The sequence below is a fragment of the Stieleria maiorica genome (assembly GCF_008035925.1).
Taxonomy (GTDB): Bacteria; Planctomycetota; Planctomycetia; order Pirellulales; family Pirellulaceae; genus Stieleria; species Stieleria maiorica.
In genome coordinates this window covers 7,143,397-7,201,067 of sequence record NZ_CP036264.1, presented here as the reverse complement: position 1 = coordinate 7,201,067, position 57,671 = coordinate 7,143,397, and the positions used below count along the sequence as shown (strand labels likewise).

The 57,671-nt window shown below is 59.9% G+C and carries 28 protein-coding genes (2 of these 28 only partly in view); 16 read left to right on the top strand and 12 right to left on the bottom strand.

Going from position 1 to position 57,671, the window contains the following annotated elements:
- From Mal15_RS24430 to Mal15_RS24415, 4 genes are all read left to right on the top strand, one after another.
- Positions 1-19,389 carry the 3' portion of a tandem-95 repeat protein gene (locus Mal15_RS24430; protein WP_147870150.1) on the top strand. Its footprint begins 531 nt before the window's first position, so only the last 19,389 of its 19,920 coding nucleotides appear in the window; its start codon lies beyond the left edge, outside the window; its stop codon occupies positions 19,387-19,389.
- Between the two features lie 207 nt (positions 19,390-19,596).
- Positions 19,597-22,074 carry a DUF6851 domain-containing protein gene (locus Mal15_RS24425; RefSeq protein WP_147870149.1) on the top strand — a complete coding sequence of 826 codons (2,478 nt, stop codon included), beginning with the start codon at positions 19,597-19,599 and terminating at the stop codon, positions 22,072-22,074.
- 329 nt (positions 22,075-22,403) lie between these two features.
- A complete protein-coding gene (gene lepA, locus Mal15_RS24420) occupies positions 22,404-24,200 on the top strand; it encodes a translation elongation factor 4 (RefSeq protein WP_147870148.1) in 1,797 nt (598 codons plus the stop codon).
- A 520-nt stretch (positions 24,201-24,720) separates the two neighbouring features.
- Complete coding sequence (locus Mal15_RS24415; protein WP_147870147.1) at positions 24,721-25,242, top strand: hypothetical protein; 522 nt, start codon at positions 24,721-24,723, stop codon at positions 25,240-25,242.
- Between the two features lie 102 nt (positions 25,243-25,344).
- Here the strand turns inward: Mal15_RS24415 and Mal15_RS24410 are convergent, their stop codons facing one another.
- Together Mal15_RS24410 and Mal15_RS24405 are read right to left on the bottom strand one after the other, a co-directional pair.
- Complete coding sequence (locus tag Mal15_RS24410; RefSeq protein ID WP_147870146.1) at positions 25,345-26,316, bottom strand: prenyltransferase/squalene oxidase repeat-containing protein; 972 nt, start codon at positions 26,314-26,316, stop codon at positions 25,345-25,347.
- 453 nt (positions 26,317-26,769) lie between these two features.
- Positions 26,770-27,099 carry a hypothetical protein gene (locus Mal15_RS24405; protein WP_147870145.1) on the bottom strand — a complete coding sequence of 110 codons (330 nt, stop codon included), beginning with the start codon at positions 27,097-27,099 and terminating at the stop codon, positions 26,770-26,772.
- Between the two features lie 246 nt (positions 27,100-27,345).
- On the opposite strand from Mal15_RS24405, the gene Mal15_RS24400 reads away from it, so the two are divergent.
- The 9 genes from Mal15_RS24400 to Mal15_RS24360 all read left to right on the top strand — a co-directional run bounded on the left by Mal15_RS24400 (position 27,346) and on the right by Mal15_RS24360 (position 40,211).
- Positions 27,346-28,512 carry a pyridoxal phosphate-dependent aminotransferase gene (locus Mal15_RS24400; protein ID WP_199773726.1) on the top strand — a complete coding sequence of 389 codons (1,167 nt, stop codon included), beginning with the start codon at positions 27,346-27,348 and terminating at the stop codon, positions 28,510-28,512.
- Positions 28,509-29,318, top strand: a complete 810-nt coding sequence (locus tag Mal15_RS24395) for a nitrilase-related carbon-nitrogen hydrolase (RefSeq protein WP_199773725.1) — start codon at positions 28,509-28,511, stop codon at positions 29,316-29,318. The genes Mal15_RS24400 and Mal15_RS24395 overlap by 4 nt, the downstream gene beginning before the upstream one ends.
- A 34-nt stretch (positions 29,319-29,352) precedes the next feature.
- Entirely contained in the window at positions 29,353-30,150 is a 798-nt protein-coding gene (locus Mal15_RS24390) for a protein-L-isoaspartate(D-aspartate) O-methyltransferase (protein WP_233902997.1), read from the top strand.
- A 49-nt stretch (positions 30,151-30,199) separates the two neighbouring features.
- Complete coding sequence (locus Mal15_RS24385; RefSeq protein WP_147870144.1) at positions 30,200-31,312, top strand: cytochrome-c peroxidase; 1,113 nt, start codon at positions 30,200-30,202, stop codon at positions 31,310-31,312.
- Between the two features lie 167 nt (positions 31,313-31,479).
- Complete coding sequence (locus Mal15_RS24380) at positions 31,480-33,828, top strand: PAS domain S-box protein (protein WP_147870143.1); 2,349 nt, start codon at positions 31,480-31,482, stop codon at positions 33,826-33,828.
- 1 nt (position 33,829) lies between these two features.
- On the top strand, positions 33,830-34,195 hold the full coding sequence (locus Mal15_RS24375; protein WP_147870142.1) for a response regulator transcription factor: 366 nt from the start codon (positions 33,830-33,832) through the stop codon (positions 34,193-34,195).
- A gap of 490 nt (positions 34,196-34,685) precedes the next feature.
- Complete coding sequence (locus Mal15_RS24370) at positions 34,686-37,313, top strand: TolC family protein (RefSeq protein ID WP_147870141.1); 2,628 nt, start codon at positions 34,686-34,688, stop codon at positions 37,311-37,313.
- Between the two features lie 91 nt (positions 37,314-37,404).
- Positions 37,405-38,925: an efflux RND transporter periplasmic adaptor subunit gene (locus tag Mal15_RS24365; protein WP_147870140.1), complete on the top strand. Its 1,521-nt coding sequence runs from the start codon at positions 37,405-37,407 to the stop codon at positions 38,923-38,925.
- Positions 38,922-40,211, top strand: coding sequence for an ABC transporter permease (locus Mal15_RS24360; protein WP_199773724.1), 1,290 nt, complete (start codon positions 38,922-38,924; stop codon positions 40,209-40,211). Before Mal15_RS24365 ends, Mal15_RS24360 begins: the two co-directional genes overlap by 4 nt.
- A 339-nt stretch (positions 40,212-40,550) precedes the next feature.
- On the opposite strand, the gene Mal15_RS24355 is transcribed toward Mal15_RS24360, so the two are convergent.
- The 6 genes from Mal15_RS24355 to Mal15_RS24330 all read right to left on the bottom strand — a co-directional run bounded on the left by Mal15_RS24355 (position 40,551) and on the right by Mal15_RS24330 (position 48,994).
- Complete coding sequence (locus tag Mal15_RS24355) at positions 40,551-42,851, bottom strand: peptidase (protein WP_147870139.1); 2,301 nt, start codon at positions 42,849-42,851, stop codon at positions 40,551-40,553.
- Between the two features lie 92 nt (positions 42,852-42,943).
- Positions 42,944-44,350 (bottom strand): DUF1501 domain-containing protein, encoded by a 1,407-nt coding sequence (locus Mal15_RS24350; protein ID WP_147870138.1) that lies wholly within the window; start codon positions 44,348-44,350, stop codon positions 42,944-42,946.
- Between the two features lie 38 nt (positions 44,351-44,388).
- The gene (locus tag Mal15_RS24345) at positions 44,389-46,296 is read right to left on the bottom strand and encodes a DUF1553 domain-containing protein (RefSeq protein ID WP_167547020.1); all 1,908 of its coding nucleotides are present in this window, start codon (positions 46,294-46,296) and stop codon (positions 44,389-44,391) included.
- A gap of 21 nt (positions 46,297-46,317) precedes the next feature.
- A complete protein-coding gene (locus Mal15_RS24340; RefSeq protein WP_147870137.1) occupies positions 46,318-47,532 on the bottom strand; it encodes a Rid family hydrolase in 1,215 nt (404 codons plus the stop codon).
- A gap of 19 nt (positions 47,533-47,551) precedes the next feature.
- Complete coding sequence (locus Mal15_RS24335) at positions 47,552-48,361, bottom strand: PP2C family protein-serine/threonine phosphatase (RefSeq protein ID WP_147870136.1); 810 nt, start codon at positions 48,359-48,361, stop codon at positions 47,552-47,554.
- 354 nt (positions 48,362-48,715) lie between these two features.
- Entirely contained in the window at positions 48,716-48,994 is a 279-nt protein-coding gene (locus tag Mal15_RS24330) for a hypothetical protein (protein WP_147870135.1), read from the bottom strand.
- A gap of 187 nt (positions 48,995-49,181) precedes the next feature.
- On the opposite strand from Mal15_RS24330, the gene Mal15_RS24325 reads away from it, so the two are divergent.
- Entirely contained in the window at positions 49,182-50,462 is a 1,281-nt protein-coding gene (locus Mal15_RS24325; protein ID WP_147870134.1) for a hypothetical protein, read from the top strand.
- A gap of 136 nt (positions 50,463-50,598) precedes the next feature.
- On the opposite strand, the gene Mal15_RS24320 is transcribed toward Mal15_RS24325, so the two are convergent.
- Together Mal15_RS24320 and Mal15_RS24315 are read right to left on the bottom strand one after the other, a co-directional pair.
- Positions 50,599-51,900 (bottom strand): serine hydrolase domain-containing protein, encoded by a 1,302-nt coding sequence (locus Mal15_RS24320; protein WP_147870133.1) that lies wholly within the window; start codon positions 51,898-51,900, stop codon positions 50,599-50,601.
- Positions 51,901-52,033: 133 nt separating this feature from the next.
- Complete coding sequence (locus Mal15_RS24315) at positions 52,034-53,197, bottom strand: hypothetical protein (RefSeq protein WP_147870132.1); 1,164 nt, start codon at positions 53,195-53,197, stop codon at positions 52,034-52,036.
- A gap of 197 nt (positions 53,198-53,394) precedes the next feature.
- On the opposite strand from Mal15_RS24315, the gene Mal15_RS24310 reads away from it, so the two are divergent.
- Positions 53,395-54,126 carry a glucosamine-6-phosphate deaminase gene (locus tag Mal15_RS24310; protein WP_147870131.1) on the top strand — a complete coding sequence of 244 codons (732 nt, stop codon included), beginning with the start codon at positions 53,395-53,397 and terminating at the stop codon, positions 54,124-54,126.
- Positions 54,123-55,034 carry an N-acetylglucosamine-6-phosphate deacetylase gene (locus Mal15_RS24305; RefSeq protein ID WP_147870130.1) on the top strand — a complete coding sequence of 304 codons (912 nt, stop codon included), beginning with the start codon at positions 54,123-54,125 and terminating at the stop codon, positions 55,032-55,034. Before Mal15_RS24310 ends, Mal15_RS24305 begins: the two co-directional genes overlap by 4 nt.
- Positions 55,035-55,304: 270 nt before the next feature.
- On the opposite strand, the gene Mal15_RS24300 is transcribed toward Mal15_RS24305, so the two are convergent.
- Complete coding sequence (locus tag Mal15_RS24300; RefSeq protein ID WP_233902996.1) at positions 55,305-57,383, bottom strand: carboxy terminal-processing peptidase; 2,079 nt, start codon at positions 57,381-57,383, stop codon at positions 55,305-55,307.
- A gap of 163 nt (positions 57,384-57,546) precedes the next feature.
- Positions 57,547-57,671, bottom strand: the 3' end of a protein-coding gene (locus tag Mal15_RS24295) for a trypsin-like peptidase domain-containing protein (protein ID WP_233902995.1). 1,231 nt of this gene lie beyond the right edge of the window; the window shows 125 of its 1,356 coding nt (coding positions 1,232-1,356); its start codon lies beyond the right edge, outside the window; its stop codon occupies positions 57,547-57,549.

Here is a 57,671-nt window from a genome sequence, read left to right as displayed (position 1 = left end):
GATCTGGCGTCGGCGAGTACCGCTGCCGCCGGCGTGGTCGGCGTCCGCGCCGACATGCGTATTGGCGGACGCTTCATCGACGGCGATTCCGGTATTCTGGCGTTCAACTACTATCCCGACAGCGGCGGAGTTGCCGGGTTCGACGGCGACATGGTCATCGACACCGGCGACAACTTCTATCTGCTGAACAACGATGGCCCCAGCGGAACCAACACGGCGCTGACGAACGTTTTGGCACATGAGGTCGGGCACGGGCTGGGTATCGCCCACGTGCTGCCGGTCAACGGCACCAAGCTGATGGAACCGTTCGTCAACCTGTCGTTCTATGGACCGCAGGAAGACGACATCTGGAACGCGCACACGTTGTACGGTGACATCGCCGAATCAAACGATACGCTCGGCCAGGCCTCCGACCTCGGCAAGCTCCGCAATGAGCTGAGATCGGTGACCGGGCGTTCGATCGACGAAACACAAGACGTCGATCTGTATCGATTCGAAACCCTGGTGACGACGGAACTGTCGATCGATTTGAAACCCACCGGCAGCCGTTACAACGCCGGCGACCAGACCGGACAAATCCCCGTGGTCCCGGTCGATCGTCGCGCCGAAGCCAACCTCAGCTTCCGCGTCCTGGATGCCTCGGGCGTCGAATTGATCGCCGTCGAACAGACGCCGCAGGGGTTCGATGAATCGTTGCAGGACTTTACGCTCGACCAAGCCGGTGTGTACTACATCGAGGTCACCAGCCAGTCGGGCGGGGGCACTCAGTTGTACGACATGGACGTCCGCGTCGGCCGCACCTTCACCTTCCAGCCCGATGACGGTCGGCTGCGACTTCAAAGTGTCAATCCCAACGCGGGAGACCTATTCAGCCGCGACGAATTGAACGTCGAATTTACCGCGCCGACCGAATTGAAGTTCCGCTTTACCGGCGATTCGGCCGTCAATCCCAGCACCTTGGCCGACGGCATCCGAATCAGCTATGCCGGGATCGACGAAATCAGCGGAACGCCCGACGACGTGGTGATCACGCCGGGATTCCTGGGCTTTGACGAAAACTCCAGCATCGTCGTCGCCCGCTTTGCCGAACCGCTCCGCGACGGCCAATATCGCATCGAAGTCTTTGGCGAAGGCGTCCCGGTCAGCGAAGGCAGCCCGCTGCGCGCCGCCGACGGATCTTCGTTTGTGCCGTTCGAAAACGGATCGGACCGCGACACTTACGATTTCGACTTGGAACTCGGCGCCCGCGTGCTCTCGGTCGTGCCCCAGCCGGTCAAGCGTGACGCTCAGGGAAAACTCAGCCCACAGCGCAACAAGATCGAAGTCTATTTTGACGACAACGATCTGTTCAAATCCGAAGACCCCAACGATCCCGGTACGCTGACGCTCAAGCGGCCTGAGTTCTATCAGCTGATTCGCACGGCGGACACCGCGTCGCCCAGCGACGACCACGCGGTGTTGCCGACGACCGTCGAAGTCCAAGAGTTCGAAACCCAACGCGTCGCCGATCCCAACAGCCCCTCCGGTTTCAGCGACGTCCAAGTCCGCGTCAATCGTGTGGTGTTGTCGTTCGATACCAATTTCGACAACGTCGCCGACGACAGCGACGACCTGGCCGATCTGCCCGGCAGCGGCGCATTCCGGATCAAGGTCGGCAGCAGCGCGCCGGTCCGTGTCGCCTCGGAGGTCTCCAGCCGCGTCACCACCGTCACCACTCCGCCGGAAGTCGGTGACACCGTCAGCTCGGCTTTCGATCTGGGACTGTTCGGGACCGATCCGGGTGCCGGCAACCCGTACACGTTCTCGATCACCAGTTCGATTCGTGGTACGGGGTCGCCCTTTGATTACCCCGGCGCGATCGGCGAACCGGGCGACCGTGATATCAGCGAACAACACCACTTCTTTCCGCCCAACCTCAGTCCCGACACCGGTGCCGGGATCGAAGTGAAGTTTTACAACTTCGCCGAAACGCGGGCCTATGGCGTGTTGGACGACGGGCGCGAAGTGTTCACGACCATCAACCCCGAGCAGAAACAGCGGATCCGCGAAGCGTTCGCGCTGCACAGCCAGTATTCCGGGATCCAATTCATCGAAACCGTCGACCAGGGATTGCAGGTCGTCGTCGGTGATCTTTCGCCGGTCGGAGCCTCCAGTGGCGGAGGCACCTTGGGCGTTTACAGTCCCGGAAGGCTCAGCACCTTCAATCGCGACACGGTGATCATGGATGCCGCCAAACCGTGGTACAACGGTTTCGGCCGCGACGCCAACCCGATCGATTCGTTTTTCGAAGTCGCCCTGCACGAACTCGGCCACGCGATCGGCTTGGGGCACAACTACGAACTCGACTCGGGGACCATCATGGATTTCCCCGGGACGGTGACCGACTTTGTCTACCCCGGCAAACACGACATCGTCCACCTGCAACACCTGTATCGTCCTGACAACCGGGACGTCGACTTTTACGAATTCGATGTGCCTGCGGGCCAGCGTGGCACGATCAATGCCGAAACACTCGCCGAACGCTCTCAAGCGGGCAGCCAGCTGAACACCGTGTTGTCGTTGTACAAACGCGTCGGATCGGAGATCATGCTGCTCTCGTCCAACGATGATTCCTTCGGCACCGACTCGTTCCTGAAATACGACGTCAACGAAGGGAAATACTTCATCGCGGTCACCAGCAAGGGGAACGAAGACCTGGACCCGACCGTCGCCGGAACCGGTGGCGGCGGCGATACCGAAGGCACCTATGATCTGCGGCTGAAATTTACCCCGGAAGAAGTCACGATCGTCGACGCGGCCGGTTCGGCCATCGACGGAGATGCCGATGGCGTCGCTGGCGGCGCGTTTAATTTCTGGTTCCGCGCCCACGACGAATCGCGAACGATCTATGTCGATGCCGCCGCCCAAGTCGGCGGATCGGGGACCAGCGCCAGCCCGCTTCGCGAAATCGATGACGCAATCACACTGGCCCAACAGCGGCAAATCAGTTCCGGCCAGGGGCAAACCGTCCGGATCGTCGGCAACGCCGGTGCGGACCAGGAAGTCGGTTACGCCGGCAACAACTTCGCCGGCGCGGGAGACAACCTGGCCTATGAGATCGGCCGCATCGCGTCGTTGGGCGAAACGCTGGACGACGGTCGCGATCTGATTGTCCCCAAGGGCGTCAACGTGATGATCGACGCCGGGTCGATTTTCAAAATGCAGGCCAGCCGCATCGCCGTGGGCAGCAACGAAGGCGGCACCGATGCCTCCGGAGCGTCGATCCAAGTGTTGGGCGTGCCCCACTTGCCCGTGTTCTTCACCAGCTACAACGACGACGGCGTCGGACTGGAAGTCAGCCCGTTGCAACTCGATCCCGCGGCCGGTGACTGGGGCGGTGTGGATCTTCGCAACGACATCGACCGGGCCGAAGGCCGCACCGAACTGGAACGCGAGGGCATCTTTTTGAACTCGGTCACCGGTGCCGACATGCGATTCGGCGGTGGCGTCGTCAACGTCAACGGCAGCCTTTCGGCGATCGCACCGATTCAACTCAATTCGGCTCGACCGACGTTGATCAACAACACGATCACCGAAGCTGGGTCGGCGGCGATTTCGGCCGATCCGTCCAGTTTCGAAGAGACGAACTTCGTCACGCCTTTCTACCAACGCGGCGATCTGTACACGCCCGATTATTCGCGGATCGGGCCGGTCATGTACCGCAACAACGTGACCGACAACGCGGTCAACGGCGTGCTGATTCGAATCGACACCGATCCCGGCGGAAAACTGGAACCCCTGTTCGTCTCGGCCCGATTCGACGACACGGAACTGGTCCACGTCTTGGGCGACGATCTGGTGATCAACGGCAACCCGACCGGGACCCGGCTTCAAGAACAAGCCACCGCGCCGGTCGTGACCACCCTGCAATCGGTTGCCACTCCGGTCGGTCGCACCGGATTGACCTCCGGAACCTATGAATACGTCGTCAGCTTTGTCGATCGCTTCGGCAACGAAAGTCTGCCGTCCGCCCCGACCCGCCAGGTCACTCTGGCCAGCAACGGTCGGTCGGTCCGTTTGTCGGACATTCCCGCCGCGACGTCCAACTACATCTCGCGACGACTGTACCGCCGTGAAATCGGCAGCGGTTCGGCGTTCGGGTTGGTGGCCGAACTCGATCGCACTGCACCCAACTTCACCGACTCCGCTGCGACTTCCGGTGTGCCCCCGTTGAGCACCAGTCAACTGATTTCGCAGCCCGATGGCCGGCTGACGATCGATCCGGCGATCGTCGTCAAAAGCGAAGGGGTTCGAATCGAAACCGGTTTCGGCGCGGACCTGATCGCCGAAGGTGTCCTGGGGCGTCCGGTCATCTTCACCAGTCGCGATGACGACCGGTTCGGCACCGGCGGAACGTTCGACTCGCTCAACGACGGTGACACCAGCGGATCGGCCGCGGACTGGGCCGGCATCTACGCCGGACCGACCTCGCGGATCAGCCTGGATCACGCCCGCATCGCCTACGCCGGCGGGACATCGACGATCGAGGGAACCAGCAGCGCGTTCAACACGTTGCAGATCTACCAAGCCGAAGCCCGCGTCGCGCACACGATCTTTGAAGAAAACGCTTCGGGCGTCGGCGGCACCGATCCGTTCCGAACCGGACGCATGCCGAACACTCCGGCCATCATCTTCGTCAACGGTGCCGAACCGATCCTGGTCGACAACACCTTCCAAGGAACGGTGGGCAACAACGTTCCGGTCATCAGCGTGAACCTGAATGACTTGAACGCAAAAATCATCGAGGACACCGGCCGCCAAACCGGCAACGTGGATCGCTACAGCAGCGACGGCGGCAACCACGGCCCCTTGGTCCGCGGCAACACGCTGGAGGCCAGCGGGATCGCCGGCATGGTCGTCCGCGGCGGGCTGCTGGCTACCGCCGGCGTCTGGGACGACACCGACATCGTGCACGTCGTCGACGGAAACGTCACCGACAGCAATCAACACACCTATGGCGGGCTTCGATTACAAAGCCGGTTCGACGAAAGCTTGGTCGTCAAATTCATGGATCAGGACACCGGCCTGATCGCGACCGGCAAAGCCCTTGATATCCAAACGCGAATCGGCGGCACCCTGCACATCATCGGCCAACCGGACTATCCGGTCGTCTTGACCACGCTTGATGACGATACGATCGGCGCAGGATTCGATCCGTCCGGCGCGCCGCTGACCGACACCGGCGGTGACGGCCCGACCACGGGCTCACCGGGTGCCTGGCAAGGCATCCAGTTGCTTGAACTGAGCAACGATCGCAACGTCGAAACGATCAAAGAAGCTGAAACGTTGGTCAGCGTCGGCGGCGACCTGAACGGCGACCCATCGAGCGCCCAAGTGCTCGGGCAGTTGGCCTCCGGTGAACACGAAAGCAACGATGTGCTGCGACTCGGTTATTCGATTCATGGTTCGATCTCCACCCCCAGCGATCTGGACGTCTATTCGTTCCGCGCCACCGCGGGCACCCAAATCTGGCTGGACATCGATCGCACCGCCGACACACTCGATTCGGTGATCGAATTGATCGGCGACGATGGAACCGTGCTTGCCGCCAGCGATAACAGCGTGACCGAAACCGGCAGCGTGTTCTTCGCGGGCGGCATCGCCGAACCGATGCGTCAAAGCCTGTACTCCAAACTCAATTCCAACGGTTCTTACAAGGACCTTTACACGCTCAATCCACTCGATGCGGGCATGCGATTGCGATTGCCCGGCAACCTGGGTGCCGAGCGGGAATACTTCCTGCGGGTCCGCAGCAATCAGCAGACCACGGGGATCTACCAACTGCAGATCCGCCTGAACGAAGACGACGACTTCGCCGGTTCGACGGTGCGTCACGCCGAAATTCGCTATGCCGAAACGGGGATCGAAACCCGCGGACTGCCGTTCCATTCGCCGCTGACCGGCGAAGGCAGCCACGACGGCAACACGATCAACCTGGGCAACATCGCCGAAAGCGATCGCGGCACGATCAGCCTGTCGGGCAATCTGTCCAACCCGGGCGATTTCGATCGCTACCAGTTCAGTCTTTCACGAGCGTTTTTGAACCAGTCCGGTAACGGCGCCAACATCGCGGTCACGTTTGACGTCGACTATGCCGACAACCTCGGCCGACCGAACACCTCGTTGTTCCTGTACCGGGTCAGCGGCAACAACCGCACCTTGGTAATGTCCTCATTCGACTCCAACGTGCTTTCCGATCAGGCCTCGCCGCTGGAGGGAACCGACTTGGACGATCTTGGACGCGGATCAGCCGGGCACCAGGATCCGTTCCTGGGAACGGTCGAACTGGAAGGCGGTGACTACGAGGTCGTGGTCGTCAACAACGCTCGGATCCCCGAAAACCTGCGATTCCAATTCGACCAGAATCCGCTCGCAGGCGGCAATCCGCTGGCGCGCATCGAGCCGGTCAATTCGACGATCCGAATCTCGGCCGACCGCTTCGGCGGCCCCACGCCGGATGTCGTCACCGCGGCGAATCCGAAGCAAGTCGTCTTTGCCGATGAATCCAACGAAGTGGCGTTCACGCTCGGCGACGTCGACCTGATGGTGCTGCGCAACGACACCAACAACCAAACCCAGTTGGAATCGTTCAACGCACTGTCCGGTGATTCCAACGGCCTGTATCACGACGGTCAGGTATCGCTCGGCGAGATCAACGCACGGCCGAGTGGTCAATTGTTGGCCTACGCAGGTCCCCAAAACGGATTCGAAACCGACGCCAACACCGCCGCGGCCTACTTCATCGATCCGGCCACCGGCGGCCAGACGACGCTGGCCGGCACCGGATTGGCAACCCACGAAGGGGCGCTCGACAACCAAGGCAACCCGACCGTCGACGTCGCGATCACCAACGGCAACACCCGCAACGGCGACGGCATGTTGGTCACCGCCATCGCCGATCCGGCGGTCGGTTCGACCACCGCCGATCTGTTCATCGTCGCCCGCCGAGGAAACAACACCAACGCGTTTACGGGCGTCTTGGTCGACGGCGCCGGCGACGCCATCGCCCTGGTGCCGGGCGTCCCGGCCAACAACTGGGTCTACCGTGTGGACCAAGACACCGGCGCGGTGATCAACGCGGGCGGGCCTGGGCAAGCCGACCGCGGTGGCGATGCGCGCGGCACCGGTGCGGGTACCCAGAAGATCGAAATCGGACGCATCGGCACCACCGTCGATACCGACGACATCGTGGGCACCGCGTTCGGTCGCGACGGCAACCTGTACGCGTTCTCCCAGTCCGGCGAAATCATTCGGGTCACCGCGGGAGAACTCGGTAACAACCCGACGCCCCGCAACGTCAACACCATCGGGACCGTCTACGGCACCCTCGGCTTCGGCAATCTGGTGTCCGCCTCGCCGGCCCCGACCAGCATCGCGGGCTACGAAGATGTCATCATCCTGGTCGATAACACCGGTCGATTGATCGCCTACGATCCGGTCGCCAACGCCACCGTCGAAGTGCTTTCGCGAAGCCGCAGTGCGATCGCCAGCGACATCGCCGGTCCGCGGTCGTTGACCTTCAGCCAATACGACCAAAACCTCTGGCACGTCACCACCAACCGCCAAAACGATGCCGGACACATCGGCGGCGGCAGCCTGTACTTCGGGAATGCCAACGGCACCCCGAACGCCGGAACCTACAACACCGGGTCCAACGCCCACGGGCAACTCGAAAGCGACGCCTTCGATCTTTCCGAGTACGACCAGAACGACCAGCCGATGCTGTACTTCTCGTATCTGCTCAGCACCGAAGACCTGGAAGCCCTCAACAACGTCAACAGCGTCGCGCGCGATTCGCTGCGTGTCTTCGTCTCCAGCGAAGAAAACCGCCAGTGGACGATGGTGGCCACCAACAACACCGCCCAAGCAGGAACCTACAATGACCCGGGGCTGAATCCGCCTCCGACACAACAGTACGACGAGTTTGACGTCGCCATCAACGGTTACCGTGATGAAAACGGCAAGGGCTACGTCGCCCGCCGACTGTACGACAACGTCGACACCAACGGCGACAACAATCTGGAATGGGTTCAAGCCCGTATCCCGCTGGCACCTTGGGCCGGGCAGCGCGACGTCCGCATCCGGTTCGATTTCAACACCGCCGGTGAAACCGAACGCTTCGTGACGGACCTGCGTGCGGTCGAAGCCCACGTGATCATGGATGCCCCCGGCGACCGCGCATTCACCCTGCGTCATGATCGTGACGGGGTCGAACAAACGTTTGAATTCGATCTCGGAACCGTCATCCAAGCCCCGTCCGGCGCGGCAATCAATCTCGGCGACCAACTGTTCTTCGACGGCCTGCAGTACACCTTCACGACGTCCGCGACACCGGGACCGCGCGAAATCAGATTCGCTCCCACCATGTCGGCCGCCGATGTCGCCAACAGCATCATCGCGGCGATCGCATTCGATGGAATCAATGCAACGCGTGACCCCAGCCACGACTCGCGTTTTTCGGTCAGCTCCTTCAACTTCACCGCATCGACGTTCAATCTGCGGACCTTCATGCGGGTCGAAACGCCGGGCGTCGCCTTCGGCAACGTCCCCGTTCCGATTGCGATCAACGCCAGCGTCACCGATGTCCAACTGGCGATGCAGACCGCGATCGCCGAAGCGTTCAATCAGGGGACGAGCGTCCCGGCCGACACCACACCGTATCAACTTTATCGTGACTCTGTCCGGATGCACGGCTTCACGACGGTCAACGGCGGCGTGCTGGGCGTGTTCCAGAATGAAGGCACCGCCAACGGCACCTCCGTCCACGACGCTGGCGTTTACCCCAACGGGTCAGAATTAAACAACTACGCCAACAGCCAGTACGGCGGCGATGTGGCAAGCAAACGCGTGCCACTGGTCCGAGGCGAACGGGCCGACAACAACAATTTCGAAGGCGTCTACCTGGACGACATCATCATCGGTTTCGCCGAACGCGGCGAAGTCGTCACCGACGCCAGCACGTTGGCCGATGTGCAGTTGGTCGACAACCCGTTCCACGAGGCGACCACGGGCACGCTCGGCGGATTTGTCGATCAAGTCGACTCGGGCGAATTCCAGCTGAACATCCGCCTGTCGCACGAATACGCTGAACCGTTCTTGGGAGGCACCCAGCCTCCGACCCTGTCCTTCGACACCAACGATGTCCTCGGTGAATCGGTGTCGTTGCAATTCGGAACGGTCGCCGATCCGCTCAGCGGCGGCGATATCCCCGACGGAACGCTGATCTTCATCGCCGACGAGCGACGTCAGTTGGTCTTCGAATTTGACAACAACGACTTCGGGTCCAGCAACGATGTCACGCCTGGCAATATCCCGGTGACTTACGAGAGCACCTTCACCGCCACGCAAATCGCGGCGGCACTGGTCGATGCAATCAACGATCCGAACGTGCAAGCGGACTTTGACGTCTTCGCCACGATGTCCGATGGGACGATCAACAGCGACAGCGGGCTGCGGGTCTTCCTGGAAGGCCCCGTCGCGGCCGATCTTCAGGGCGGAGCCAATTTCGCCCCCACATTGCCGGACTTGAGGGTCCGCATCTATGGCGGCGAACCCGATCCGGTTTACATCGCCAGTCCGCTCACGACTCTGGACGATGTTCCGCTCGGTTTTGACGGCGGCGACTCGAACAGTTTCCGCGACCAGGGTCAAATCATCCTGAAGAACAACGTCATCGTCGACAGCAGCAACTACGGGATCGACATCGACGCCGGACCCCGCCGCGCCGATCTGCCGTCTCCCGGCGCGTCCCAAGCTTACACGACCAACAACCCCGACGACCTGGTCCCCGGCGTCGTCGTTCTCAACAGCGTCCTGATCGACAACGCAAACGCCGGCATCCGACTCGGCGGCGACACCGTTGCGATCTCCAACGCCCCGAACCAATTCGCCCGCATCATCAACAACACCATCGTCGGCGGCCAAAACGGCGTGTTGATCACCGAAGGCGCATCGCCGACGTTGATCAACAACGCCATCGCGAATGCCAACGGCGCGGCGATCCAGGGCAACGGTGCCGGCGCCGTGGAGATCTTTGCGACGTTGTTCCTCGGCAACGGCAACACGGTCAATCCCGCCGGTATCGGACTCGGGGCATTCCCGGTGATTGCCGCTGCCGGCGACCCGGTGTTCGTCGACATCGATGGACGTGATCTGTACCCCGAATTCTTGTCGTTGTTGATCGACAATTCCGTCGGTGCGGTCAACGACCGTTTGGAACTTGCGGCTTTGCGAACCTCGCTCGGCTTGGCCGAATCGCCGATCATCGCGCCGGTCCGCGACATCACCGGCCAACCGCGTGCCGCCGCCCCCAACAACAACGGCGGCGGTACCGGCAACAACATCTTCATCGACATCGGTGCGTTTGACCGCAGCGATTTGATCGGACCGTTCGCGACCCTGATCGATCCTCTGGACAACGGCTCGATCGACGCCGACGTCTCCGAGAGCTTTGTGCGAGTGATCTCGGGCACCTTGGACCGATTCGAAATCCAGCTCTTGGACGAGCGCGGCGTCGGACTCGATGACACATCGGTCGCCGCGGAAAAGTTGAACCTGTCCCAAGACGGACGTTTGCTGATCGAGGGCGTCGACTACATCTTCGGATTCTCGGCGACCAACAATACGATCCTGTTGACCCCGATCACGGGAATCTGGAACCCGAACTCGGCCTACGAAATCACGCTCAACAATCGTGACCGGCTGGTCGCGGCCGCCCCCAGCGGCGCGGGCGTCGTCGACGGGGACCAATTGCCGATCACCGACGCCGACGGTAACACCGTGACGTTCGAATTCGACTCCGGATTCGTGCTCAGCCCGACCGGCAATCCGATCGTCGATGGCGACACGCTGGTGTATCGCGCCGGCAACGCGGTGGTGCAGTTTGAATTCAACGACACCGACCTGCCCGTCGCACCGACGCATCCGGCGACCTCGGTCGTGATCAATTTCTCGGCCGCCGACACGCCCGAACAGATCGCCGCCAACATCGCCACCGCGTTCAAGAACGTCTCGTTTCTGAATTTGGACACGGCCCGTGATTTGGAAGGTGACCGCGTTTATTTGGGCGGTCAGGGAGGCGACATTTTGACCGTCAACTCCGCCGGTCTGGCGCTCAGCGGATCGGCCGGCGTTTCTGCGGGGGCGGTCGCGATTCCGTTTCTGCCCAGCAACACGTTTGCCGCCGAGACCATGGCCGGCACCATCATCGCCCGAATCGTCGCCAGCAATCTGAACATCAATGGGTTCACCCCCGGCGGCGGTTTGGTCTATCTGGAAGGTGTCGGACGCAACCCCGATTCCACACCGGCATTCTCCGGTTTGCCGTTCACGGAAGTCTCTGCGATCGACGACAAAGCCGGCAACTCGCTGGAGCCGAATCGAAACAACCGCGAAACCCAGTTCACCATCCTGATGCCGGGCGTCCGCTTGGATTTCGGCGATGCGTTCATCACCGGGTCGCGAACGTACCCGACGACGTTGGCCCAAAACGGTGCCCGGCATACGATCGGAACCGAATTGTCGCCACGTCTGGGCAGCGTGACCGATTCGGAAACCGATTCCGCACTGCTTGACGACGCCGTGGTCAACATCAATTCGGTCGTCGGAAGCGGCGGATTGAGCGGAACGCTCGGCGGCAACGTCGCGACCATCACGGTGATCGCCCCCGCATCGGGTGACACACTGCGGGTGGATGTCGGTGGCGCCGTCCGAACCTATGAATTGGTTCTGGCAACCCAATCGCCTCAGCTTGATCATGTCCCGGTGTTGTTCATCCCTGGTGAACCGGACATGAACACCGCCGAACGACTGGCCAAGGCGGTTTCGGAAGACTTGGAAGCGATCGATCCGTTGGTCGAGATCGAATACGAGCGTCAGACGACGTCGTTCACGATCGCATCACTTGACGACGAAGAAGGTGTGCTGGTCGGTTCGGTCGATGCCGGCGGCGGACCGGTCGACGGCCTGTTCTTGGACGTGGACGGATCGGTACTCGGGTTCCTCAATCCGCTCTCGCCCGGCGGCACCGAGGCGATCGTCAACACCACCGGCAACGGCTTGCTGGACGCCTGGGTCGACTTCAACGGCGACGGTGATTTCCAGGATCCGGGCGAAAAAGTGCTCAGCAATCAGGCGGTGCTCGACGGCACCAACCGCATCACGATTCATTCGATCTCCGATCCCGCGATCCTGAACGGCAGCGATGTCGCCACGACGTGGATGCGATTCCGAATCAGCAACACCGGCAATTCGACCACCAACGGCGTCGTGATCGGCGGCGAGGTCGAGGACTATCGCGTGCTGATCAGCAATGCGATGCTGCCCACCCCGATCGACGACCAAGCCCCCAACACGCCGGAAGACACCGCGGTCGAAATCGTCGGCGCCGATTTGCTGACCAACGATTTGGCCAACGGCGTCAGCCCGCTGGGGATCGAAATCGAACAGAACGTCGTCAACGGAACGTTGGTCTACAACAACGATCCCCAGGACCCGCGTTGGATCTACACCCCCGATCGCGATTTTTATGGCAACGAAACCTTCACGTATCGCCTGACCGGAACACTGGTCGTCGACGGACAAACGCTGCCGGTGCGCAGCAGCACCGCAGCGACGGTGACGATCACCGTCGTGCCCGTCAACGATCAGCCCCAAGCGGCCGATCACAATCAATTCCAAGTCGATGAACCGGTCGATGCCGGCGCAACCTCGCTGAATCTGACCAGCCAGGACCTGTTGATCGGTGCGGTCCCCAAACTCCCACTCACCCCGCTCGAAGCACAGAACCCGGGTTCGGCCCTCGTTCCGCCGTGGGACGAATCCGAACAAACCTTGACGGTCATCCAGATCGCCGTGATCGCGGCCGACGGATCGCGGCAAGATGTCGTGCCGACCGGGTCGGATCAGTTCGATCTGACCGACGGGACGTACTCCGCCGCCGCGCACGTGCCCGATGGATCCGGCGGCACGATCGCGATCGGATTGGTCACCGCGGTCGTGTCGGCGGGCGAGATCACCGACGTCCGCTTCGCACCGACGTCCAACTACAACCAAGACAACCCGGTCGTGGCGGCGGCCGATGACTTCACGTTCATCTACACCATCGCCGACGATGCCGCGACGACGCTGCCCCAGGGCGGCCAAGCGGTGCCGTTGCCGACACGACAAACCGCCGAGGCGACCGTCAGCGTCCAAGTCATTCCGCAAAACGATTCGCCGGTCGCCAACGATGATCGCATCGCCCAAGTCGCAGGCGTACGGCTGGACGAGGACGCCTTCGCGTTCCGGTTCAGCACCTCGGAGATTCTCGGCAACGACACCGCCGGACCGCCGACGGTTGCCAACCCATTTTTCTTGGGAACCGACGACGAAATCAGCGGTGCCAACATCCAGTATGTTGAACTGGTCACCCAGTTCGAACCGTTCGTCACCGTCAACCTGGGCAACGTCAACGCCGGCATCGCCGTGCACGACAATGCACTGGGCACCGGTTACGTGATGTACAGCCCGCAAAACGTCTACGCACGCTTCCCCTTCAATCCGCCGCCGGTCTTGCCGGCCGGACAAGTCAGCGACCAGATGATCGCGGTGCGTTACAACGGGTTCACTTGGCAATACAGCAACGACACCACCTGGGTCAACTTCACGCCGATCCCCGGTGACCGTCTGATCGCGGCGTTGGACTTTGACAACAACCAGATCACGGGACTGAAATATGCCGGCGGCAGCGTGGCGGGAATTCCCCAAGGCTATTACACCGACAACTCGACCGGCGAGCTGAACTTCGTCGCCGATCAATTCGGCGGCACCTTCGACGCCGGCGAGTTCACGGTCACCGGCTCGCAATTCAAACTGTCCACCGACCCGAATTTCCCGCTCGAATTCCGACCGTACGAATCGCGGTTGACCGACCAGGGCGGCTCGATCGACTACGACAGCACCACCGGCGAATTGGTTTACACCCCGGCGCCCGATTTCTATGGAATCGACACCTTCACCTACGTTATCCGCGACGTGCCGGTCGATCCGAACCAGCCGCACCAAACCTTGTACTCGGTCGGCACGGTCAGCTTGGAAGTCTATCCGGTCAACGATGCCCCGCTGGCGCAAAACCAACTGCTGACGATCGAAGAAGACCAGGCGTACACGGTGACCGCCGCCGAGCTGCTGGTCGGAGCGGTGCCGCACTTCGCCAGCCCGGCCATCGGATTCCCCCAAGACGAATCCGGACAATCGTTGAGCGTGGTTTCATTGACGGTCACCGACGCCAACAACAACACACAGATCATCACCAGCAACGGTGTCTACCAGACGGTTCACGGAACCGTCCGCGATCTGGTGTTCAACGGCGACGGCAGCATCAATCAATTCGTGTACCAGCCCAACCAGGACTTCAACGTCGACAACCCGCTGACCGGCGGCGCACGCACGTTGGATCAATTCCAATTCACGATCCAGGACAGCGACCAAGCGGTCTGGCCCGAAGGCGGAACGCGAACGGTCACACCGCAACAGAGCACCGCGACGGTCTCGTTCTTCGTCACGCCGCAAAACGACCAGCCCGACACCCAAGCCGACAAGATTTCCGCCGAACCCGGATCGGACTGGGCCAACTTCTACGGCGGCGACCCGAACCAGATCCCCGTGCCGCAAGAGGGATCGCAGAACCAAATCGTCGTTCCGCTGGAATTTTTGTTGGCCAACGACAACCTGGGACCGGCCACCGCAGGCGACGAAATCAACGGCGTCGACCCGCTCAATGACACGCCGTTCAGCCCCGAGTTCCTGCTCCAGATCTCGCTGCCGACGATGACCACCGCACTCGGTGGGTCGGTCCAGTTGGTGACCAGTCAGCAAGGCAAGTTGCAGATCCTCTATACTCCGCCGGAGGACGCGTTCGGCGTCGATACGTTCGTTTACACCGCGACCGATCGCGGTATTGATGAAGCCGGGGACGGCACCCGCGTCGTCGCGCCGCTGTCGAGCAACGGAACCGTTTCGATTCTGGTCCAGCCGACCAACGACGCCCCCGTTTCGCATGATCGCCAACTGCGTGGCGTCGAAGACACCGTCCGCACGTTCGACGCCGAGGACCTGCTAGGAATGACCGGCAGCCAGCCGACGCTGCCGATCGCTGCCAACCCGAATCGCGACCCGCTGTATGGTGAAAACGAACAGATCCCCAACCTGCGCGTGACCGCGATCATCGCCAACGGCCAGGAAATCCGCACCAGCACGGCTCCCGGAAGCCCGATTTCACTGGGACACGGAACGTTGGATCTGACCTTTGCCGGTGGTGTGTTCGTCAGCGGTGTGTACACGCCGACAACTCCGGACAACAACGAATTGATCAGCATAGACCGCTTCCAATACATCGTCGCCGACGACGGTGTGGTCGCGATCCCAGACAGCGGCGCGTTCTTCGGCGAATCCAGCGACCGGGTGGCGACGTTGCCAACCGTCGAAGGTGCCCCCAGCAACGTCACGCTGCCACTGACCCCGGTCAATGACGATCCGGTCTTCAACGAGCTTCCGGTCAACATCCTCGAACGCGACGACACCGGCAGCCCCTCGACGGTCCGCTGGGCCAACCAAATCATGGGCGGCCCGGCCACCGCGCTCGACGAACAGGGTCAGGTCGTGCACTTCCAGCTGCTCAGCTTCAACGACCCCGACGGGCTGTTCTGGAAGGCACCGAATTTGGATCGGTTCAGCGGTTCGATCGACCTGTTCCCCGATGTCGACCAATTCGGCCAAGCCACGTTTGTCGTCGGCGTGAATGATTCGCAGTACCTGCCGGGCGATCCGGCATTCCAAAACCCGCAAGTCATTCGAACGATCACGGTCAATTTGCGTCCGGTCAACGATGCCCCGCGAATCAACCCGGTCGCGATCAACGTCGCGGATACGAATCCCGAAGCCCCGACCGACGACGCCTACAGCGTCGGCCCCGATGCGACGATTTCTTACACGTTAAAAGAAAACAACGTCGACAACGATGGCAACCCGACGCCGTACGTGATCCAGCTGACCAACCCCAACTACCTCCCCTCGCAAAGCAGCGGCGACTACCAGCCGCCTGGGCTGTTGGATGTGTTCGTGGCCGGTCCGGGCAATGAGATTTCGACGGCCGTGCCGAACGCCGAAGGCGGATCACAAACGCTGTCTCTGGTCGACGTCTTCGGCAGCAACAACATCGTCAGCACCGACAAGAACGGTACGTTGGAAGCGGTCCGTGACAACCAGGGCAACATCACCTCGTTGTTGTACCGCCCGGCACCCGATTTCAACTTCAATATCGGCGGGCTGGATACCTTCCGCTACAGCGTGACCGACGACGGTGTTTCGTTCATCAATGGGCAACTGGCCAGGGACCCGCGAACGATCTTCGGCCGCGTCTCCTTCAACATCCAACCGGTCAACAGCCGACCGGTATTCGATCTGCCCGCCGATCCGCCAGAAGCGTTGGAAGATGCCGGCGTTCGAAACGTGATCGGGTTTGCCACCGGGATTCGCCCCGGTGCGGTCACCGCCACGGACGAAACCAGCCAGGGGACCAAGTTCCATGTCACGCCGACGACCTTCGACGTGTCACAGATGAGCAGTTACTTCACGCAGGCGCCGACGATCACCCGTGACGGCACACTGACGTACCGCACCGCCCCGGATGTCTTCGGCACGTTTGAATTCGAAGTCCATCTGTGTGACAACGGTTTGACAGACAGTTTGGATCCGCCCTGCGACATCGGTACGGTCGGTGCGACCGATCGTGGCGACGTGAACCGATCGGATGCCCGCACCTTTACCCTCAGCATTCTGCCGGTCAATGACGCCCCAGTCACCGGCGACGGAAACCCGCCGCCGGCGATCGTCCTGGATGAAGACACCGACATCGTGCTCGGATTCGGCGCTTCACCCGGCGGCTACGATTTGCTTGGCGCCTACGTCGGCGGCCCCGCCAACGAAGTCGTCGACACCGATTTTGCGGGCAACCCGCTGCGTGGACAAACGGTCTCGCTGGTGCAATCACAGTTCCCCGCAACGACGCAACTAGGCGTTTCGCTGCAACCGGTGATGGATGCCGGAAACAACGTCATCGGCTATCGCTACGAACCGCCGGCCAACTATGCCGGCGGCGACCAATTGGTCTATACCATCACCGACGACGGCCAAAGCGTCCGGATCGGCGCGGCCAAGGTTCCGTTTGAGGATCCGCGGACGCGTCGCGTGACCGTTCCGATCGTGGTCAATCCGATCAATGACCCGCCGGTGTCCAATGCCGACGACAACTTGGCAGGGCTGAACGTTTCGATCACCGAGGGCGATGGACTGTATGTGGACAACAATTGGATGCTGGCGGTCGCCGTCGGCCCGTTCGATGCGGTCGACGAAATCAGCAGCCAACAATTGTTGCCCCCGGTTCTGACGGTCAACAGCAGCGAGCTGAGCTTCACGATCCCGCCGACCGTCCAGCTCAGCGGGGACAAGGTTTCGCTGCGATTCGAAGCCGACGAAAACGCGTTCGGACTGGCCGAATACGTGATCACGTTGACCGATGACGGCGGCACGCCGGGCATCACCGGTGACGACGAAAGCACCAGCTACACATTCACGATTGCGATCGAAGGCGTCAACGACCCGCCAACCTTCGACGCATCGGATAGCATCTCGGTGATGGAAGACAGCCCGGCATACAGCCAACCGTGGGCGACCAACATCGATGTCGGACCGAGAGAAACGACCCAGTCGATCGATCGATTCGAAGTCTCTATTCCCGCCGGCTTGGAAGACTTGTTCAGCGTCCTGCCCACGGTTTCGACCAACGGCATCCTCTCCTTCACCCCCGCACCGGATGCGGCCGGACGCGTGGTCTTGAGTGTCGTGGCAGTCGATTCCGACGGAGGCCGAAGTGCCGCGCACGACTTGACGATCACGATCCAAGACATCAACGACGCCCCCGACGCGGTCGATGATCCGATCACCGTCGATGAAGACAGCATCAGGATCCTGACGGTCGACGATCTGATCTCCAATGACACCGATCCGGACTTGAACAACCGCCCGCCGTATGACACCGAAGTCCTGAGCGTCTCCATGGCCGCCGACTTCATGTCCGCCGAAGGCGCACACGTCACGTTCAATGCCGCGACAGGTGTAATCGTCTACGATCCGACCACCTCGACGACGCTGGACACGTTGATGCCCGGCCAATCGATGCTCGACACCTTCACCTACACCCTCAGCGATGGCGAAGAAACCGACACCGCGGTGGTGACGCTGACCGTGACGGGAACCAATGACGCGCCGCGTTTGGGCGATGACGCGTTTGACGTCGCGCCCGACCAGCCCACCGTGCTGCCGATCCTGGCCAACGACATCGATGTCGACGGAACGATCGATCCGTCCAGCATCATCATCACCACCCAGCCCACCCGGGGTGCGTTGGAAGTCGACGCCGTGACCGGCAGAGTCACGTACACGCCGCTGCAGGGTTTCCGCGGAACCGATCAGTTCCAGTACACCGTCGCAGACCTTGGCGGTCAGCAGAGCGAACAGGCCACGGTCAACTTGCGAATCGGTTCCGCCCCGGTGACCCAGCCGATCTTCACCGGCACCGCGATCAACCTGCCGCTGACCATTGCGGCCCTGGATGACGTCGCCGGTCAGCCCGTGCCGTCGACCATGACCGTGGTCACGCCGCCGACCAATGGCACCGCACAGCTGATGTCCAACGGCGACATTCACTACACGCCGGGGGCAAACTTCACCGGCAAAGACACGATCGTCTTCACCGTGGCCGACCCGGCCGGTTTTGTCAGCGGTGAAACGATGATCGACATCACCGTCGTCAACAGCACGCTGCAAAACCCGGTGAAGTTCAAGGATGTCAATGCCAACGGCGAAGTCACTCCGCTGGACGCGCTGCTGGTGATCAACCGCCTGGGCGTCGCCGGCGGCAGTGGCAGTATCCCGGTGATGTCGTCCGATCGCGGTCCCAATTTCTATGACGCCAACGGTGACCTGATCATCTCCTCCAGCGACGCGTTGTCGGTGATCAACGAACTGGCCCTGCAAGGCAACCCGGTGGCCGGCGAAGGCGAAGCGGCGGCAACGGCCGACGCCGTGACATCGCTCAGCGACCAGATCGACGCGGTGCCGACGGCCGACACCATCGATGCCGAAAACGGACCGTTGACCGCCCCGCTGGCCGTCGACAAAGTCGTCTCCTCCCAGGTGCTCACCCCCGTCGACGCCCAATTGATCGACACGATCACCGCCGACGACAAGGATGAGGACGACGAAGACACCTTGCGCGCGATCGACGAAGCGTTGGCCGGCCTGCTGGACTAACCTCCGTCGGCTGAACGATCCGGTGCGATCGCGACGTTCACCCGCGTCGCGGTCGCACAACGTGACGGTTTTATCGGCGATCGGCCCCTGGACCGAAAAATGCTCTACGGCGCGATCTTCCTGCGTCGCTCAATTTCATCGGACGAACTATAGTCACGGCTGCGTATTTCAGTACGTCGAAATGACGGGCGATCGATGAGGAAGCAGGTGACGGGCGATCACACACAACGACGACGACGCAACCGACGGCGGGGACAATTCGAACGATTGGCCGAGCGGATGCTGCTTGCCGGAGATCTGCAAAGTCCCTATCAGCCGCGCGATGTCAATTTGGACTTGCAGGTTTCGCAACTCGATGCGCTGGCGGTCATCGACTTGCTCCGCGACCAGCCGACGCCCCAACTCGGTGCCGGCTTTTTCCCCGATGTGACCGGCAACGGTGAAGTCACCCCCCATGACGTGCTGTTGGTCATCAATGAATTGATCGACGATGATCCGGCAATCGCGTCGCGGCTGATTCATGACTCGGGATTCGCCGGACAGGCAAACTACGATCTGTTGACCAACGCGCCGGGAATCGAAATCTGGGCCTCGGAGTTTCTCGACGAAATCGAGTTGTCGATCGACGGAACACCGTTCGACAATCTATCTGGGTTTGAAGTCGACGGCCGCCTGGTGCTCTCCGACAACGACATCGACGGTCTGGTCTCCGGTCGCCTGGAAGACGGCGACCACGAGATCGCGATTTCGATTCCGGGTAGAAATGCATCGATCGAATTCATCCTGTCGATCGATCGCACCGTCCCCACACCGGTGCTGGACGCCGACGAGGGTCGATTGCGACTGCGTCAGCGAAGCGTTGAGTTTCTGTTTGACGAACCGTTGGCCCCCGAAGCGATCGGCGAAAGCAACTATGCGGTCGAAGTGACTGCCGCGGGCAATGTGATCGATTCGGTTCCGATCGAAACGGTCACGCAGAACGCGGCACATCGGTTGACGCTCGGTTTTGCCGACAAGCTCAACGATGGCGAATATCGCATCACCTTGTCACCGCGGCTTTGCGATTTGGCTGGCAATGAAATCTCCGCGGGGCAATTCCCACTGCTGGTCCATCAAACCGCTGATTTGGTCATGGATCCGCATTCTCAATTTGTGACGGTGTCGACGGCGGACCCAACCATCTCGGTGCGTTGGGATGTTGCGGCGCAAAAAGGTGTTGTGGCAACCTCTCCCGGCCCGACCGTCGCCTCACGCGCCTACGCCATGGTCCACACCGCGATGTTCGACGCTTGGTCGGCCTACGATGCCGACGCGGTCTCGACGGTCAACCAGGACGTGTTGCAGCGTCCTGCGAGCGAAAATACAGATGCCAACAAGGCCGAAGCGATGAGCCATGCCGCCTACCGGGTTTTGCTGGACCTGTTCCCCGAAGCCCGGCACGTTTTTGACGACTTGATGATCGCATTAGGATACGATCGCGACAACCAGTCCACGGACGTGACCACGCCCGCGGGCATCGGCAATGTGATGGCCGCGGAACTTTTGAAAGTGCGGCACGCCGATGGGTCAAACCAGCTCGGCGACAGCCCAGACGGGGTTTCCGGCGTCAGATACTCCAACGTGTCCGCCTACGCTCCGGTCAACGCCGTCGGGCAAACCCTCGTCATCGGTGCATGGACGCCGGAGTACGTGCCGATCGATGCCACCGCCACGACCGCCATCCGCGAACAACGCTTCTTGACACCCCATTGGTCCGATGTCACTCCGTTTAGTTTGACCACGGCGTCTCAGTTTCGCCCCGAACCTCCGGAACCGTTCTTGTTGGTTGACGGCACCGTGGATCTGGTCAGCAAAACCATCACCCTGGCCGATCAATCCGTGGTGAATCTTGACCGTTCGTTGATCGGAACGCTCATCAATCCCGACTTCATCGCTCAAGCCCAGCGTGTCATCGATGCCAGTGCCGATTTGACCGATCGGCAAAAGTTGATCGCCGAATTTTGGGAAGACGGGGGAAGCACGTCATTTCCGCCAGGCACTTGGATGAGCTTTGGGCAATTCCTTTCCGGGCGAGACGAACACTCGTTGGACCAAGACGCCGGGCTGTTCTTCGCCCTGTCCAACGCGGTCTTTGATGCCGGCATCGCCACCTGGGAAGCCAAGGCGTTTTACGATTACGCCCGTCCGGTCCGCGTCATCCGTGAACTCGGTGAACTGGGGTTGATCGGCGAACTCGATCAGGCCTCGGGAAGCTACTTGATCGACGTTTGGTCGCCCCTGACCGGTACGACCGAGTCCATTGCGGCGACGGAGTTTCTGACCTACCAAACACCCGGCAGCGACCCCTCCCCCCCGTTTGCAGAATACACGTCGGGCCACAGCAGTTTTAGTGCCGCCGGTGCGACGATTCTGGAACTGTTTGCCGGTTCACCAGAATTCGGCGGAGAAGTCAGCTTTGACGTCGGAGAATCGCGGTTTGAACCCGGTGACGTCCCGGCGGCGGCGGTGACGCTGCAGTGGCCGACGTTCCGCGATGCAGCCGATGAAGCGGGCCTGTCTCGCATCTACGGAGGGATTCACTTTGACGACGGAGATCTCCGCGGCCGGAAACTTGGCAATGACATCGGCATGGCCGTCTGGCAGCGGGCTCAGCAATACATCGACGGCACGATCGGTTCGTCGTAGTCGTCTTCCGCAGCTTCGTTCCCGATTGGGCTGGGCAGTCGCCGTCCTCTCCGAGGTCGACGCGGAGGAAAGCTTCGCTTTATTGCTCCGCCGAATTCGGAGAACACGGCGACCCTGGCAACGCATCGTCAACCCGAAAATTGATTTGCGGTAGACGACGAGTGCCTCTGCACGTCTGGCCAGATGGTCGCCTCCTTGGGCATGCCGGTGGGCCGTCTGGCACGGCCTGACCTGCCCCCCGGCGATCAATCCCTGTTGATCGGAGCCCCGATCCACTACGATTGGAGATCGGCTTCTTCTTTCCGCTTTTTGTCGCAAGACCCCGGCGTATGAAACAGATTCGGAACTTTTGCATCATTGCCCATATCGATCATGGAAAATCGACCCTGGCCGACCGACTGATTCAGGCCTGTGGCGGGGTCACGCAACGTGAATTCCATGACCAGATGCTCGACTCGATGGACATCGAACGTGAACGAGGGATCACGATCAAGAGCAACACGATCACGCTGGCCTACACCGCCAGGGACGGCCAAGAGTATCAACTGAATTTGATCGATACGCCCGGGCACGTGGATTTCTCGCACGAAGTTCGACGGTCGTTGATGGCCTGTGAAGGTGCCTTGATGGTCGTCGATGCGTCCCAGGGCGTCGAGGCTCAAACGGTCGCGAACCTGTACCTGGCAATGGAGTACGACCTGGAGATGTTGCCGGTGATCAACAAGATCGATCTGCCGGCGGCGGACGTCGATCGGGTCCGCGAAGAAATCGACGCGGACCTGGGCCTGGACCCGTTCGCGGCCATTCCGGTTTCGGCGAAAACCGGCCAGGGCATCGAAGACGTGTTGGAAGGGATCGTCGAGCATCTGCCGCCACCGAAAGGCGACCCGGATGCACCGCTGAAGGCACTGGTCTTCGACGCCCACTTCGACAAGTACCGCGGAGTCATTTTGCAATGTCGCGTCATGGAGGGCACGCTCAAAACCGGCCAGGCGATCCATTTCATGCACGGCGGCCACGACTACAAGGTCGATGAACTCGGTTACAACCAATTCAAGCTGAACCCGCGAAAACAACTCGCCGCCGGCGAGGTCGGCTACATCGTCGCCGGCGTCAAAAGCGTTCAAGACATCGAGATCGGCGACACCATCACGCTCCAAGATCGACCGGCAGACGCTCCCATCCCGGGATACCAGAAAGCCAAACAGGTTGTGTTTTCATCGGTCTATCCGATGAGCACCGATGAGTATCAAGACCTGACCAAGGCACTGGAAAAACTGTCGATCAACGACGCCGCGTTGACCTACGAAAAAGACTCCTCGGCCGCCCTGGGGTTCGGGTTCCGCTGTGGATTCCTGGGGCTGCTGCACTTGGACGTGATTCAGGAACGTTTGCAGCGCGAATTCGACATCGGCTTGGTCATCTCGGCACCCTCGGTCAAGTACATTCTGGCGCTGAAGGACGGCACCACCGTCGAGGTCGACAATCCGTCGTATTGGCCCGACCCGTCGAACATCGATTCGGCGACCGAACCGTACATCAAGGCGTCGATCCTGACGCCGGAGGAATTCGTCGGCTCGGTGATGGAATTGTGCCGCGAACATCGCTCGGAAAGCCAATCGATGAACTACCTTTCCGCCGGGCGGGTCGAAGTGACCAGCGAAATGCCGCTGGGCGAAGTGCTGTTCGATTTCTACGGCAAACTAAAAATGATCACCCGCGGTTATGGATCGTTCGATTATGAACCGATCGAATACCGCAAAACCGACGTCGTCAAAGTTGACATCCTGGTCAACAAAGAACCGGTCGATGCGCTGGCCTATCTGGTGCACCGCGACAAAGCGCGGGCGCGTGCGCTGCACTACTGTGAACAGCTCGCCGAAGCGATTCCCAGGCACCAGTTCAAGATCCCCATCCAGGGCGCGATCGGAGGCACCATCATCGCCCGCGCGACGATCCAGCCCTATCGTAAAGACGTGACCGCAAAACTGTACGGCGGTGACGTGACGCGGAAGAAAAAGCTGTTGGAGAAACAGAAGAAAGGCAAGGCCAAGATGAAGCAGTTCGGCAGCGTCAACATCCCCCAAAAAGCCTTCGTCTCGGTGTTGCGCGCCGACAAGGATTAATCCATCTCGCGGCACGGCTGAGCGCATCGAACGGTCTAGCAACCGATGGCCGCGATCTCCAATAGGACCTAGAGGACACAGAGGACGCATAGGTCCTATTGGCCCTATCCTGCGCGTCGTACGTCAAACCAGCGGCTTCCATTGGGTGCCACCCACCATTCTCGCCAGCCACCGTCGCACCAGCGAATTGCAAGCAAATCTGGAGGTGATTGGTGGGCGGCACCGGATCGCTAGTCCCGGCCGCCGCATTGGCGAGCAGCAGCGATCTGGCCCAAGAATCTCTCCGGACACTGAACCGAAGGCGTGATGGATTTAGCGGGATTCAGCAATTACAAATCGATCGGGCTCGACTCAGCGCACTGCGTCAGTTGGGTCGGGACGCTGAGCGGGCCGATCTCGCCTCCCAGATGGTTCACGCGCACCCCAATGACTCCGAGCCGTTTCATGAATTGGCATCGACGCTTCTCAAACTCGGGAAAGCGGAAGAGCTTTTTAAACTGGCGATGAGCGGCTGAAACGCATGCCGAATGACGAACCAGCTCTGCTTGCGTTGGCATCGGCGGCTAGTACGCAAGGCAAGTTTGATGTCGCAGCGCAGTATTTGAGCGAGCTGGTGAACCTGCATTCGCTATCACCGCGTGGAAAACTGATGGCGGGTCGATTGTTTCTTTACCAACCAGGTCGCAAGTTCGATCAGGCGGAGGACTTGCTCCGAAACCTTGTCGCCGAATTTGGGTATCGCTTCCCGTTTGTCGTGAAAACCTTCGCGGTTGCACTGGCCAGTAACGGCAAATACCAAGACGCGATTGCTATTTTGCGCGATTTATCTGTCGCGACCGGTGTTGAATTGAATCGATTCGACCGACTCACCCAGGGAATCATCGCTGAACGAAGTGGGGTGAGCGAAATCGCAAAACGCTACTATTCCCGCTGCGAACGAGACGACTTGGAGGGGCCGATCTCGACCTACCACTTGGCTCAGTTGAGGTTGGAGCGGATGGAAAGATCGCTGGCAGAATCTCACGCCGGTGAAACTCCCTGACGTTGCGAATCAGGGCACATCGAACTCGCCTGGCCCGTGCGTCCAATGACGGGCAAGGCAGTCACCTGCGAATTCGCGATTGCAGCGGATTCCAGGGGCCGATCACGGATTGGAGCTGGACGTCAAATCAGGGCGATCGGCGAGCGTCTCGGCGAGCGTCAAGAGTGCAAGACTGGTCGTGAAAAACGGCATGGTCTCGCGCAGGTGTTCGGATTCATCGGGATTCGCCCAACTTCCATCGGCCTGCTGTCGCAACCGAATCGCGTCAATCAGTTCCGTTCGCCATTCGTGGTCGATCTGGTTCGCATCGACGATTGTCTCTCGCCCCAGCAAGTTCATTGCCGTCGCAAACGACCAATAGTAGTCGTAGAGTCGCGATTTCGGATCACCGATGCCTGGATTCTCTGACAGCGTGTAGTTCTGGCTCAACCACGCTGCAGCAGATTTGATTCGCCGATCCGTTGGCGGCACACCGCATAAGATCAAGCCTTTGATCCCCGCACAGGTGAGTCCACCGCAGGGATGCTCCGTCCGTCCGGTGAAGGGATCGATCACGAAGCCTCCACTGTTGCGTGATACTGACGCGGACCGCTCGCAATCGAGCCGTTGGCAACGCGTAAAGAAAACGACAGCGCGCTTCATGAACGGGCTGTTGCTGGGGACTCCCGCCTGTCGCAGCGCTTGAATCGCGAGTGCGGTGTGATAAAGATCTGGTGCAGAAACTCGTCGGTAGCCCACACCGCCAAAACGGAAATCATCCTGCTGGCACTTCCGACGGGGTGTCCATTGTAGTTGCTCGATGCGTCGGATCGTCGATCGAATCTGGCGGTCATATCTGCCGCTGCTGTTTCCTTCAGACAGCGCCAACAAAGCAAAAGACAGACCAAGTGTTTCTCGCCCATCGGGCATGAGATCCGAGTCGCTGTCCAGCGCGTTTGCCAATTCGTCCAGCCCCGAATCCATCGAAGGACTGGGCGCCGATAGGGCACGCATTCTGAGCGTCGCCAGCGTGCAAATCGCGGTGTAATCGGGCTCGAAATCGCCGACACTTTGATCGCTGATTCGGTTCGTCACTGAACCGACGGTATCCGATCGCTGGCTCTGCCCATTCGCTGCTTCGGCAAACAAACAAGCGAGCGATAGAGTGATGGATATGCAATGGGATTTGAACAAGAGCGATCTCCTCAAGATGCGATTGCGCGCCAACGTGTTCCAACGTCCACAACGCAATTGGTGTGCCAATTGCAACCCCCGATTTGCTGCGGGCAACACGCCTCGTTAAATGATTCCGCGATGCCGAAACCGACACATGCGGTGGAATTTGCATCGAAAGCTGGTCGATTGAGGGTCGCCGGGCCGACACGCTGAACCCGAGGGGTGCTGGCGAAACCCCGGACAGATTGTCTACAGTTGGAAAGACTCCCGTTCCCGACGTGGAAAGGAGACGTTCTCTTACTAGCCCTGTATTTCAACTCGTTAGAGTCTGCCAATCCGTTGATTGGCAGACTTGGCTATTCGCTTGCAAACTTAGCGACGCGACCAGGTGGGCGTGCTGGGGATGGCCACGATGCTGGTGTTGTACGTCGATTCAAAAAACGCTTCCCAGTATTCGGCCTCGGCTCTCGTATCAAACGGTTCATCCCCGACCATTTGCCAATAGCCGGGAATGGAAGGAGACTCGATGTAGAGGGCGAAGTCGTAGTACAGATCGTAGTAGAAATCCCAAAAGCTGTACGTCGACTGATCGTAGAGTACGGTGTACTCGTAGTCGCTCTCACCGGCAAATTTTGCATCCGCGTCGCGTGCGCCGCAGCAACAGGCGACCGCGACGGCCAGCCCAAGTAAGATCCGATTCATCGTTTTTTCTCCGTGGATTCGTAGTGTTCTTGCCCCGTACCTAGGTCCCAAGCGGAGACGGAGCAATCATGTGACACGACTCCCCCACTGGTCCGATAAAAAATGAGTGCCTTCGATGCGTCGGTAGTTGTGGTTTGACACTCTGACCGCGGTGCACAAGAATGCCGATCAAACAGCCCCACGGACGTGCCAATCGCTGGTTGTGTCGCGGTGGATTTTGATTCGTCAACAGGACCATCCGCTCGAGTGATTGCCAACCGAATCCAACACGTTCAAGCGCCCGTCATTCCGATCGTGGGACGTTGGACGAGCGAACATCCGGGGACCATTTCGCTCGGCCAGGGGGTGGTCCATTACGCTCCGCCGTCGGAGGTATTTCAGGCGGTCAGTGAAGCGGCCGGGCAAGATCACGGCTTAGATCGCTACGGGCCCGTCGTCGGCAACGAGCGGCTGATCGACTTGATCCAGCAGAAGCTGATTGCCGAAAACGGAATCGATCCGGAGGCCGACCAATCGTCGGTGGTCTGCTCGGCCGGGTCGAACATGGGATTTCTGAACGCCATCCTGGCGATCGCGGACATCGGCGACGAGATCATCTTGTTGAGCCCGTATTACTTCAATCACCACATGGCGATCGAGATCGCCGGTTGCCGCGCCGTGGTGGTGGCGACCGACGACCAGAACCAACCCGACCTGGATGCGATCGGCGACGCGATCACCCCTCGGACCAAAGCGATCGTCACCGTCTCGCCCAACAACCCCACCGGCGCGGTTTATTCCCAAAGCGACCTGGCGGAGATCAATTTGATGTGCGCCGCCCGCGGGCTGTACCATCTGTCCGACGAAGCCTACGAGTACTTCCTGCACGACGGCGTCCGTCACTATTCGCCCGGTTCCGCCGTCGGGGCGAGCGAACACACGATTTCGTTGTATTCGCTGTCCAAGTCCTACGGGATGGCGGGCTGGCGGATCGGGTACTCCGTCGTGCCGAATCATCTGGTCGAAGGCATCCGCAAGATCCAAGACACGAATTTGATTTGCCCGCCGATCGTCTGTCAGGTGGCCGCCGCCGCGGCGTTGGAGGTCGGATCGGACTGGTGTCGCGAGCGAATCGCCGGCTTGACCGCGGTCCGCGATGCCACACTCGGGTCGCTCTCCGAACTGGGCGATCGGTGCCGGTTTGCCGTCCCCCGGGGCGCGTTTTATGTGTTGTTCCAATTGCAAACCGATCAGAGCGATATGACACTGGTGGAGTCGTTGATCCGCCGGTTCTCCGTCGCGGTGCTGCCCGGCAGCGCGTTCGGCGAATCGAAAGGCTGCTCGCTGCGTCTTTCGTACGGGGCGTTGGATCCGCAATCGGTCCGCGAAGGCGTCGGCCGCCTACGTGACGGTCTTGCAAAACTTCTTACATGAGTGGGTCCAAAGCGATGCAGATCGTTGCGGTTCAATTGAACATGGCGTGGGAAGACAAACCGGCCAATCACCGGCGTCTGCGCGAGTTGCTTGGCGGGACAACGATCCGCCCGGGTTCGTTGGTGATCGCGCCGGAGATGTTTGAAACCGGCTTCAGCATGAACGTGAATGCGACGGCCCAGAGTGAAGCCCGCGAAGGGGAAGCGTTGCTGCGTGAATTGGCACGGCAGTACGATTCGGCGTTCATGGGCGGCGTCGCCGCTCCGATCCGTGACGGGCGTTCGCGGAATGAATGTGTGGTGTTCGCCCCCGACGGGACACAATTGGCGCGCTACCAAAAGATGCATCCCTTTTCGTTGTCCGGTGAAGAAAACCACTACACCGCCGGCTCGACCCAAGTCGTCTTTGAGTGGCAGGGCGTCAAGATCACGCCCTTCCTTTGCTACGACCTTCGTTTTCCTGAGATCTTTCGGCCGGCGATCCTGCGCGGAGCGGAATTGATCACCGTGATCGCTTGCTGGCCGGCGAAACGCAGCGAACACTGGGTACGTCTGCTGCAAGCCAGGGCGATCGAAAACCTGGCGCCGGTCGTCGGCGTGAACCGCAGCGGGGAAGAACCCGATCTGCAATTCGACGGCCGCAGTTCGGCGTTCGACCACATGGGAACGCCGATCTTCGAAGCTTCGGCCCAGGAGCAGATCCTCACGGCCGAGATTGACATCGAAGCGGCGCGGCGGTGGCGGTCCAAGTTCCCCGCGCTGCGCGATATCGTCGCCAGTGAGATCAGCGGCAGTGACGAACCGTAGGTTCATGGTAGACTCGGGAGAGGATCAAAGTCTGATGACGAGATACGCTTTCCGACGGACACATCATTGGCTTGCCACGCTGGTTTTGTTGTCCACCATGACCTCCTGCGGCGGAGCACCGGAGAAGACGTTGCCTAGCGACCCGACGAACGCAAACCGCACGCCGGAAAACGACGACGGCTCGGCCGCCCAGGACCGGGTTTACGCATCACTGCGTGCCAAGATGGTCGATTCGCAACTGGCCGGCCGCGACATCCGCGATCAACGTATTCTCGATGCGATCCGGCGGGTGCCGCGACATCGGTTTGTCCCGCCGGGTTCGCGAGGTGATGCGTACGCCGACTCTCCGCTCCCGATCGGCAACGGCCAAACCATCTCCCAGCCCTACATCGTCGGCTTGATGACGCAGTTGGTCGATCCGCAACCGGAGGACCGGGTGCTGGATGTCGGGACCGGATCGGGATATCAGGCCGCCGTCTTGGCGGAACTGGTCCGGGACGTCTATAGCATCGAGATCGTGGAGCCATTGGCCCGCGAAGCGGCCGAGCGATTGAAAACGCTCGGCTACCAGAACATCCATGTGCGGCACGGTGACGGTTATGCCGGCTGGCCGGGCGAGGCTCCGTTTGACGCGATCGTTGTCGCGGCGGCTCCCGATCATGTTCCGCCGGCGCTTATTGAACAACTCGCCCCCGGCGGCAAGCTGGTGATCCCGATCGGAGATCGATTCCAATCGCTCGTTTTGATCGAAAAACAAGACGACGGATCGGTGACGCGGCGGAATGTGGCACCGGTCATGTTTGTTCCCATGACCGGCAAAGCGGAAAAGTAGTTTGGGGTATACTGTCGGGCATTGACCACTTGCCGCTAGGAGCATTGCGATGAAACCGTTGGGATTGAAACGCGTCGGGTTTGCCGCCCTCTTGTTGATCGGAGGGCTTTCAACATGCCATCCGACCTCGGCCGTCGAAGCGGTCGACTTGGAAGCAGCCAACCCGCTGTTGCCGATTCCCGATCCGCCACTCGGAATCGGCGGCGAAAAGAATCCTCCGGCAACGCTGTTGGACTTGGAGAACCCTCCGACGCCGGAAACCGTTCGCTTGGGGCGATGGCTGTTTTTTGACAAACGACTTTCGGCCGACAACACGGTCGCCTGTGCGACCTGTCATCGGCCGGAAAATGCATTCTCCGAACCGACCCCGGTTTCGGAGGGCATCCAAGGACAGAAAGGGGGGCGGAAGGCACCGTCATTCACCAATCAAGCCTGGGCGACGCTTCCCCACTTCTTCTGGGACGGTCGGGCCGGGTCGCTGGATGAACAAGCCGGCGGTCCGATGATCAACCCGATCGAGATGGGCCAAAAGGACCACGAGGGCGTCGTCGCGAAGATCGCGGCGGTCAAGGGCTACGCGAAATACTTTGAGGAATCCTTCGGATCACCGGAGGTAACGATCGAGCGGATCACCAAGGCGATCGCGGACTATGAACGGACGCGGATGAGTGGCAATTCCGCCTGGGATCGTTATGTGGCCGGCGATAAAACGGCTCTTTCGGACGACGCCAAAAAAGGACGCACCCTGTTTTTCGGTAACGGATTCTGCAACAACTGCCACAAGGGGCCGAACCTGACCGACAGCGATTTCCACAACCTGGGCGTGGGCTGGGACGCGGAAACCGAGACCTTTGCCGACGAGGGTCGGTACGCCGTGACCAAGGATGAAAAAGACAAGGGCGCCTTCAAGACCCCGTCGATTCGTGACGTCAGCAAACGCGCCCCGTACATGCATGACGGCTCGATGAAAACGCTCGAAGAGGTCGTGCGGTTTTACAGCAAGGGTGGCACACCCAATCCCTACCTGGATCGAAAAATCGACCGCCGTTTCGCCGAACAACTGGACTTTACCGATGCACAAGTCCGTCAATTGGTCGAATTCATGAAATCGCTCGACGGAGAAGGCTACCAGGACAAGCCGCCGGCGGCATTTCCGCAGTAGGGACCGGGTCGGGGGAATGGAACTGGGAACGCCTGACCGATTCGGTTCGGGAGGGTACAAATGAGACCAACGATGCGTTCTAGGGCTGATTCGGCGGTTGCGGTAGTGATGGACCGGCGTCGCTGCGAGTTCGATTCATTCCAGCGTGTGATGGAGTCTTCGGCAGGATGAACGAAACATCGTCCAATCGACCTGCCAGCCTGCTACGTTGGGGCGCAAAGACCCATCTGCCCTTGCGGATCTTGTTGCCGTTGTGTTTGATCGCCATGGTGGTCGCCCACACCGCTTGGTCACTGTTTTCACTTCGCTCGCAGATCATCGACAGCACCAGTCGCGAGGCGGTGATCGTTCTGGAACGAACGATGAAGCATTTGGTGGGATCGATGGAGCGGGCGGCCCGTCGCGACGAACTTGCAATGATGCAGGATTCGTTGGTGTCGTTAGGGACGGATCCCGAAATAAAGATGGCGGTATTGATCGATGACGACGGTGACGTGACGGTTTCGATGCGGCCCGGCGATCTTGGACATCGTTTTTCCGAATCGATCCCCCATCCCTACCGTGACGTCCCGGTCTTGCAACCCGAATCGCTGACGGAGGTGCGATCGTCACCGACCGACCGCACGGTGCGACTGGACGACGGGCACACGATCATCGCGGTTCATCGCGTCGACCTGTCGCCCCATTGGGATCTTGGGGACTCAGCTCAATCCCGCTCGGGTCCTGTCGGGCTGTTCGTGGTGCTTCGTGACATCCATCCGACGATCCAACGGGCGACCGACGCGGTGTCGCGTCAAGCATTCGGAACGCTGGCGGTGAGCTGCATGATCGCGATCGCCCTGGGGCTGTTCTTGCATTTTCGGATCGCCAAGCGACTGGAGCGGTTGGCAGAGATCACGCGCATCGTCGGGGCGGGGAATCTGGACGTACGGACCGGCATGACGGGCGACGACGAAGTGGCGGCGCTCGCCCGCTCGCTCGATCGCATGGTCAACGATCGTGGGATCGCCGAGCAGTTGCTCGGCGTGCAAGCGATGATCCTTGCCCACGTCCACGATGCCGTGATTTCGACGGATCTAAATGGAAACGTCGAAACATGGAACGAAGCGGCGACACGATTGTTCGGGTACTCGGCCGAACAGGCTGTCGGTCGCGACATCGATTTTCTGTTCTTTCCCGAAAGCACGGTCGATTGGAAAGAGCACCTCATGCAGCCGAAAACCGAACACCCCAACGACGACCTTCAACTCGGCTTGCGACGCAACGATGGCAGCGAAGTTCTCGTCGCGCTGCGGTTGTCGCTGATGCGCAGCGATGACGGACACCCGCTCGGAATCATCGGCTGCTGTAACGACATCACCGAGCAAAAACGGGTTGAATCCAAGCTCAGCGAAAGCGAAACTCAATTGCGGGAGAAGCTCGCCGAGTTGGAGCACCTGTATCGGACCACGCCGATCGGGTTGTGCATGATGGATACGGATCTGCGATATCGCCGCATCAACGATGAACTGGCAGCCATCAATGGACTGCCCGCCGAAGACCATCTCGGACGCCTGTTGCGCGACGTCTTGCCTGACATTGCCGACAGCATCGAACCGATCTATCGTGAAGTGATCCGCACCGGACGGGCCAAACGCAACTTCGAGGTGGAACGTCCGCCGGTCGATGGGCAAGGCCAATGGTCGTTCTTCCTGGTCAGCTACCACCCGCTCAAGGATGATACCGGCCGGGTTCGAGGTGTCAGCACGGTTGTCAAAGACATCAGCGAGCGGCGCCGCGCCGAAGAGCGGCTGCGCAGCAACGAAGCCCAATTGGCGCACGTTTCACGCCTTTCCACCATGGGCGAGATGGTTGCCGGGATCGCCCACGAGATCAATCAACCCCTGTACGCGATCGCCAACTACGCCACCGCGTGCAAACAGCTGATGCGGACCCGCAGTGACGGCTGGGAAGATAAAATCCGGTCCGGGATGAGCAAGATTGCCGATCAAGCGATTCGTGCCGGTGAAATCATCAAACGCCTGCGCGGATTTGTTGCCAACACCAAAACCGCCCCCTGTCCGATTGATCTCAATGAGCTGATCGAGGATACCGTCGAACTTCTGTCGTTCGAATCCCGACGTCTGGGTGCCGACGTGACGCTGCAACTCGATCCCGAGCTTCCCGTCGTCGCCGGGGACCGGATTCAGATTCAGCAAGTGCTGGTGAACCTGATCCGCAACGCGTTCGAGGCGATGAGCGAGCATGAACGTGACCGGCGCAAACTCCGCATCTGCACGTCCAGCCGCGATGGCGAAGTCTCCGTGTCGGTCAAAGACTCCGGCCCCGGAATCGCACTCGACGTCGTGGACCATTTGAAAGATCCCTTTTACACGACCAAAGCACATGGGTTGGGCATGGGACTGGCCATCAGCCAAACGATCGTCGACGCACACGACGGACACCTGCGGATCGCATCGGATGACAGCGGCGCAGAATTCTGTATCGCCTTTCCCACCCTCCAAATGAGCAGCTGAGATGACGGATCGATCGACCGTATTCGTAGTCGATGACAATTCTTCCGCGCTCAACTCGGTGTGTGCGTTGCTGACCGCCTTCGATCTCCCCGTCGAACCGTTTGATTCCGCTGAAGCATTTCTGGCAGGGTATGACGCTTCCCAGCGCGGATGCCTGTTGCTGGACGTCCAGCTCCAAGGGATCGGCGGCCTGGAGCTCTTACGGCAACTCCGGGCGAACGATTGCGACTTGCCCGTCATCGTGATCAGCGGCAACGCGGACAAGCAAGTGGTCAAAGTCGCGACCGAATTGGGCGCATCGCAAGTCCTCCATAAACCCGTTCCGCCGAATGAATTGGTGGACGTGGTCAAACAGACGCTTCATTGAAATCAATCGCCCACCGGTGAAGAACGTCGAACACCGATCGTCTGAATCTGGCAAAACCATCGGGCCAGAATCCCAAGGCCGACTCCACACACCCTCTCAACGCCCCATCATTCTGCCTCCCCATCATTCTGCCTCCCCATCATTCTGCCTCCCCATCATTCTGCCTCCCCATCATTCTGCCTCCCCATCATTCTGCCCCATCGTTTTGCCCCCATCGTTTTGCCCCCATCGTTTTGCCCCCATCGTTTTGCCCCCATCGTTTTGCCCCCTGTCGGATTGCCAACCTTCCCGACATGCGCGCAGCTGTCTCAAGTAAAAGACCGACGCCACGGCTGTGCCCGCTCTGGCCGGCCAGAGCAGCTTAGGTAACCCGCACAGTCGCCCAAATCTCCCGTTGCCGATCCGTTTGGATTCTCCCGATTGCGTCGATCGGCACAACGTTTCAGCTTGTTCGGTCGATAGGTGTTGTATCGGCGCGTGGATCGTGGCAATGCAAGCAATTTGGGAACCGAATCGCATGGGGCATCAACCCGATCTCCAAGACCGTCGGAAACGCAGCGTCGGAAATCGCCGGAGCGAAGGGCAGCCACTCATCGGCCTGCTGCTGTTGGCTTGTTTCGGATCTGTGATCGGATGCGCCCGTTCCGGGTACCGCCAGGCCGCCGATTCCGAAGCGTATTGTCTGGTCAAAAGCCGCCAATCGGATCCACGTTGGTCGATCCCCCATCGCGCCGTGGAGCCGCGGCGCCGGTCGCGCATGTACGTGGCCAATGAACAGGATTGCGGCCCCAAGCCGCCGGATGATTTGGCAGCTCATCGTTACATGACCCTCCCCGATTGCAAACCGGTCGCCTACTACGATCAAATCCCGACCCGAACGCACGTGGAGAACCCGGTTTGGCTGGACTACCTGCCGCGCAACGAAGACGGGAGCGTGAAGCTGACACAATCAATGGCGATCGAACTGGCATTGCTACACAGCCGCGACTACCAGTCGGAATTCGAGAACGTCTATCTGACGGCGCTGGAGTTGTCGGGCAATCGATTTGAATTCGACACCCAATGGTTCGGCGGTTTTGGGACAACGTTTGCCGCGACCGGATCCGACTTGGGTGGCGACCGGATCCTTGCCCTTTCGGACCGATTGGGATTCGGGCGCAATCTGGCCGGCGGCGGCCAGTTTGCCACCGAAGTGCTGAACGGCCTGTCATGGAATTTCGGTTCCGGCGGGGTCCAATCCGGCTCGGCCGCAATCATTTCGACCTTCACCCAGCCGCTGTTGCGTGGAGCGTTTCGTCATGTACGGCTTGAAAGTCTGACCCAGGCGGAACGAAACCTGCTCTATCAAGTCCGTGACTTTGCTCGGTTCCGGCGACAATTCTATGTGGATTTGACCGAGAGCTATCTGGGGTTGTTGACCCAAAAACAAGCGATCCGAAACACGCAAACGAACGTCGAAAACCTGCGTCAGAACCTGGAAGAGCACAAGGTTTATGCGGCGTTGAAGGTCGTTTCCCAGGTCCAGGTCGACCAAGTGTTTCAACAATACCAGAACGGCCGTCGCACGCTGTTGGCGTCGGAACAACAGTTGATCACGTCGGAAGACCAATACAAGTTCTCGCTCGGATTGCCGGCCTGGGTGACATTTGAAATCGACGAATCCCTGTTGAAACAGTTCGAGTTGGTCGACCCGGAATTGATCACCCTTCAAGACCAGGCGCAGCAGTTGTTCGAATCGCTGGTCCAATTCCTGCCCCCATCGCGGGCTCCTGCCGAATCGCTGATCGAGTTGTTTCAACAGTACAGGCAGCTTCGTGAGCGCGTTGCCACCGTCTTGCCGGAGGTTGAGTCCGATTTTCAGATCTGGCGCGAGCGGATTGCCAGTCTGGACACATCCAGGCTGAGCGAAGACGATCGGTTGGACATCGAACAGCAAGAACAACTTGCCGAGCGTATCGAAGCAACATTGGCTGACTTGCGAGCCGGCCTGAGCGATCGGGGGGAAGAAGACGCCCGGCTAAAACGCCAATTGACCGAATATGAAACGAATCCTCCCAAAGCAGAGGAACAGAACGAGGAGCAGACCTTGGAAGAGATCCTCAGGGGCGTCGAGTCCTTTGAGGAGGTTAGGATCGAAGACATCCTTCCCGACGAAACGGATGACATTGCCATCGTCGCATGGAAGGCATTGGAAGAAGCCATCGGACGCAAGCTGCGCGAAGAGATCGCGGAACTCTACGTCGCCCAGACACAGGTCAAACTGTTCTTGATTGACATCGAACCGCTCACCATCGGATCGGAGAACGCGATCACGTTTGCGCATCAAAACCGCTTGGATTTGATGAATCGCAAAGCCATCGTGATGGATTCGTTTCGACGTGTCGAGGTTGCCGCTGATGCGTTGGAAAGTGATCTGGATGTCACCGGCGGCGTGACCATCGGAAGCGACGCCGATAGCAACAGCCCCTTCAAGCTCGACTCGGCAAACAACAGGTATTCGCTGGGCGTCCGATTCGACGGCCCCTTGAATCGGTTGAACGAACGCAATACGTACCGGGCGTCACAAATCGCCTATCAACAAGCCAGTCGAAATTTCATCGCGACCAAAGACAGCATCGCCAACGAGGTCCGTCAGGTACTGCGTCGGCTGGAATTAAGTCGCTTGAATTTCCAGATCGCCCGTCAACAAGTCGTCGCGGCGACCCGTCTGGTCGACCAGGCACAAATCGATCTCCGCCGCAGCTCCCAGGCGGATTCGAATCTCACGATCGTTCTGCTCCAAGCCCTCGAAGGCATGCTGGATGCGAAGAACAGTTTGATCGTCAATTGGGTCCAGTATCGGGTCCAGAAAATGCGACTGTTCGAGGCGTTGGAATTGTTGTACCTGGATGAAAATGGAGTCTGGGTCAACGAATCCTCCGGGCTGGCAATGCTGCAGGATTTCCAGGCGATTGACCCGGAGTACTTTCCGCCGCAGTGGCACTCGTCCGACCAGACCGAGGCGGTGTTTCAGGATCTGCCCCGATTGCAGACAGAAGCTCTGCCGCTGCCGTTGCCCGAGCCGAGTGGCCCGGGCGAATCGAAGCTGGACGAAATCGAATTAGAACCGGCACCGTAATTAATTCGTTGGGTCACGCCTGATCTTCGGTTAGACTGGGGGGTTCCCCTGTCCATTCCGAAATCGAATTGGAACCCTGTGACCGTCGACGATGAGAAAGGTCCTTAATCTCGCAATCTTCACTGTGGTCTTGTCTGCCGTCGGCTACGGGATGCTGCAAGTTCCCGGATTGTTCGCTGCGACAGACGCCGAGGCCGACGCAAGTTCCACCTACGTCGTCCAACGCCGGACCATTGAAGATCGCGTGGTCGAACGGGGAACGGTCGAAAGCCAAAAGACCATCTACGGCAAATGTGAAATCCCCGGCCGCAACAAGATCACCTTCATCGTCCCCGAAGGAACCGAGGTCAAGAAGGGCGACAAGGTTGCCGAGTTCGAAACCACCGAAATCGACAAAGATATCAAGCAGAAGGAAGTCGAAATCAACGAGGCCAAGGGAACGTTGGCCGAAGCCATCCAATTGTTGTCGATCAAAGAAGATGAAAACGCCACCAACATTGCCGCAGCCAAACTGGCGTTCGACATCGCCAAGATCGATCTGCTGAAATACGAAAAAGGCGACTTCGAATCCGAAAAGGCCGACTTGAACCGGGCCATCAAGGAAGCCGAAGCGGAATTGGAAAAGGTCCGCGATGAAAAGAACAACATTGAGATCCTGGTCAAAAAAGGTTATCGGACTCCGCAACAGTTGCTGGAGTACCAATTGCGAGAACAGAACTATCAGTTTCAAGTCGAACGCGACAAACAGAAGCTAAAAGTCTTGGTGACCTATGATCGGGAGAAAAAGCTGACGGAATTTCGTGGCAAGGTGGACGAGACCGACCTGAAATACTCGCGTGCCAAGAAGACCGCGATGGCCGAGACGGCCAAGGCCAAAGCGGCAATCTCCAACGCCGAATCCGCCGTCAAGATTCTCGAGCAACAACTCGCCGAACTTCAAAAACTGCTTGACAAATGCACGCTGATCGCCGAGCAGGACGGCACCGTCGCGTACGCGAACGAACGATGGTATGACGCTTCGGATCGGATCCGCGAAGGCACCGAGATGTATTCCGGACGCAACGTCTATTACCTGCCCGATATGACCCGGATGCAAGTCAAGGCGAACGTGCATGAGTCGGTCGTCGACAAGATCACCAAGGGACAAAAGGTCGACATTCGTTTGGACGCGTTCTCCGAACGCAAACTCAGTGGCACCGTGTCGAAGGTTGCCGGGATGGCGGCGAGCAGCTATTCGAGCGTGCAGAATTATGAAACCATCATCGTGATCGACGAACTGCCCAAGGAATTGGCGATCAAGCCCGGCATGACCGCCGCGGTCGACATCTTGGTCGGCACCTACGAAGACGTGGTGACGGTCCCGGTCGGTGCGATCACCGAACATTTCGAACGCGCTTACGTCTACACGGTCGACGGAAACACGACCGAGCGCCGCGTCGTCAAAACGGGTCGTTCGACTCATTCGTTCGTCGAAATCGTCGAGGGGTTGCAGGTCGGTGAATCGGTGGCGCTCGACGCTTACCAGCGTGGCATCAGTGACTTCGCCGACGTCGAAAAAGAAGCCGGTCAGGCGTCCACTTCCAGGACCGAGACGCCGGGGCCGCAAGCGTGATCGGTGGCATCCTGGGACGTTATCGAGCCATCGTCTGGACGTCGCTGCGCGGGGTCTTGATGCACAAATTGCGCTCCCTGCTGACCGTGCTGGGGTTGGTGTTCGGCGTCGCCAGCGTGATCGTCATGCTGGCCGTTGCCGAGGGTGCCAGCCGCCAGGCACAGAAACAGATCGAAGCCCTCGGCGTCAGCAACATCATCCTTCGCAGCAAGAAACCCAGCAGCAGCGAGTCGGACATCAATTACCGGGCCTGGGAACAGGAATTCGGGCTGACCTACGGAGACCTGCGCCGCATCGAAGAAACGATCACCGCGGCGACCAACGTGACCCCGCTGCGTGAATTCCGCCAAGAAGCCCGCTACGGGGCTCAAGTGCTGGACGCTCGGATCGTCGGCGTGTACCCCAGCTATTTTGAATCCAACAAGATCAAAATCGTGCTCGGCCGTCCCATCGAACCGATGGACATGCAGCGGCGCTCCAACATCTGTGTGGTCGGCGAAGACATTGCCAAAAAGATCTTTCGCGGCCGATCACCGATCAACAAGACCATCCAAGTCGACAACCAGCATTTTTTTCGTGTCGTCGGGGTCCAGGAGTACAAGACGCCGTCGGCCGGCGTCGGGTCCAGTCTGTCCGCAGCCAATCTGAACGAAGACATCGTGATCCCGTTGACCACCGACCGCAGTCGAATCGGTGACGTGATCACGCGGCGACAACAAGGAAGCTACACTCGGCAGCGGATCGAAATCAGCCAGATCACGGTCGGTGTGATCGACCGTCACCACGTCAAACCGGTCGCCAAAGCGCTCGAAGGCCTGCTGGCCAAGTACCATCCGGAAGAAGACTATTCGATCACGATCCCATTGGACCTGCTCGAACAGGCCCAGGCAACGCAACGGATCTTTAACTTTGTGCTCGGCGCGACCGCCGCTATTTCGTTGCTGGTCGGCGGTATCGGCATCATGAACATCATGCTGGCCAACGTGAGTGAACGCACGCGAGAAATCGGTATTCGCCGCGCGCTGGGCGCCAAACAAGCGGACATCGTGTTTCAATTCCTGATCGAAACCGCGTCGCTGTCCCTGTTCGGCACCCTGATCGGCGTGATCGTCGGCTTGGCCGCGCCCGCACTGGTTGCGTATCTGTCAGGGATGGAAACCGTCGTCACCGTGTGGTCGGTCGCCGTCGCCGCAATCGTTTCACTGTCCGTCGGAATCGTGTTCGGCATCTATCCGGCGCGGCAAGCGGCAAAACTGAATCCGATCGAAGCACTGCGGCACAGTTGATGGCGGATGCCCTTGTTGCGACCCTCGCTGGAAGGAGGGGGCAAAACGATGGGGGCAAAACAATGGCTGGTGGGAGGAAGATGGCAGAATGATGCGGGGCAGAATGATCGGTGACTGGAGATCGCCGGTCGCATCATGAAGCGATGGGTTCAGGAGACGATGCCGATCACATGCCCCCATCATCCTGCCCCCATCGTTTTGCCCCCATCGTTTTGCCCCCATCGTTTTGCCCCCATCATTCTGCCCCTTCATCATTCTGCCCCTTCATCATTCTGCCCCTTCATCATTCTGCCCCTTCATCATTCTGCCAACTCCTCCCCATACACCCGCCCGCATCCCCTACCGACTTCCCCTTTGCCCAATTACTTCGAAGGGCAGCGCCGGCAAAAACCCGTATTCGGTTCTCCGCGGTCGCGGGGCCGGATCGGATTCGGTCGGCTCGGGGGTAAACTCTTTGTAGACGCTGAGCAACAGATTCCCGCGAGCGCCCGGGTCAATTTCCTCGGCCGACACGTCGAATTTAATCGCAGCTCCCATCACGGGGTCTGCAACGATCGAGGCATCGATTCCATCCGGAGCGTCATGCAAATCGACGTGCAACTGATCGACGGGCGCACGGTTGGCGTCCAGCATCACGTTCAACAGCGACGCCCCTTCGCGCGGCAATGAAATTCGATCCGACGGCATCGCGATCGACAGCGGCATCGTTGCACCGGGGCGTCCGCTGACGATGACATTCCAATCTTCGACGGGAACCAGGTGATACCAGATGAACGCCTGCATCATGTTTTCTGCGGGGACGGCCGGACGAATGATTCTGGCTCGGCTGCGCAAGCGTCGCGGCGCCGCCCCCTGCATCTGCAATTGAATCGGTTTTCCACTTAACGTCCGAGGCACGGACAATGTCATCCGCACCTGATCGGATTCTCCAGGAATCACACCGCCATCCAGGCGAAACCCCGGTGGCGGATCGACCAGCGACAACTCGATGTCTTGGTCGAAACCATCGCTGCGCAATGCGAAAACCGTGATCGGCACGACCTGCCCGGCGCGGGCCATGATCGTCGACGGTGTCACGCGAAGCTGATAATCGGCCTGCGGAGACCGCAATTGAAGACGGTATCCAAAATCGGGACCGCCCTTGCCTTGTGCATCGCTGACGGTCAAAAAGTAGTCGACCTGCGACCCGATGGAAGCTTCCAAGTGCGAATCGGCATGGTGGGTCAACATCGCCTGTGAAAGATCTTCATGATCATCATTGAACGCGATCTCATTTCCGTCGGCATCGGTCAACGTCAACATGGAATCCAGCGGCGACCCCAGGCGACGCGCATGAATTTCGGCGATGATCCGCCCGGACGCGTTGATCCGATACACGTCGCGGTCGCCCGGTTGCTCGATGCGTCCGTTGATGGTCATGCGTGTGGACACCTGCTGTGCGGTAGCCCGATCGTCATTGGTGGCTTCTTCGGAAACCTCTGGCCAATGATCGATCTGCAGCGGGAATCGAACCACGTGGTCACCCTGGATCGAGGAGTACCAACGTTGTGGGCGGTACTCCTGCCGCGACATCGTTTGGATCGTCTGCTCGGTTTTGGTCAGATTCCAGCCACGCAACTGAATGGTCGATTCTGATTCCACGCGAGCGCCCAGCGGAAAGACGCTGGTGACCAGCGGAAGCTCGCCGACCGTGATTCGATACACGAAATCCTCGCGGCCGCGATACAGCGCGTCGCGGATTTCGAGCGTGTACCGGCCGTCATGAGGAACTTCAAAATACAGCACCGGGTCTTGGCGGAAATAGAACGAATCCGCCGACGCGACCTCCTCACCAGACGCGTCGACGATCACCGCGACCGCTTGAAACCATCCCGGGACGGCATCGGCCAGGTAGGGGATCACGTCGCGCGCCGCGACTTGAATCACCAGTTTCATCCCCTGCTTTGCCTCCATTCGAAAACGGTCCACATCGCCGGGCATGATTTGGCCGTTGATCACGATCGGGAACCGCCCGGTGACCTCGGTGGCCACGATGTCGTTCGGTTCCGATTCGCGGACTTCGATCCAACGATCGATGTGAAACCAGATCGGGTTAGAAATCGAGTTCTCGCCCAGAAAACGCAACTCCCGTTTCCCCGGCTCGGCCTCAAGCGCAACGGTCAATCGCAACGTGACCTGCTCTTCGAGCTGGTCATTGGGTTGACGCTTGGGGTCTCGGTCGCGCCGGCGATAGATCTCCATCTCGCGAAGTTGTTCCTCGGTGATGCCAGCGGCCAGGGCGATTTCCTGGTCGGTGGGGTTTGTCGCGTTGCCCCGCAAGACGGCCTGCCCCACCAGCCGTTCGCGTGCCTCGCGAAACTTCATGTTCAAATTGTTGTACTCGCCGGCGGTCATCGGGCGGTACCAACGAACGATTTCCGCCTTAACCCCTTCACCGGACACGTCGACTTCAGCGGCGTCCTTGAGGAATTGACCGCCGACCATCACCTCGCAGGTCATCCCACGCTCGCAACCGGCCGGGTAGACGTATGCCAAGTGCGGAGCGGCGCCGCGGTTCTGCGCTCCGACCGACGGAGAGAGCGTCGCGATTAGGAGCACCGCCAACGAGCGGGCGACGAACAGGGGCTGGTTGTGTTTCATCTTCACTCGGCGAGCCGTTGGGATTCGGGTTGTTGCTTTAAGATCGACAGGCTGGAAACCTCTCTCATTTCGTTTCGGTCTCGGCGGGACGATCACGTGATCTCATCGAGCCGTCCGCCGCTTTTCATTCCCTCGTCCGCTCCGGGCGTCGCGCGAACAAACTCGCCCATCGGATGCGGCAAACTCGCTTCGGGGTCGATGCCCAGCAATTCGTACATCGTTCCGATCAGATCGCCGGGATAAACCGGTCGGTCGTGGACGGTTTCGCCGCGGGCATCCGAAGCGCCGACGACATGACCGCCGCGGAATCCGCCACCGGCGACGAGTGACGAGAAAACAGCGCCGAAGTGATGTCGACCACCGTTCCACGGCGGTTCGGATGCGACCTTGGGGGTGCGGCCGAATTCGCCGATGCACCACACGATGGTGCTGTCCAACATCCCGCGGTCATCCAGATCCGCGATCAACGTCGCCAATCCCCGATCGAGTTCGGGCAGTTTGCGTCGCATCGACGGAAAGTGATCCTTGTGGGTGTCCCACCCGCCGTGGTTGATAGTCACGAATTTGCAACCGCTTTCGATCAATCGCCGCGCCGCCAGACAGGACTGGCCGAACCTGGTGCGACCATAACGGATCCGCACCTCGTCGGATTCCGTGTTCAAATCAAAGACTCTCCCGGCATCCCCGACGATCAAGTCATAGGCGTGTTGCCGCGATTGGGCCGCCAGCGACAAACCGGGCCGGTCGGGGATCAGGTTTCCCAGCGAGTTCATTTCGCGGAGCAGCCGGCGTCTTTCAAGCTGTTGTTCTTTCGACAGATGCGGCGAAATGATCCCTTCCACGGCGAATCTGGCCGCGTTGGGGTCACCGCCGGTGGCGAACGGTTTGTACTTGATGCCCATAAAACCGGCTTCACTGAACCGACCTTGGGGGCTGGTCAACACGATGTACGGCGGGATCAGATTCTCTTCCGCCCCGGGCTCGGTTTCTGGAAACCCCTTGAACGCCGTCACCACCGCGCCGGCGGCGGGATAGACCAAGCGGCCGGGCATCCGTCCGGTTTGAGTCAGGTAGGAAGCCGTTTCGTGACCGTTGACGCCGTGGGTCACACTGCGAATCAACGAATACTTGTCCGCGACCTTGCTCAGTTCGACCAACAACTGCCCGACGTGGATTCCGGTGACATTGGTCGCACTGGTGGTCGTCAATGGGCCGGTGTAGTCGCTGCCCGAATCGGGTTTCGGATCGAAAGTGTCGGTGTGTGGCGGGCCGCCGGACAACCAGATTTGGATCACGGCTTTGGCCTTTGCCGCATCCAGTTGCCGCGCCGGCGTGTCCGCCGCGGTCGCGGTGGTTTTCGCTGTCCCGCCATCGGCGGCGGCGCGGTGTGCGGAGATCAATTGTGACGCCATCATCAATCCGGCGGCATTGACTGCGCCACCGTGAATGATTTGGCGGCGGTGGAGCATCCCGCAACGGGCCGGTTGTCTTTGGTTCATGCTCGTGTCCTTCGGTTTTCAGGATGCTCGCCCCAGATTCAATGTCGGAACAGGAATTCATCACTATTGATCAGGATCCAGGCAAGCTCTTGCGCTCCGCTCGGATCGTCACAGAGTGCACCTGCCGTGGTGAGTTCATTTTCGTTCGGTCGGCGAGACAGGACGGCCAAATAAATTCGCTCGGCGGTGTCCCAACGGTCGCGGCCCTGGGAAACCAAACTTCGGATACCCGGACCACGATCGATTTTGTTGCGGATATGGTTGGAGTTGAGCAGGTGCAATGCTTGGGAAGCCGTCAGTCGGTTATTACGTTCGGAAACCAATCCGGTGTCGCGTGCCGGGCGGCCGAACATTTCCAAGAAGCTGCTGGTGATGCTGCCGTCGGGCAAACGGATCGCGCGATGATGGTCCGGCAAGAACGTAAACGGTTCCGGGATGATGCTCATGTAGGTTTCGGTCGTCCCGGTGATCTGGCAAATCGCGTCGATCAGAACTTCGGCGTCCAACCGACGAGTCGGGTAGTAGGCAAAATGCGTGGCCGCGGCATGGTCATCGGATTGCGGAATGCACGACATCTGGTAGGCGCTGGAGTTCAGGATCAGCCGAAAGACATGCTTCATGTCGTAGTCCGACTCGATCAACTGTCGCGCCAGGGTGTTCAGCAGCGGCAGGTTTGCCGGCGGGTTGTCGTGCCGCACATCGTCTGGTGGATCAACGATGCCGCGTCCGACCAGCCAGTACCAAATCCGATTGGTCACGGCACGGGCGAACCAAGGATTGCGGCGATCGGTCAGCCAGTCGGCGAACACTTCGCGTGGATCTTGATCCGGCGGAATCGTGACCGACACGCCGCTGGGGTACAGGGCGCCGACGGCTTGATTGGGATCGGCTCCGTTGCGCCGCGGATCAAAGAAGACGATCTCTTCCTTCCATTCGCCGGTCGGTTTGTAGCCGACCTTGCTGAAGAACTTTCCCACGCCGACACGTTTCGACTGCGGCCAATGGTCGGTGCGTTCGCCGAGAAACGTCAATGCGACCACGTGCGAAATCGCCTCGGGTTCTTTGCTCTCGAGCGCGCGATAAAAGTTGACTTGCGGTGTGCGGAAATTGCTACCCGAGGAAGTCAGCAACGCACGTGCGAATCGATCGTAGGGCAAGTTGTTGTGCAGTGACCGGCGGATCCAGCGGTGATAGGCCTGGGCGGCGGCCGGCCACAGGTTGACCGGGAACTCCGCTTTGACACGCAATACATCGCACCACTTCATCGCCCAATAGTCGGCAAACTCCGGTCGCTGGAGCAATTCATCGATCAGCGTCTTGCGTTTGTCCTCCTGATGGTTGTCCAAGAACGAACGGGCTTCGTCCACCGTCGGAAGAGTTCCCAGGACGTCGATGTAGACGCGGCGGAGGAACACTTCGTCGGAACACAGCTTGGCAGGCTTGATGCCAAGCGCGATCAGTTTCCGAAAGACGTCATCGTCGACGGCATTGCGGCCGTGGATCGGGTCGATGCTTTCGTAGATCTCGCGGAGATCGGGAACCGCAGCGGGAACGGAGCGGCCCAGACCGGAGGCGGTGACCATCGTTGCCGCATTGGTGGATCGGGCAGCACCGCGACCGTTCGAGTCGGCTCGGGCCAACAAGCGTCGGTCGTCGGGGATTGTACGGAGACTTAGTTTCGAGGATTCAGAGGCTCCATGGTCCGGTGGCATCGTCGCCGACCGAACTGCGGCGCCCGCGACGCGTTGATCCGTCGCTTGCGCCGACAGACTTGTCGGCGGCGGGGCGGTCAGCCACCAGACCAATCCGCTCAGGACGGTGATCGACAGGGACGCGGCACCGGCCAACAACCAGATCGGGCTCCAAGGTTCTCGGTGTCGTCGAAAACGGTAGTTCCGTATTCGAATGACTCCGAAATCTTGGGGTCCGAAGGGGCGGCTGGACATCACATGCCTTCTGGGAATCGACTAGGGCGAATGGGTCACGTCAGAGAAAGCGACTCCTTCGATCTCGACCAGCAGATCGGGACGGCACACGTCGGCCACGGCGTAGATCGCCGGCACGGGTCCGAATCGGGATTCGACGATCGCCCGACAGGTCTGATAGTCGCGTGGATGTTTGACATAAACACGAACCTTGGCCAAATCCGTCAACGCGGCGCCCATTCCCGCCAGCCCGTGCTGCCGGAAGTTCTTGTCGCTGATCAAGTTTTGGATGTTGTCGATCGTCTGGTGGGTCTGCTTTTCGACGTCGCCCGAATGAACGGTTTCCGAATCCAGAATACTGGCCGTGCCGGAGATCCAGGTGGTCGCATGGTCGCCGATCTTGACGGCCATCGCGCGTGAAAACAGCGGGCTTCGAGGCGAGTACTTTCGTGCGTAGTCAAACGCCGACGTTTGGCGTGGGTTTTCCAGCGGATGCAGCGAGACATCGTCGCGACTTGTCTGCAGCCCCAGGCAACTGACAGTCATTCCGGGGCCGGCCATCCCGATCCCGGTGCTGGCCGGGTAGAACGCCTGCCCGTCGCGCGAGGTGTTGATTTGCCCGACCGATTCCAGCTGTTGAAAGAAGTCGGCACGTGCCCGGTTCAGTTCTCGATAACGTTCGATCGTTTCCCCACCAGCGTCTCGTTCCGGCTGGGTGATGCCGCCTTGGTACAACCAGATTCGGCAGACGTCGTTGAAGGTCGCCCCGACATGCCGCAGCCGTTCGGCCAGCAAGCCAAAGCAGTGTTTCGCTTCATCGTAGGCACACGTGGCGTCGTGCGGCGATGTGATGCCGGCGACGTAGATCCAGCGGAGCTGATCGTAGGTGACGGTGACCAGGTCGGGCAGCGGGAAACAGACTTCGATTCCGTCGCCTCCCAACGCCCAGGCCTCGATGGCCAGTGCTTGTCCCGCACAAGGCGGTTGGATCACAAAGCTGGTCGCCGGGACACGGTCCCGGTAGTACGCTTTGAACAGGTTCCCGAGTGTGTCGATGTCTTCGACCGATCGGACAAATACGGTCTGCTTGGTCAACGACATTTCGACCGGTTGTCGGTTCAAGATGTCCCGGATCGTCGAAATCGCTTCCCGGGCTTGGTCGATCGGGCTGCCTTGGTTGGGCGGCGTGATCATCAATGCCACCCGTGTGACGTCATCCAATTGGACGACGCGGTGCTGCTGCTGGCTCATTAACATTGCTTCATCGTTGCCCGTCTCATGTTTGGAAGACGACGCACGAGACGTTGTCGCGCGCCTCGCGATCGATCGCCGCCATGATCAGTTGATCGACGCACGCTTGGGGGTCCGAACACGACCGCATGATCTGTTCGATTTCGTCATCGGTCAGCTCGTCGGTCAGCCCATCGGAAGTCAACATGACCAAGTCGCCCTCGGCGATCTGCGCCGACCGCAAACGCGGCGAATGCTTGAATCCCTGCACGCTGATTCCGTTGGTGACGATGTGACGCCAACGGTGAGACCGAGCCTCGTCTGCACTGATGATGCCGGCATCCACCATGTTCTGGACCAACGTTTCATCCTTGGTCAACCGCATCAATTTGTTTCGCTGCAGCAGGTAGACGCGGCAGTCGCCGATATTCCCGTAATACATTCGCCCGCTGTAGACAAACGCGGCGGCCAACGTGCATCCCATCTGTTCATATTGGCAATGCTTTCGCGCGACCGCTGACATTTCGCCGACCGCCCAGTCCAGCGAATTCCCGTACGCTGCCTGGATCCCGGAATACGTGAGCGTGTGTTCGAACACGCTATTCCGCCAGACCGACGGGATCGTCTCCACCGCAATCTGACTGGCCATCGCCCCGCCGTGATGGCCTCCCATCCCATCGGCGACCAAGTACACCTGACTTCGATCGCAACGATAGACTCGGTCTTCGTTGTAGTCGCGACCGCCGCAAACCGATGCGGCCGCCGAGCGAATCCCGAGCGATTCACTACCGTATTCGACACAAGCCGCATCGTCGACGAAGTGGCAATCAAGTCGCTGAAAAGTGGAACTGGCCATCGCGCAATCGTCCTTTCGATAGAGAGGGGGGACTCTATCAAGTGCACTAATGGTGCCAGACGAATCGGTGGTGCCAAAGTAAATCCGCGACGCGTGAAATCATTCGAGTTTCACGCGCGATCACGCCAAGCCTGTGACATTTTGTCAGCCCGCGACACCTGATCTCTCCGCGGGCGTCCCGCAAGTCGGTGCAGCAGACGAGGCTCACCCACCCCAACCCCGTGCCGCATTGGCACATCCGGGGTGCACATCAGCACGTGCGGAAGTGACACTTGATCATTCTGCCCCGCATCATTCTGCCGTCCCTCGGCTTCCCCGGCGTCATGACAGGACACCGTCGCCCGGTTGCCTGGGCTAATGCCCAAGTTCATGCGTCTGGGGCAACCGATGCAGCGGTACCCGGCGCCGCCCGATCCGCAGAACATCATCCAGCGGCACGGAGCGGACATGCTTTGCCGGGGGCACGATCACATACATCCGGTCCGCATCGACGATAAACTGCCAGGGGGCCGTGACAAAAATCGTTTCGCCTTGAACCAGTTGGACCGCGATCGGAGCGAAGGGGGTCGCCCGCTGTAGCTGGCGGAGCATCCGCACAAGTTGCAGCTTTTTCTCGCAATTAGGCTGATTCATCGATCCCATGGGCAAAGATCTCGTGCGCGTCGGGGAATCTTGATTGTACCGTCCGCGTCGGAAATTCCCCAATCCGCCTTTGATCGGCGCCCGATTTCACCGCGCAACTCGGCCTTCCTTTTGTCTCCGCTGGTCCCGGCGTTAAGATAACCAGTGCAACGTTCCCCCCTGCCCACCAAGGCCCCCCATGCGACGCTTCCACCCGTGTTTGACGCTTGCGGCGATTGTGATTTGCTGCTGTGGTTGCGAAAAAAATCCACTCAGCGGCATGTTCGGCTCGGACGAATCCACCGACGGCGACGTCCAAGCCGAGGTGGTCGAGGGTGCGGATGCACCGTCCACCCTGGCCGTCGTCTCCGAAACGATCGATGACGCACAGCTGCGCAAACGCCTCGGCGACCTGTTCGAACGTGTCCTGCCGACGCTGGAGGAGACGCGTGAGTTGGTCGATCGACACGCCGCCCTTCCCGACAGCTCGGTCATCCCGTTCAAGTTGGACAAACAATCCAACTCCGCACAAATCAATGAGTTGCTCGATCAGGCGATCGTCGCGCTGAGCGTCTCGGAAGTCAGCGATTACCGCAAACGGATTCGCGAAGCCAACGAAGCGATCGCGCAGGCCCGAACCAACATCGCCGACTACCGCCGCCAACGGGTTTCGGCGTCTTGGGCGAAGGACCAAAGTCAGCTCGACAAGGTCAATCCGTTCGAACTTTCCAAAGAAGCGATCGATGAGAGCATCGCTGCCGAAGAGAAGGAGATCGAACGCCAGACCAAAACCCTGGTTGAATTGAAAAAGACCTTCGCCGAAGAGCTTTCCAAGATCGGAGTCGAAGTCGACCAGGAGGGCGTCGAGTCGCTGCTGTCCTCGGTCTCCGGCGATGACATCGTCACGATGGCCGTGGTTTTCGACAACATCAAACACGTCACCGTTCAATTGCAGGAGCTGACCGAAAAGAGCGGCGAAGCACTCGATGTTTCGAAACGCTACTACGGGATCTACGTCGTCATGATCCACGTGATGGATCGGATCCAAAAGACATTCGTTCGCGATGTCAATGAAAAACACATCCCGAAATTGAACGAGTTCGCCGCCCAGGCCAAGCAGAACATCAAACAGGCCCGAACCTTGATCGAAGTCAGCGGCGGTGATCGAGAAGTCCTGGAAGCCAACATCGCCTCCAACGAACTGACGCGTGAAACCGCCAGCCTGTACATCGAGTACCTCAAACGCAACGCCGCGTTGATCGAAAAGGAGAACAAGCTGGCGCAGAAAAAACTGGCCACCGCGATGAACACCTACGACACCGTCAAACTTTCCAGCGACGTCGCGGCGTTGATGAACACCGGCCGCCGCGATTTCGAAACGCTGATGAGGTTGAAGGTCCCGTCGCTGCGTGAATTCAACAACGCCGCGATCCGCAAGGAGTTCGAACGGATGACGTCCGAGCTGCGTGCCGGAAGGTAGTTACCCCTGCCGGCGGAAAGCGTCACGGTTTGTTGAATTTCCCGTATCCGGTCAGCGAGCGGCGCCGATTCACCGTCAAACGCACCACGGGCCACTGGCTAACGCCGCGTGCTGGCATTACCGCGTGCGGCAACGATCAGCGGGAAAACGCCCGGTAGGTCGTCGTGACGCTGCGGAACAACCCGATCGACGGAAACAACGGTTCGGCGATCAAATCCAACTTGCTATAGCCCTGCTTGATCGGATCCTCTCCGGCGTCGACGCGGTCGATCACGATCCCCTCGATTTCTCCGGCCAGTCCGCGCGTGTTGCAGTCCGTGCTGGAATTGGTCATCACTGCGACGGCCAAGCCACGATTGGGGTACAGCGACAGGTGGCAGCGCGCCTTGGTTTGGACGCCGCCATGTTCGACTTTAAAGTCCACGTCACTCGCCGTGCCTTGACGGATCCGCCAACCGAGCGCGCGGTTTGTCAACGCACCATTTCGCAGCGGTTGCGGCGACCACATGTCCGCTTTTTCGCCAGGATTCAAAATATCGTTTCCAAGAATCGCGATCGCGAAGCGTCCCATGTCCTGGACGGTCGAAATAAACCCGCCGCCGGCCAGCTTCCACGACACGTCGTCGTCACGATTATCGCGAGTCGGCTCGCCACCGTCGAGCAAATACCCGACCGCCCGCCGCGGTGCCGGATTCCAAAGGGTATCGGGACGCAACGTCGTCATGCCGGCCGGTTCGGCGATCAACATCTGTGTCAACTGATCGAACGAAAGCCCCATCTTCTGTTCCAACACGACGCCGGCCAAATTGAAAGCCGGCGTGGAGTAAGACACACGCGTGCCCGGCAAATCAAGTAGCGGGTTGTACTTCCAGTACTTCAACGCCCACTCCATTCCGGGGTTCGTGCTGGGGTCAGCGGCCAACCAGGCAGGTGGCTCCGGTCGGCTCAACCCGTTGCTGTAGTGTTGAATCCCCGACGTGTGGCTGAGCAGTTGCCGCATCGTGATGACGCGACGAGATTCGGGAACACTTTGCCCGTTGTTTAGATCTCCGCCGACATAATACTTGTAGGGCACCTTGTAGCTGGGGTAGTAGTAGGGGACGTTCACATCCAGGTCGACGATTCCGTCACTGTCGGCCATCACCGCCAAAATTCCGGTCAGGGTCTTGGAGATCGAAGCCCATCGAAATCGCGTTGCCTTGGGATCGACATAGATATTCGCTTCGCGGTCCTCTTTTCCGTAGCCCTTCAGATAGACGATTTCGCCGTCATACACGACGGCCAATCCCATCCCGACGACCTTCGTGTCGGTCAAATAATCATCCACCGCTTTCTCGATGTCCGGATCACCGAAATAGATCTTGGCGGGCTCCTGCGCCCAACCGAGTGCGCCCGCGCACATCATCAATCCAACCAAAACAACTCTAAGAACCACCATGGCTTCCACTCCCACGCATCAGTTTTGAAACGTGTTCCGCTGACTTGCGAACGTTCGCAAGACGGACACCCATTCCAAGCGGGAATTCACCGCGGATGTGACGAGAGGAGCCGGAGAAGTGCCAGCGGGAAGGCTATCCCGCAGCTCTGGTTCGCGTCGCCGCGGGGGTCAGGTAGGGGAACAGGTGCAAGCGTCGGGTGGACTGGTCTTGCAGGTCACGACAAAACGCCGTGGGGCTGAGGTGGGATTCGTAGTACTCGATCACACCACGTCGCAGACGCAGGATGTCATCCTCATCCATCGTTTCGATCCGCGCCACGGCATGGCGCAGTCCGTCGATCCCTCGGTAGGCGATGCAGTTTTCACCGTCACGCAGCGGCGGTGTGAACAACGATTCGTATTCCAAGACAGGAATCGTACCGACGGCAATGGCTTCGATGGCATTGTGCGACAGCGGGTAATCACACCCGGGGGCTGCCAGAAAGAAGTCGGACTGGGCGAGCAGTCCCAACCAGCGACTCGCATCGGTGCGATACGTCGCGTTGTCGATCATGACGAAGGCTTCGTGACGCTGCTGTTGGGCCGATTCCAGTTGCTGGTCGCTGTGAATCGACAACGTCGAATCGGCGAAGTAGCGATGGACTTCGCAAACCACGCGATACCGGTCCAATGGTCTTAGCCGCGTGTACTTTTTGATTCGGCGATAGGAGGCTTGGGAACAGTGGCCGCCGAAGAAGAGCCGCCAAACACGATCACGCCGCCGATAGGCTTCGAACCGTCGGTCTTCGCCGTTGTCCCAGACGGCGGGAAAAAAGCTGTACGGCATCGGCAGATCCCCCGGCTGGAGCGGTCGCTTCGTTCCCGTCAATACGGGGACGGTGCGCCGCGCATGACGATGCGTGCGTGTGCCGTCGGACAAACAGAGGTCAAACTTGCGAAAATCCGCGGGCAGCTGGTCTTCAAAAAACGGACGAGTCTCCGCCAACGCGGTCGCTTTGAATGTGCGATGGCCGGTTTGCAAAAACGCCAACCGCGGGACCATGGCAAGATCGTATCCGCCACGCCGCAACAGCATGACCAGGGCGTGAAAGCGTCGCCCCTGCTCGCCGTCGCTGGCGATCCGTCGCAGGTCCAACAGACAACGCCGTGATTGTGCCGGCGGATCCTCGGGCGCCGCTTCGCTCCAGCCGTGAAACACACGTTGGCAATGGGCGTAGCGTAACAACCAACGGTGTTGTTTCACGGTGCGTTCAAACGCAAGGCCGAAACGCCGCAAGTTCGCCAATGGACTGGGCATGGTGGAGAGGTGGGTGACAAAACGTGGTAAGATCTCGGGCGCTCGTCGCGGCATGGCCGAATCGGCCCATTCCCTGTCGCCGCGGCGGGATCCTAAACACCAGAACGGATCGATCGCTAGATCAGGTCGACCCGAGACACCCAATGGAGCCATCCGGGACTACTGTGAAGACCATTGTCACCCCATCCCCATCCGAAATGGGGCGTTACGCCGCCGAGCATGCCGCCCAGGACCTACGAGATGCCATCAAGAACAACGGACAGGCGTACTTAATCGTGGCGACCGGCGCGTCACAATTCGAAGTACTCTCGCACCTCGTTGCCCAGAATGATGTGGATTGGAGTCGCGTGCACGGATTTCATTTGGACGAGTACATCGGAATCGGCCGCGAGCATCCGGCATCGTTTTGCGGGTATCTAAAAGAGCGGTTTGTCGACAGGGTTCCACTGGCGTCGTTTCACTACTTGGCCGGTGACAGCGACGCGGAGCAGACGGTTCGCCAGGCGGCCGAAAAAATCGCCGCCGTCACGGTCGACGTGGCGCTGGTCGGGATCGGCGAAAACGGTCACCTGGCATTCAACGATCCGCCAGCGGACTTTGAAACCGAATCGCCCTACCTGATCGTCCAATTGGACCACGAGTGCCGCATGCAACAGGTCGGTGAAGGCTGGTTCGGCTCCCTGGACGAAGTCCCCACGCATGCGATCAGCATGTCCGTCCCACAGATCCTGAAAACCAAACGCATCTACTGCAGCGTGCCCGACGAGCGCAAGGCGGCTGCCGTGCGAGACACGCTGTGCGGCCCGATCACCCCGGAGGTTCCGGCCAGCATCTTAAAGAACCATGCCGGGACGACGCTGATCATCGACGCCGCCGCGGCAAGCAAGATTCCCGAGGACGTCAACGCAACGTTGGAGCGATTCCAATGAGCGGCTTTGTCGATTTGCAGGTCAACGGGTATCACGGAGTCGATTTCAACTGCGATGATCTGACCGACGAGGCAATCCTGAAGGCGTGCCGGCAAATGCGAGACGACGGCGTTGCGGCCTGCCTGCCGACGATCATCACCGACCAGATCGATTCGATGGCTCGACGCATCCGACGTATCGCCGAGGCGGCCGAGACACACGCCGAGGTTGCCGAAGTCGTCGCGGGCATTCACGTCGAAGGCCCTTTCATCAGCCCCGAACCAGGCTTTGTCGGCGCCCATCCGGTCGACTGTGTTCGCGAAGCAACCGTGGATCTGGCCAAGCAATTGGTCGACGCGGGCCGCGGGCGGGTGCGGCTGGTGACGCTGGCCCCGGAAATGCATGGGACGGTCGAGGTCACACGCTGGTTGTGCGACCAGTCGATCGTGGTCGCCGCCGGGCACTGCGATGCGTCCATTGCACAATTGCGACAGGCGATCGATGCCGGACTGTCAATGTTCACGCACTTGGGCAATGCCTGTCCGGGACAAGTGCACCGCCACGACAATATCGTTCAACGGGCGCTGTCGTTGTCGGATCAACTGGCGATTTCGTTGATCGCCGACGGGCACCACGTCCCCTGGTTCGCCCTGGCGAACTATTGCAAGTGCATTCCGAACGAAAACATCGTGATCGTGACCGACGCGATCGCAGCGGCCGGGCTGGGGCCGGGCTTCTATCGGTTGGCCGGCCAGATGGTCGAAGTCGACCAGCACTTGGCCGCCTGGGCCGAAGGGCACGGGCACTTCGCCGGATGCGCGACCACGATGCCGCAAATGGCCGAGATGCTCGGCCGCCACCTGGGCATCGATGCCGATCGGATTGATCGTTGGACCCGGATCAATCCACGACGTGTGTTGGAGGGTTGATCCGCGTTGCCAGCGGGAAGCGTTAGCGAGCGGCCGGTGTTGACCGCTCTTCACCCTCGTTCCAAGGCTCCGCCTTGGAACGCGATGACCGCGTGGCTCCGCCACGACAGCATGCCGCGCGAGGCGGAGCCTCCGATGAACTGTGTTCCCAGGCAGAGCCCGGGAACAAGTGATGCCAGCGGGAAGCGTTAGCGAGCGACCGGTGTCGACAGCTCACGCAGCGCGGATCACTCGCTTACGCGTCGTGCTGGCAGTACGGCGTACAGCCTCTCAGTTCGCGCGAACCAACTTTTCTCGCCGTAACCCTTCGATGTAATCGCCGGCGATGTTGATCACTTCGCGGTTGTAGAACGTGTCGCGGAAGACTTCTTTGTCCGTCTCCTGCTCCAGTTCTTCCTTCTCTTCTTCTTTTTGAGCGTCCAGTTCATCGCGTCGCTGCATGAATGCGTTTTCCTCTAGCGGAACCGTCTTCTCTTCCTTCTGTTTGACGAACAGTTCGATGCGTCGCATCAGGTCGACAAATTCCTCATCGGATTTGACGCGTTGCTCGGAATTCTGTCGCAACTCGGTCAACAGGTCACTCGGCACCAAGTTGTAGATGTCGTGCCGGGCGCCGTTGATGCGGTCTTCTTCCAAGGCGTACTTCAGGTCACCTTCGGCGACATCCATTTTCTGGGTCAAACTCGGTAGCACGATGTCCGCCGCCACGCCGCCTCGTTGGGTGCTTTCACCGTCGGGCAGATAGAATTGCTGCAGGGTGACTTTCAGTGCCCCGTAGTTTTGTCGTTGCGTCAGGAACAATCGCTCGCCGAGGTCCATCAGCGTTTGCACGGTGCCTTTGCCGTGCGTGGCCGGATCGCCGACGATGATGCCGCGGTTGTAGTCTTTGATCGCACCGGCAAAGATCTCGCTGGCACTGGCGCTGAACTTGCTGGTCAGCACGACCAGCGGTCCGCTCCACACCGTACCGATTTCTTCGTCGTTGTACTGCTGGATTTGGCCACGCGAATCTTTTACCTGGACGACGGGGCCGCGGTTGATGAACAGCCCGGTCAGGTTGATCGCTTCGGTCAACGATCCGCCGCCGTTACGGCTCAGATCGATGACCACGCCTTCCACGCCCTTGGACTTGAAATCCATCAGGATGTTGCGGACGTCGCGTGTGCTGCTGCGGAAATCGGTTCGGTTTTCGCGGGCCGCTTGCATGTCCATGTAGAAGCTGGGCAAGTTGATGAAGCCGATCTTGCGAACGCTGCCATCGGGCATGGTGTGATCGAGGATCTTTCCTCGCGCCGCCGACTGCTCCAGTTCGACTTTGGCGCGGGTGATCTTGTATGTTTCGACCTTGCCCTTGCCGCCGACTTTGACGCCCAGGCGGACCACGGTTCCGGCGTTGCCGCGGATCATGCTGACCACGTCTTGCAGCGGCATTTCGACGATGTCGACCATCGGTCCCTCATCGCCTTGACCGACCGAGACGATCACGTCGTCGGGTTTGAGCCGTTGATCTTTGTCGGCCGCCCCACCGGGAATGATTTGCATCACGACCGTGTTGCCGTCTTTTTCACGCAATGCCGCACCGATCCCTTGCAACTTCAAACCCATCGAGATGTTGAAGTCATCCAGAGTCGACGGCGACATGTAGGTCGAGTGGGGATCGAAGGCGCTGGTCACCGATGTCAGGTAGGCTTCCAGCAGATCGTCGTTGCTGTAGGACTTGAAGCGTCGTGCGTAGCGCGTGTAGCGACGTCGCAGCAGATCGCGGGCCTCGGCACCTTCGGTATCATCATCCCGCAGGTCCAACAGCGCGTACTTGATTTGTCGCCGCCAACGCTCGGTGGCTTCCTCGGGATTCTTGGCGTACTCGGCCGTATCGGCATCAACAATAATGTATTCGTCTTTGCCGAAATCGAATTCCGAATCCAACAGCTCCAGCGCCACCGCGACGCGTTCGTCCACGCGTTGGGTGAATCGATTGAAGATGGTGTAGGCCAAACTCAGATCGCCGGCTTTGACCATGTCGTCGATCTGGTGACGCTGCCGGGAAAATTCGTCGATGTCGGATTGATAGAAGTACAGCTTCAGCGGGTCGAACCGATCCAGATACAGATCCAGTGCTCGTTCGCTGATCGTGTCGTCCAATTCGGCCGAGGAGATGTGAAACTTGGGAATCAAGGACGCGATCAGTTTCGCAATGCGTCGATCCTGGGCGGTGGCCTGGGCGGGCGTCGCGACGGCGGGTTGGTCGGCAGCCGGCAGCACGGCGGTGGCCGGTTGGGACCACGTCGTTTCGATGGGACCGGCGCAAGCCAAACAAGCCAAAACCGCGGCGGTGACGATCGTGCGCATGGTGAAACAGCGATCCATATGATTGGTCCGGTTTTCGGGTAGTGAGTGGTGGGGGGTGAAAAAGGCGGTGTTTCCCGGTGGGACTACCTCCATCATAGGCCCTCGCAAGCTGGGCCGATGTGGAATGGTAGGAAAGAGACGAAACGCAGACAATGTTGGTTTCTCAATCTTGACCGGTGGGGTCGTCGACGGTCGCCAATTCGACGGTCAATTCGACGCGTTTTCCCTGACGCCGGACGACGATCGGTTGTTTCGAACCGATCGGTTTGCGTTCGATCGCCTCTTGCA

Excerpts from the sequence above, each read along its gene's own strand:
- lepA (WP_147870148.1), top strand. The coding sequence starts at position 22,404 with ATGAAACAGATTCGGAACTTTTGCATCATTGCCCATATCGATCATGGA.
- Mal15_RS24415 (WP_147870147.1), top strand. The coding sequence starts at position 24,721 with ATGCCGAATGACGAACCAGCTCTGCTTGCGTTGGCATCGGCGGCTAGT.
- Mal15_RS24405 (WP_147870145.1), bottom strand. The coding sequence starts at position 27,099 with ATGAATCGGATCTTACTTGGGCTGGCCGTCGCGGTCGCCTGTTGCTGC.
- Mal15_RS24395 (WP_199773725.1), top strand. The coding sequence starts at position 28,509 with ATGAGTGGGTCCAAAGCGATGCAGATCGTTGCGGTTCAATTGAACATG.
- Mal15_RS24390 (WP_233902997.1), top strand. The coding sequence starts at position 29,353 with ATGACGAGATACGCTTTCCGACGGACACATCATTGGCTTGCCACGCTG.
- Mal15_RS24385 (WP_147870144.1), top strand. The coding sequence starts at position 30,200 with ATGAAACCGTTGGGATTGAAACGCGTCGGGTTTGCCGCCCTCTTGTTG.
- Mal15_RS24380 (WP_147870143.1), top strand. The coding sequence starts at position 31,480 with ATGAACGAAACATCGTCCAATCGACCTGCCAGCCTGCTACGTTGGGGC.
- Mal15_RS24375 (WP_147870142.1), top strand. The coding sequence starts at position 33,830 with ATGACGGATCGATCGACCGTATTCGTAGTCGATGACAATTCTTCCGCG.
- Mal15_RS24370 (WP_147870141.1), top strand. The coding sequence starts at position 34,686 with ATGCAAGCAATTTGGGAACCGAATCGCATGGGGCATCAACCCGATCTC.
- Mal15_RS24365 (WP_147870140.1), top strand. The coding sequence starts at position 37,405 with ATGAGAAAGGTCCTTAATCTCGCAATCTTCACTGTGGTCTTGTCTGCC.
- Mal15_RS24355 (WP_147870139.1), bottom strand. The coding sequence starts at position 42,851 with ATGAAACACAACCAGCCCCTGTTCGTCGCCCGCTCGTTGGCGGTGCTC.
- Mal15_RS24350 (WP_147870138.1), bottom strand. The coding sequence starts at position 44,350 with ATGAACCAAAGACAACCGGCCCGTTGCGGGATGCTCCACCGCCGCCAA.
- Mal15_RS24345 (WP_167547020.1), bottom strand. The coding sequence starts at position 46,296 with ATGTCCAGCCGCCCCTTCGGACCCCAAGATTTCGGAGTCATTCGAATA.
- Mal15_RS24340 (WP_147870137.1), bottom strand. The coding sequence starts at position 47,532 with ATGTTAATGAGCCAGCAGCAGCACCGCGTCGTCCAATTGGATGACGTC.
- Mal15_RS24335 (WP_147870136.1), bottom strand. The coding sequence starts at position 48,361 with ATGGCCAGTTCCACTTTTCAGCGACTTGATTGCCACTTCGTCGACGAT.
- Mal15_RS24330 (WP_147870135.1), bottom strand. The coding sequence starts at position 48,994 with ATGAATCAGCCTAATTGCGAGAAAAAGCTGCAACTTGTGCGGATGCTC.
- Mal15_RS24325 (WP_147870134.1), top strand. The coding sequence starts at position 49,182 with ATGCGACGCTTCCACCCGTGTTTGACGCTTGCGGCGATTGTGATTTGC.
- Mal15_RS24320 (WP_147870133.1), bottom strand. The coding sequence starts at position 51,900 with ATGGTGGTTCTTAGAGTTGTTTTGGTTGGATTGATGATGTGCGCGGGC.
- Mal15_RS24315 (WP_147870132.1), bottom strand. The coding sequence starts at position 53,197 with ATGCCCAGTCCATTGGCGAACTTGCGGCGTTTCGGCCTTGCGTTTGAA.
- Mal15_RS24310 (WP_147870131.1), top strand. The coding sequence starts at position 53,395 with ATGGGGCGTTACGCCGCCGAGCATGCCGCCCAGGACCTACGAGATGCC.
- Mal15_RS24305 (WP_147870130.1), top strand. The coding sequence starts at position 54,123 with ATGAGCGGCTTTGTCGATTTGCAGGTCAACGGGTATCACGGAGTCGAT.
- Mal15_RS24300 (WP_233902996.1), bottom strand. The coding sequence starts at position 57,383 with ATGCGCACGATCGTCACCGCCGCGGTTTTGGCTTGTTTGGCTTGCGCC.